Source organism: Asticcacaulis endophyticus, from assembly GCF_014652575.1.
GTDB lineage: Bacteria > Pseudomonadota > Alphaproteobacteria > Caulobacterales > Caulobacteraceae > Asticcacaulis > Asticcacaulis endophyticus.
Window position 1 is genome coordinate 57,092 of the sequence record NZ_BMZB01000007.1, and the last position, 57,671, is coordinate 114,762.

General features: G+C 57.5%; 37 protein-coding genes, 1 tRNA gene and 1 pseudogene (2 of these 39 running past the window's edge). 27 read left to right on the top strand and 12 right to left on the bottom strand.

What is annotated here, in order from left to right; genetic code table 11:
- Positions 1-2,582, bottom strand: the 5' portion of a protein-coding gene (locus IE102_RS16715; protein WP_189488831.1) for a TonB-dependent receptor. The gene continues 721 nt to the left of window position 1, outside the view; the window shows 2,582 of its 3,303 coding nt (coding positions 1-2,582); its start codon is at positions 2,580-2,582; its stop codon lies beyond the left edge, outside the window.
- A 465-nt stretch (positions 2,583-3,047) separates the two neighbouring features.
- On the opposite strand from IE102_RS16715, the gene IE102_RS16720 reads away from it, so the two are divergent.
- The 8 genes from IE102_RS16720 to IE102_RS16755 all read left to right on the top strand — a co-directional run bounded on the left by IE102_RS16720 (position 3,048) and on the right by IE102_RS16755 (position 14,796).
- Positions 3,048-4,592, top strand: a complete 1,545-nt coding sequence (locus IE102_RS16720; RefSeq protein WP_189488833.1) for a tryptophan halogenase family protein — start codon at positions 3,048-3,050, stop codon at positions 4,590-4,592.
- 17 nt (positions 4,593-4,609) lie between these two features.
- Entirely contained in the window at positions 4,610-6,142 is a 1,533-nt protein-coding gene (locus IE102_RS16725; RefSeq protein WP_189488835.1) for a tryptophan halogenase family protein, read from the top strand.
- A 39-nt stretch (positions 6,143-6,181) separates the two neighbouring features.
- A complete protein-coding gene (locus IE102_RS16730; RefSeq protein WP_189488837.1) occupies positions 6,182-8,575 on the top strand; it encodes a glycoside hydrolase family 3 N-terminal domain-containing protein in 2,394 nt (797 codons plus the stop codon).
- A gap of 104 nt (positions 8,576-8,679) precedes the next feature.
- Entirely contained in the window at positions 8,680-9,495 is an 816-nt protein-coding gene (locus IE102_RS16735) for an SGNH/GDSL hydrolase family protein (protein ID WP_189488839.1), read from the top strand.
- A complete protein-coding gene (locus IE102_RS16740) occupies positions 9,492-10,505 on the top strand; it encodes a cupin-like domain-containing protein (protein ID WP_189488841.1) in 1,014 nt (337 codons plus the stop codon). Before IE102_RS16735 ends, IE102_RS16740 begins: the two co-directional genes overlap by 4 nt.
- Positions 10,506-10,529: 24 nt before the next feature.
- Complete coding sequence (locus IE102_RS16745; protein ID WP_189488843.1) at positions 10,530-13,124, top strand: glycosyl hydrolase 115 family protein; 2,595 nt, start codon at positions 10,530-10,532, stop codon at positions 13,122-13,124.
- Positions 13,125-13,222: 98 nt separating this feature from the next.
- Entirely contained in the window at positions 13,223-14,512 is a 1,290-nt protein-coding gene (locus IE102_RS16750; RefSeq protein WP_189488845.1) for a DUF3422 domain-containing protein, read from the top strand.
- Positions 14,513-14,565: 53 nt separating this feature from the next.
- Positions 14,566-14,796: a hypothetical protein gene (locus tag IE102_RS16755; RefSeq protein ID WP_189488847.1), complete on the top strand. Its 231-nt coding sequence runs from the start codon at positions 14,566-14,568 to the stop codon at positions 14,794-14,796.
- On the opposite strand, the gene IE102_RS16760 is transcribed toward IE102_RS16755, so the two are convergent.
- A complete protein-coding gene (locus tag IE102_RS16760) occupies positions 14,774-16,363 on the bottom strand; it encodes a phospholipid carrier-dependent glycosyltransferase (RefSeq protein WP_189488854.1) in 1,590 nt (529 codons plus the stop codon). The two genes, IE102_RS16755 and IE102_RS16760, sit on opposite strands and share 23 nt — an antisense overlap.
- A 199-nt stretch (positions 16,364-16,562) precedes the next feature.
- Here IE102_RS16760 and cobS point away from each other — a divergent pair, with 199 nt between their 5' ends.
- The 3 genes from cobS to IE102_RS16775 all read left to right on the top strand — a co-directional run bounded on the left by cobS (position 16,563) and on the right by IE102_RS16775 (position 20,727).
- Positions 16,563-17,555: a cobaltochelatase subunit CobS gene (gene cobS, locus IE102_RS16765; protein ID WP_189488862.1), complete on the top strand. Its 993-nt coding sequence runs from the start codon at positions 16,563-16,565 to the stop codon at positions 17,553-17,555.
- 149 nt (positions 17,556-17,704) lie between these two features.
- Positions 17,705-19,585 carry a cobaltochelatase subunit CobT gene (gene cobT / locus IE102_RS16770; protein ID WP_189488926.1) on the top strand — a complete coding sequence of 627 codons (1,881 nt, stop codon included), beginning with the start codon at positions 17,705-17,707 and terminating at the stop codon, positions 19,583-19,585.
- Between the two features lie 143 nt (positions 19,586-19,728).
- Positions 19,729-20,727 (top strand): esterase-like activity of phytase family protein, encoded by a 999-nt coding sequence (locus IE102_RS16775; RefSeq protein ID WP_189488864.1) that lies wholly within the window; start codon positions 19,729-19,731, stop codon positions 20,725-20,727.
- Positions 20,728-20,793: 66 nt separating this feature from the next.
- Here the strand turns inward: IE102_RS16775 and rpmB are convergent, their stop codons facing one another.
- The 6 genes and pseudogenes from rpmB to IE102_RS16805 form a co-directional block, all read right to left on the bottom strand.
- On the bottom strand, positions 20,794-21,090 hold the full coding sequence (gene rpmB / locus IE102_RS16780; RefSeq protein ID WP_189488866.1) for a 50S ribosomal protein L28: 297 nt from the start codon (positions 21,088-21,090) through the stop codon (positions 20,794-20,796).
- Between the two features lie 464 nt (positions 21,091-21,554).
- Positions 21,555-22,067, bottom strand: coding sequence for a CarD family transcriptional regulator (locus IE102_RS16785; protein WP_189488868.1), 513 nt, complete (start codon positions 22,065-22,067; stop codon positions 21,555-21,557).
- Between the two features lie 400 nt (positions 22,068-22,467).
- Entirely contained in the window at positions 22,468-22,809 is a 342-nt protein-coding gene (gene fdxA, locus IE102_RS16790) for a ferredoxin FdxA (RefSeq protein WP_189488870.1), read from the bottom strand.
- A gap of 151 nt (positions 22,810-22,960) precedes the next feature.
- Positions 22,961-23,260: an RNA-binding S4 domain-containing protein gene (locus IE102_RS16795; protein ID WP_189488871.1), complete on the bottom strand. Its 300-nt coding sequence runs from the start codon at positions 23,258-23,260 to the stop codon at positions 22,961-22,963.
- A gap of 89 nt (positions 23,261-23,349) precedes the next feature.
- Positions 23,350-23,805, bottom strand: a pseudogene (locus IE102_RS18135) (WapI family immunity protein).
- On the bottom strand, positions 23,802-26,288 hold the full coding sequence (locus IE102_RS16805) for a helicase-related protein (RefSeq protein ID WP_229807833.1): 2,487 nt from the start codon (positions 26,286-26,288) through the stop codon (positions 23,802-23,804). Before IE102_RS16805 ends, IE102_RS18135 begins: the two are co-directional and overlap by 4 nt.
- A gap of 319 nt (positions 26,289-26,607) precedes the next feature.
- On the opposite strand from IE102_RS16805, the gene IE102_RS16810 reads away from it, so the two are divergent.
- The 12 genes from IE102_RS16810 to IE102_RS16865 all read left to right on the top strand — a co-directional run bounded on the left by IE102_RS16810 (position 26,608) and on the right by IE102_RS16865 (position 48,238).
- Positions 26,608-26,684, top strand: a tRNA-Arg gene (locus tag IE102_RS16810).
- A gap of 449 nt (positions 26,685-27,133) precedes the next feature.
- On the top strand, positions 27,134-30,487 hold the full coding sequence (locus IE102_RS16815; protein WP_308429941.1) for a TonB-dependent receptor: 3,354 nt from the start codon (positions 27,134-27,136) through the stop codon (positions 30,485-30,487).
- A gap of 222 nt (positions 30,488-30,709) precedes the next feature.
- The gene (locus IE102_RS16820) at positions 30,710-33,097 is read left to right on the top strand and encodes a glycoside hydrolase family 95 protein (RefSeq protein WP_189488877.1); all 2,388 of its coding nucleotides are present in this window, start codon (positions 30,710-30,712) and stop codon (positions 33,095-33,097) included.
- On the top strand, positions 33,094-34,338 hold the full coding sequence (locus IE102_RS16825; protein WP_229807834.1) for a pectate lyase family protein: 1,245 nt from the start codon (positions 33,094-33,096) through the stop codon (positions 34,336-34,338). The genes IE102_RS16820 and IE102_RS16825 overlap by 4 nt, the downstream gene beginning before the upstream one ends.
- Before the next feature lie 21 nt (positions 34,339-34,359).
- A complete protein-coding gene (locus IE102_RS16830; RefSeq protein WP_189488879.1) occupies positions 34,360-36,003 on the top strand; it encodes a family 43 glycosylhydrolase in 1,644 nt (547 codons plus the stop codon).
- A 10-nt stretch (positions 36,004-36,013) separates the two neighbouring features.
- Positions 36,014-38,641 (top strand): glycoside hydrolase family 3 protein, encoded by a 2,628-nt coding sequence (locus tag IE102_RS16835; RefSeq protein WP_229807835.1) that lies wholly within the window; start codon positions 36,014-36,016, stop codon positions 38,639-38,641.
- Between the two features lie 16 nt (positions 38,642-38,657).
- Positions 38,658-39,626 (top strand): pectinesterase family protein, encoded by a 969-nt coding sequence (locus IE102_RS16840; RefSeq protein WP_189488881.1) that lies wholly within the window; start codon positions 38,658-38,660, stop codon positions 39,624-39,626.
- A gap of 4 nt (positions 39,627-39,630) precedes the next feature.
- Complete coding sequence (locus IE102_RS16845; RefSeq protein ID WP_189488883.1) at positions 39,631-42,714, top strand: sugar-binding domain-containing protein; 3,084 nt, start codon at positions 39,631-39,633, stop codon at positions 42,712-42,714.
- A gap of 18 nt (positions 42,715-42,732) precedes the next feature.
- Entirely contained in the window at positions 42,733-44,040 is a 1,308-nt protein-coding gene (gene pelA / locus IE102_RS16850; protein ID WP_229807836.1) for a pectate lyase, read from the top strand.
- The gene (locus IE102_RS16855) at positions 44,040-44,930 is read left to right on the top strand and encodes a rhamnogalacturonan acetylesterase (protein WP_189488886.1); all 891 of its coding nucleotides are present in this window, start codon (positions 44,040-44,042) and stop codon (positions 44,928-44,930) included. Before pelA ends, IE102_RS16855 begins: the two co-directional genes overlap by 1 nt.
- Before the next feature lie 30 nt (positions 44,931-44,960).
- Positions 44,961-46,322, top strand: a complete 1,362-nt coding sequence (locus tag IE102_RS16860) for a pectate lyase family protein (RefSeq protein ID WP_229807837.1) — start codon at positions 44,961-44,963, stop codon at positions 46,320-46,322.
- 185 nt (positions 46,323-46,507) lie between these two features.
- Positions 46,508-48,238, top strand: coding sequence for a calcium-binding protein (locus tag IE102_RS16865; RefSeq protein WP_189488888.1), 1,731 nt, complete (start codon positions 46,508-46,510; stop codon positions 48,236-48,238).
- 39 nt (positions 48,239-48,277) lie between these two features.
- On the opposite strand, the gene IE102_RS16870 is transcribed toward IE102_RS16865, so the two are convergent.
- On the bottom strand, positions 48,278-49,564 hold the full coding sequence (locus tag IE102_RS16870; protein WP_189488890.1) for an MFS transporter: 1,287 nt from the start codon (positions 49,562-49,564) through the stop codon (positions 48,278-48,280).
- Positions 49,565-49,781: 217 nt separating this feature from the next.
- Here IE102_RS16870 and IE102_RS16875 point away from each other — a divergent pair, with 217 nt between their 5' ends.
- The 3 genes from IE102_RS16875 (at position 49,782) to IE102_RS16885 (ending at position 53,140) form a co-directional block, all read left to right on the top strand.
- Positions 49,782-50,897: a TauD/TfdA family dioxygenase gene (locus tag IE102_RS16875; RefSeq protein WP_189488891.1), complete on the top strand. Its 1,116-nt coding sequence runs from the start codon at positions 49,782-49,784 to the stop codon at positions 50,895-50,897.
- 65 nt (positions 50,898-50,962) lie between these two features.
- Positions 50,963-51,835 (top strand): NAD(P)-dependent oxidoreductase, encoded by an 873-nt coding sequence (locus IE102_RS16880; RefSeq protein ID WP_189488893.1) that lies wholly within the window; start codon positions 50,963-50,965, stop codon positions 51,833-51,835.
- A gap of 66 nt (positions 51,836-51,901) precedes the next feature.
- Complete coding sequence (locus IE102_RS16885; protein WP_189488895.1) at positions 51,902-53,140, top strand: SGNH/GDSL hydrolase family protein; 1,239 nt, start codon at positions 51,902-51,904, stop codon at positions 53,138-53,140.
- Positions 53,141-53,188: 48 nt separating this feature from the next.
- Here IE102_RS16885 and IE102_RS16890 read toward each other — a convergent pair whose 3' ends face one another.
- The 3 genes from IE102_RS16890 to IE102_RS16900 form a co-directional block, all read right to left on the bottom strand.
- Complete coding sequence (locus IE102_RS16890) at positions 53,189-53,680, bottom strand: VOC family protein (protein WP_189488897.1); 492 nt, start codon at positions 53,678-53,680, stop codon at positions 53,189-53,191.
- 127 nt (positions 53,681-53,807) lie between these two features.
- Positions 53,808-54,644 (bottom strand): DODA-type extradiol aromatic ring-opening family dioxygenase, encoded by an 837-nt coding sequence (locus IE102_RS16895; RefSeq protein ID WP_189488899.1) that lies wholly within the window; start codon positions 54,642-54,644, stop codon positions 53,808-53,810.
- Positions 54,645-54,878: 234 nt separating this feature from the next.
- On the bottom strand, positions 54,879-57,071 hold the full coding sequence (locus IE102_RS16900) for a beta-glucosidase family protein (RefSeq protein ID WP_189488901.1): 2,193 nt from the start codon (positions 57,069-57,071) through the stop codon (positions 54,879-54,881).
- Positions 57,072-57,266: 195 nt separating this feature from the next.
- On the opposite strand from IE102_RS16900, the gene IE102_RS16905 reads away from it, so the two are divergent.
- On the top strand, positions 57,267-57,671 hold the beginning of the coding sequence (locus tag IE102_RS16905) for an MFS transporter (RefSeq protein WP_189488903.1). Its footprint extends 876 nt past the window's final position; 405 of the gene's 1,281 nt are visible here — the first part of the coding sequence; the start codon lies at positions 57,267-57,269; the stop codon falls past the right edge of the window.

A 57,671-nucleotide genomic window follows, 5' to 3' on the forward strand; every position in this document is an offset into this window, starting at 1 on the left:
TTCAGTTCCGGGTTACCGATACCTACGTTGCCACGCGGACGGCCGTTAATGATTGAGGTCGCGTTGTTGGTGTCGAGCGAGTAGTTCTTATAGAACCGCAGCAGACCAATTTCCGGAGCATTCAGTGTTTCCGACAGGCCCAGACGGAAAACCCATTCGGTATTCGGCTGAACCTTCAGATTGAAGCTCGGCAGCAGGTAACGGTACTCAGTATTAGAGGTGATCGGGGTCAGAGCGCCGTTTTGGAAGTTACGGATATCCTGACGCACGGCCGGGTCGAGGCTACAGAAGACGGTGACGGTCTGGCCTGCCCCGGTGTTGGGCGGGATGGCGCAGGTCGTATCTGTCGAGAAGCTGCCAAGGTTATAGGACTCGTAGCCGCTCGATACGCGTTCGGTCTTGGTGTAGCGCAAACCGATATTACCCCCGATGCGCCAGCCATTGTCCATTTCATGACGGTACTTGATCATGGCATAGGCGGCATTGTTGGTTTCGGTCACCGGGTTGACTTCGTTCAGAAGATACGGCGTGCCGGGGATGGTGTCGCAGCGCATGTCTACCGGCACCCAGTTCTGAGGCCGTGGTGTTACGCCATCACGACAGGTAACCAGGGTCGGGTCCTGATCAGAGATTGGCTGATAGCGATTGCGGAAGGTGTCGCCAATCGCCAGACCAAAGGCACGGAACGCTTCATAACCGTCAACGGCATTGTTAGCATAATAAGGGATACCCGCCGCAACCGGGTTAGCAATATCGCCGCCCATGAAGTTATCAAAAGTGAAGTTTTCGATATTGCCAGCAGATGACTGACCGTTGCTGAAGGTTTCATCCATCCAGACCGGGCCGCTGCCGCCCCAGACTTCTGACAGAGGACCCCAGTTGTACTGGCTGAAGCGGGTGGTCTGATCACGTTCGGACCAGCGCACACCGAACTGGAACGATTGCAGGAAGTTGTTTTCTTCAAACAGATACTCTGCATCGGCACGGAGGGCGTCTTCGGTACCTTCAGATTGCTCGAAGTGATCCATGGCAGCCCGCCAGAAGTGGTTATATGGATCGCTTATCTCCGTGTGATCGCCAGTAAAAGCCAGACCGCAGCCGTCGCCGTTATATTGCGGGTTAGTTGGGTCGCACGCCACGCCGGTTGCGCTGACGCGGGTGGGCGGCAGGAAGGCAAAGGTCGGAATGTCGTCACCATTGCGCTTAATGGACACGTTCTGGAAAGTCGAACCCCAGATGGTGTTATCGATAACGTCTACGCTGGACTTGACGTGCTGAGCGTCGAACTTGAAGCCCCAGCGGTCGTTCGGTGTCCAGCGCAGGTTAAAGCCGTAATCTTCGGTAACATAAGACTGCTGCTGATCGCGGCGAATGTTATTCGACTGAGCACCATATTTCGGTGTGCGGCGGTTAAGCGGGTCGGCTGAACCAATATCGGCGCGCCAGCCGGTCGAGTTAGAAGACAGAACGCCTTCGGTGAAGACGCCATCACCATCAAAGGTTACATCAGTGCCATAGACCGGGAAGGAATCGCCGGCCGCGCTGACGTTGTCGGTCGCGATTTCGATGGCATGCTCCGTCCAAGCCTGAGTGGCCTCAGAGCGCAGGAACTGGAAGGTGGCCAGCATGGTGTCGTCGTTAGAACGCCACTGGGCCGCAAGACCATAGCCTTCGCGCGTACGATCTGAGATTTGGCTGCGCATGGCAGCCCCACGCGGATAGTAGATGCCGTCTGCTGTGCCGTCGCCGTTACAATCGACGTTCGGGGACACGACCGGCGTGCCGGTGGTGGAGCCGGTGTCATAGGTTTGAACATTGGTGCGGCAGGAATAGTTGGACAACTGTGCGCCGTCCGAACGGGTGGTCAGTTCGGAATTGACGTAGTTGAGCAGCAGGCCAAATTCACCGAGTTCCGTATCCCAGCGGTTGGAATAAAGCGCTGAATAGGTCGGGGTCCATTTTTTGGCGAAGTCACCGTATGAGCCTTCGGCCGAGAATGAAATGACCTGACCTTTGGCATCAAACGGCACGCGCGTGCGCAGGTTAACCGTGCCGGCAATGCCGCCTTCGATCATGTCGGCCGATGGGTTTTTGACAACATCGACGCCGCCCATTAGCTCAGCCGGCACATCGGCGAATGACAACTGGCGACCGTTGTTGGCCGAGAAGGTGTCGCGACCATTAAGCTCTGAGCGGGTCATGTTAAGGCCGCGCACCGTCACGCCCGAGCCTTCGGACGAGAAGTGGTCGGGGTCAACCCCGGCGGAGAAGCGGTTGATTGACACGCCGGGTACGCGCTGCAAGGCTTCGGTCACGGACCGATCGGGCAGGGCGCCGATATCTTCGGCGGTGATCGAATCGACGATAACGTCAGAATCTCGCTTAATCGTTTGGGCATTGCGCAACGACCGACGAATGGCGGTCACAACGACTTCGGTCGTATCCTCAGTGGCGCTTGCCGTGCTATCAGGCGTAGCAACCTGAGCAAAAGCAGGCCCCATCAGCGCCGACATGGCCAGCGCAGAGACACTACCGCACAACATGGCGGATATACCGCCATGACGACGTTTAGAAATTTTCATGTTGTTCTTCCCTGTTAGATGATAACTTGTTAGCGCTATCATTGGGGCTTTTTTTAAGTTAGGTTATTTGCTATGTCAAGATTGTTACATAGCTTTGAAATCTGAAAAGTCGTGTAAATATAAAAGCTAATACAGTTACGCTGGGTATTTTCATACAATCTATACTCATGTCGTACAAATTGGATAATTATAATACAAAAGCCCAAAAATGGGATGTATGGAAACGGTAGTCTGGGAAGTTGGAAAAGTGTTTGAAACTAAAAGTAAAATAATCTCAAGTGAATTCGGTTGCGCTGGCGAGATGGTGAGGCACCGAGCGGGGGTTGTATTTCCTTTTTTCAATAAGTCTGAGTATTCAGAGCAGCCAAAAGTTGAATTTTCGTGTGACAGTGCGAAACTTACTGGTGAGGCAATCGTGTCACAAGTTCGTCATTTTTTTGCTACGCCTTTGGCCGTGAGGAGCGCATGAGCCCGGCGCTTATTACTCAGGTTGTCATTTGCGGCGGTGGTACGTCGGGTTGGATGGCGGCGGCGGCCCTGTCTAAGGCTTTGTCACGCGATGTCAGCATCACCCTGATTGAATCGGACGAAATCGGCACGGTCGGGGTTGGTGAAGCGACCATTCCGCCGATCCTGACCTTTAATGCTCAATTGGGCATAGACGAGGATGAATTCCTTAAAGCCACCAACGGCACCTTTAAGCTGGGGATTGAATTCGTCAACTGGCGCAGCCCCGACCACCGCTATATCCATCCGTTCGGCACATTTGGTGTCGATATGCAGGGGATAAAGTTTCATCAGTTCTATCTGAAGCTTAAGCAGATGGGCGATGATCCGCAGGTACTGGGTGAGTTGGAACACTATAATGTCTGCGCGGTGGCATCAAAGCTCAACCGCTATCTGCGCCCCAAACCCGGCATGGGTGAGGTTATGGCAGGTCTTAAATACGCCTTTCATTTCGATGCCGGTCTCTATGCGCTGTTCCTGCGTGGCCATTCCGAAGCGCGCGGCGTCAGGCGGATTGAAGGCAAGATTGCGCAGGTCAATCAGCGGGCCGAAGACGGCTTTATAGAGTCGGTCATGCTTCAGGACGGGCAAGTCGTGGCGGGGCAGTTGTTCATCGACTGCACCGGCTTTAAGGGCCTGCTGATCGAAGAGACGCTGAAAACCGGCTTTGAAGACTGGTCTCACTGGTTGCCTAATGACCGGGCCTGGGCGGTGCAGAGTGAGAACAATGGCCCGTTGACGCCCTATACCCGCGCAACCGCTCGCGACGCCGGTTGGCAATGGCGGATTCCGCTTCAGCACCGCACCGGCAATGGCTATGTGTTTTCATCGAAATATGTGTCCGAAGAATCGGCGCGTGAGACGCTGGTGTCAACAGTTGATGGGCGGCTTATAACTCAACCGCGCCTGCTGAAATTCAAGACCGGTCGCCGCCTGAAGGCCTGGCATAAAAACGTGGTGGCGCTGGGCTTGTCAGCGGGGTTTCTGGAGCCGCTGGAATCGACCTCTATCCACTTCATTCAGGCCGGTATCACCAAGCTTTTGGCCCTGTTTCCGACGCAGGATTTCGCCCCGATTGAAGAAGATGAATATAACCGGCTGACGCGGCTTCAGTGGGAGCAGGTGCGCGACTTCATCATTCTGCATTACAAGACAACTGAGCGCGATGACACGCCCTACTGGGTGCGTAACCGGGATATGGCCGTGCCGGAGACGCTCACACAAAAAATGGAACTGTTCGCCTCAAAAGGGCGTATCTTTCGGCGTGAGGACGATTTGTTTGCCGAGGATAACTGGCTGGCGGTCATGTACGGTCAGGGGATTGAGCCCAAAGCTTATGATCCGCTGGTGGACGGATTGGGGCTTGAAGATATCCGGCGCAACCTTAAAAATATCAAATCGGCGGTTGCCCGTACGGTGCGGGCCATGCCGACGCAGGAGGCGTTTATCCGCCACGCCTGTGCCTCCGACGCCTTTCTTAAAAGCGCACACATAAGCGCTTGAGTAATCAGGGAATCTATATGGAAACGATCCGGAAAATTGTGATTGTAGGTGGCGGCACAGCCGGATGGATGACGGCGGCGGCGCTATCTAAAATCCTGGGCGCAAACTATGCTGAGATTACTCTGGTGGAATCGGATGACATCGGCACCGTCGGCGTGGGTGAGGCGACCATCCCGCAAATCAATATCTTCAACCGCTTGTTGGGGCTGAAAGAAGACGATTTCATCCGCCAGACCCACGGCACGTTTAAGCTGGGGATCGAGTTTGTTGACTGGGCGCGCAAGGGCCACAGCTATTTTCATCCGTTCGGACCCTATGGCTTTGACATGAAAGGGGTATCGTTTCACGCCTTCTGGCAAAAGCTTCAGACCCTGGGCGTCAGCGACTCCATATCCGATTATAATCTGCAAGCTGTGGCGGCGCGTGAGGGGAAGTTTATGCGGCCGGTTCAGGTCGAAAATTCGCCGCTGAGCACCATCGCCTATGCCTTTCATTTTGATGCCGGGCTCTATGCCAAATTTCTGCGCCGGTTTTCAGAAGGTTTGGGGGCGCAGCGCATCGAAGGCCGCATCGTCAGTGCCGATAAAAATGCTGAAACGGGCTTTCTGGAGGCGGTCGTGCTGGGTGATGGCCGCCGGATCGAGGGCGATCTGTTTATCGACTGCTCCGGCTTTCGCGGCCTGCTGATCGGTCAGCAGATGGGGATCGATTACGAAGACTGGTCGAAATGGCTGCCCAACAACCGGGCATGGGCCGTACCAACCGCGCGGGTTCACGATAACCAGACACCCTATACCCGCTCAACGGCGCGCGAAGCCGGCTGGCAATGGCGTATTCCGCTGCAACACCGCACGGGCAACGGTTATGTCTTTTCCAATAACTTTATTGATGAGCAGGCGGCAATGGATACGCTACTGCAAAATCTTGACGCCCCGCCACTGAAAGACCCAATGCTGGTCAAGTTTCAGGGCGGCCATCGCCATAAATTCTGGGAAAAGAATGTGGTCGCGATTGGCCTGTCGTCAGGGTTCATGGAGCCGTTGGAATCAACATCAATCCACCTCATTCAGGTCGGTATCGCCAAGCTGTTGCAGATGTTCCCGGACAAGGGGTTCGAGCAAGCTGACATCAATCGCTATAACCGGCTGAGTGTGCTTGAATACGAATATATCCGCGATTTTCTGGTGCTGCATTTCAATCAGACTGAACGCGATGACAGCGAATACTGGCGCTATTGCCGCAATATGGAATTGCCGCCCCGGCTTCAGGAAAAATATGACCTGTTCCGCAGCCGGGGACGGATTTTCCGTGAAAATGAGGAACTGTTCAACGACACGTCATGGTTCGCCGTCATGGTGGGCCAGGGCATGACCTGGCGCGGTTACGATCCGGTCGCCGATGTCATGTCCGATGAGGATGTAAAGCGTCAGTTATTCGGCATCAAGGACGCGATCCGTAAATCGAGCGACTACATGCCGACCCATGAAGATTTCATCCGCGCCAACTGCGCGATGGAGGCGCCGGTTGAGGTGATGTCTCAACTGGCCTGATAAATAACATTAAAGTTCAATAATATAAGGGAAGAAGCTATGTCTAAAATCAGTATGTCACGCCGCCTGTTCGGGGCATCAACCGTAGCACTTATGGTATCAGCGGCCACCCATGCGGCGGCGCAAAGTGGCGGTAAAGCGCTCTACAAAGACCCCAAAGCCGCCGTTGATGCGCGCGTCAATGATCTGCTTGGCCGGATGACGCTGGAGGAAAAAGTCGGCCAGATGATGTGCATCTGGCAGGAAAAGGGCAAGATCCAGACCGACGCCGGTGAGTTTGACGCCAAGAAAGCGTCTGAGACCTTCCCCAATGGTATCGGCATGATCGCCCGCCCCAGCGACCGTGTGGGGGTGAAGCCCACCTCTGGCAATGCCGGGGCTGAGGTCGGGGTCGTCAACCGCAACCCGCTGGAGACCGCCACCTATTGTAACGCCGCCCAAAAGTGGGCGATTGAAAAGACCCGTCTGGGTATCCCGCTGTTCCTGCACGAAGAAAGCCTGCACGGCTATGTGGCGCGGGAATCGACCTCATTCCCGCAGGCGATTGCGCTGGCGTCCTCGTTCGATCCTGATCTGGCCCAAAAGATTTTCGCGGTCTGCGCCAAGGAAATGCGCGCGCGCGGCACCAATCTGGCTTTGGCGCCCGTGGTCGATGTGGCGCGTGAGCCGCGTTGGGGCCGGATTGAGGAAACCTACGGCGAAGACCCTCATGTCTGCGGCGTGATGGGTAAGGCGGCTGTGCTGGGCTTTCAGGGTGACACCTTGCCGCTGGCTAAGGATAAGGTGTTTGCCACGCTCAAGCACATGACCGGCCACGGTCAGCCGGAAAACGGCACCAATGTTGGCCCGGCCAATATTTCAGAGCGTATCCTGCGCGAAGACTTCTTCCCGCCGTTTGAGAAGATCGTCAAAGAAACCAATATTGCGGCCGTTATGCCTTCTTACAACGAAATCGACGGCGTACCGTCTCATGCCAATACCTGGCTGCTGGGCACCATCCTGCGCGGTGAATGGGGCTTTAAGGGGGTGCTGGTGTCGGATTACTTCGCCATCAAGGAAATGGTCACCCGCCACAAGCTGGTGCCCAATGATATGGAGGCGGCTTTCAAGGCGGTTAAGGCCGGGGTTGATATCGAAACGCCGGATACCCAGACCTATCCGAACGTCATCCAACTGGTCAAAGACGGCCGAATTTCTCAGTCGGAGATCGACACGATCGTTGCGCGTATCCTGACGCTCAAGTTCCAGGGCGGTCTGTTCGAAGCGCCCTATGTTGACGCTAAGCAAGCCGCCAAACTGACGGCCACACCCGAAGCCATCGCACTGGCCCGTGAAGCGGCGGTCAAGTCGGCGGTGCTGCTCAAGAATGATAAGGGCCTGCTGCCGCTGGATGCCAAGAAGGTCGGCAAGGTTCTGGTGCTCGGCACCCACGCCCGCGACACGCCGATCGGCGGCTATTCCGAAATCCCGCGCCATGTGGTGTCGGTGCTGGAAGGCTTGCAAGCCGAGGGCAAAAAACAGGGCTTTGAGGTCGCCTATTCTGAGGCCGTGCGCATCACCGAGAAACGCGAATGGTCAGCCGATGAGGTCAAGTTCATTGATCCGGCCGTTAATGCCAAGCTTATCGCCGAAGCGGTCGAGGCGGCGAAATCCGCCGACACCATCATCATGGTTCTGGGCGACAATGAGCAAACCTCACGCGAAGCCTGGGCCGACAACCATCTGGGTGATCGTTCCAGCCTTGATCTGATGGGGCAGCAGAACGATCTGGCCAAGGCGATCTTTGACCTGAACAAGCCGACCGTGGTTTTCCTGCTCAATGGTCGTCCGCTGTCGATCAACCTGCTGCAGGAACGCGCTGACGCTATCATCGAGGGCTGGTATCTGGGGCAGGAAACCGGTCATGCCGCCGCTGACCTGCTGTTCGGTCGCGCCAATCCGGGCGGCAAGCTGCCGGTCACGTTTGCCCGTCATGCCGGTCAACTGCCGATCTACTATAACCACAAGCCGACCGCCCGCCGCGGTTTCCTCGATGACACCACAAAGCCGCTCTATCCGTTCGGCTTTGGCCTAAGCTACACGACGTTCGATATCTCCGAGCCGCGTCTGGCCAAGGCGACCATAGGCACCAGCGACAGTGTCAAGGTTGAGATTGACGTCACCAATACCGGCAGCCGCAAAGGCGATGAGGTCGTGCAGCTTTATATCCGCGACGATTTCTCATCGATCACCCGTCCGGTGCTGGAGCTTAAGCACTTTAAGCGCGTGACGCTTGAGCCCGGTGCCAAGACGACCGTCAGCTTTGAGATCACCAGCCATGATCTTGAGTTCTATAATATGGAGATGAAGCGGGTGGTTGAACCCGGCACCTTCACCATCATGGCCGGCCCCAACAGTGTCGATCTCAAGAAAACGACTCTGACGGTGGCTTAAACCCCTTAAGGCGTGCGGGTTATGTACAAATCCGCACGCTTACGCTTATTTGTTCATCCGTGTGCGTGGAAACGCAAGTGTCACTGTTGGGGGAGGGTTTTACTATGACCACAATGAAACGACGCGGCCTGTTGGCCGGACTGGTGACCGGAGGCTCAGCCATTGGCGGGGCGGCGATAGCGCAATCTATTGCCACGCCACAAACCCATACGCCGCAACCGCCGGTGACGGACTTGACGGTAACCGAGCCTGCCCGTGCGCGGCTGCCGGTCGCGGTGTGTAAGCCTGTGACTGACTGGCCTAACCTTGGCCGCTACCGTCCCGCCAATCTGGTCAGTACGGCCTTGCCCGCCAGCCAGCGCCGGGTGGTATTTATGGGCGATTCCCTCACCGATAACTGGGCAGCACTTGGCTATCAGCCTGAGTTTTTCCTGCCTAACGGCTTTGTCGGACGCGGCATAGGCGGGCAAACAACGGCCCAGATGCTGGTGCGGTTCTGGCCGGATGTGGTGGCGTTAAAACCCAAGGTCGTGCATATTCTGGCGGGTACCAACGATATAGCTGAAAATGACGGGCTTTATGATCCGGCGGCGACAACCGGCAACATCAGCGCTATGGGCTCCATCGCCAAAGCCAATAATATCAAGGTGATCTTGGCGTCCGTCCTGCCCGCGACCGAGTTTCCGTGGCGCAAAGGGGTTGGCAATCCGACCGATAAAATCCTCAAACTCAATAGCTGGCTTAAGGATTATGCCGCCTCACAACGGTTTGGTTTTGCCGATTACTGGCCGGTGCTGAACAATGGTCAGAACGCGTTTAAGCCGGAATTGGCGCTGGATGGGGTGCATCCCAACCGGGCCGGATACCTGACCATGGCGCCGGTGGCGATGGCGGCGATAAACAAGGCATTGAAAGCGTGATTGATACCCGTACCCGCGTTTATGACAATGTGACGTTTGAGGTTTTTTCTCAGGAAATCGTGCCCGCCAACCGCCCGGCCATTATGCGCGGTCTGGTCAAGGACTGGCCGGCGGTTCAGGCCGCGCTGTTGGGCGACGAGCAGGTGGTCGGATACCTCAAAAACTTCGACATCGGCTATCAGGCCGAAAGCCTGATCGGCGATCCGGATATCCAGGGGGAGTTTTTCTACAGCGACGACCGCAAAGGCGTGAATTTTGAACGGATGCGGCTGCCCATACCGGACACGCTGGACCGCATGCTGGCCCTGCGTGGGCAGGATAACGCCCCGTCGCTCTATATCCAGTCGGTGCCGATACCGGATTGCCTGCCCGAAATGGTCATGGACAACCACATCCCTTTTATTCCGAAAGAAATCGCGCCGCGTATCTGGGTCGGCACGCCGCTGCGGGTGCAGACACACTATGACCTGTCGAACAATATAGCCGCCCTTGTGGCGGGTAAGCGGCGCTTTACGCTGTTTCCGCCGGAGCAACTGGCCAATCTCTATGCCGGGCCTCTGGACTTTACCTTATCGGGCGCGCCGGTAAGCATGGTGTCGCTGGAAAGCCCTGACCTTGAGCGCTATCCGCGCTTTGCAGAGGCGCTAAAGGTCGCCGAAGTGGCGGATCTGGAGCCGGGCGATGCACTCTATATCCCTTATTTCTGGTGGCATCACGTACGCTCGCTTGAGCCGTTCAATATCCTGATCAATTATTGGTGGAAGGATGGCCCGGCAAATATGGGCTCACCCTATGACGCCCTGCTGCACATGGCGCTGTCGATCCGCGATATGCCGGAGGTGCAGCGTCAGGCGTGGAAATCCATGTTCGATTACTATATCTTTGGCTCACACGGCGATCCGGTCGCCCACCTGCCGCCGCACATGAAAGGACCACTGGGGGAGGTGCCCGCGCAGGCCAGGCGTCAGCTTTATCAGCAACTCGCCCGCAACATAGCGGGAAAACTATAACTATATAAAACAGGGAAAATGCTCATGAGGACCTTGATCGTCGCCTTGGGGCTTATGGTCTTACCGTTTGCGGCAATGGCGTGCGAGGCACCGGTCAGCGTCTGTGAGCAAAGCGCAAAGGGCAGTTTCAATCTGATCCGCGGCGGCCAACCCGTGACCGTCTATGTTGACACAGGCGCGGATACAGCCGTGCGCCATGCGGCGGAGGATTTTCGGGCTGATCTGGGGCGCGTGGGTGGCAAACCGGCGGCGTTGATTGGTGACATATCGACCGCCAAAGGGCCAGTGGTGATTATTGGCGTCATCGGCCAAAGTCCGGTCATTAATAAACTGATTGCCGATCAGAAAATCAATGTTGATAAGGTGCGTGGGCAATGGGAAGCCTATACACAAACCGTGGTTGATAATCCGCTGCCGGGTGTCAAACAGGCGCTGGTGATTGCGGGTTCCGACCGGCGAGGGGCGATCTTTGGCACCTATGATATGTCGGCCAAAATCGGCGTGTCGCCGTGGTACTGGTGGGCCGATGTGCCGGTGGCGCAAAAGTCTGAGGTCTATGTGACGGCGGGCGCGGTGCACGATCAGCCCAAGGTCAAGTACCGCGGCTTTTTCATCAATGATGAAGAACCGGCCTTTGGCAACTGGGCGCGCGAAAAGTTCGGCGGCATCAATGCAAAGCTTTACGAGCATGTGTTTGAGCTGAACCTGCGCCTGAAAGGCAATTATCTGTGGCCGGCCATGTGGGGTAAGGCGTTCAATGGCGACGACCCGCAAAACACGGTGCTGGCCGATGAGATGGGGGTGATTATCGGCACCTCTCACCACGAACCAATGGCGCGCGCGCACGATGAATGGCACCGCAATAAGGACAAGGGTGTCACCGGCGGCAAGTGGGATTACAACACTAATGCCGCCAATCTGCGCACCTTCTGGAAGGGCGGGATTGAGCGTATTCAGCGGCCTAACGGTTCACTGCGCGATAATATTATAACCTTAGGGATGCGTGGGGATGGCGATGAAGCCATGACCGAAGGCACGGCGACGCAATTGCTGGAGACCATTGTCGCCGATCAGCGCAAAATTATCGCGGACGTCACCGGCAAACCGGCCTCGGAAACGCCGCAGGTCTGGGCGCTGTATAAGGAAGTTCAGGACTATTACGATCAGGGCATGACCGTGCCGGACGATGTCATCCTGCTGTTTGCCGATGATAACTGGGGACAGATACGACGATTGCCGACCAAAGATAATGATCGTAGCGGCGGGTTTGGGGTGTACTACCACTTCGACTATGTTGGCGGGCCACGCAATTACAAATGGCTCAATACCAACCAGATTGAAAAGACCTGGCAGCAGATGGATCTGGCCTATGCGTCAGGCGTCGATCAACTGTGGATCGTCAATGTCGGCGATATCAAGCCGATGGAATATCCGCTGTCGTTCTTTATGGACATGGCCTGGAACCCGCAGGCCATGACGCCGGAGGCCTTAAAGGCTTATCCCGAACGCTGGGCCGCCCAGCAGTTTGGGGAGAAATACAGTGAACGTGTCGGTAAAATACTAACCCAATACAGTCAGTATAATGCGCGCCGAAAACCTGAATTATTGAATGAAGCCACCTTCAATCTGGAAAACTACTACGAGTGGGGAAGCGTTACCGCGGAGTATTCTGGACTGATCAGCAATGTCTCAGATGTCGAAAAGGATATCAAATCTATTTATGAAGATGCCTTTTTTCAGTTAGTAAGGCACCCTGTCTTGGCGGGCTTTAATATTTATCGGTTGTATGAAAGCGTAGCTCTAAACCGTTATTATGCAGGTTTTAATGATCCTCTGGCCATAGAATTTGCGGAAGAAGCCAAGGCTGCTTTTGAAACCGACCAATGGATAAGCGATGCTTATCACAAGGTTGCCAACGGGAAATGGAACCACATGATGTCGCAAACGCGCATCGGTTACACGGGGTGGCAGCAACCTGAACAAAACGTAATGCCTAAAGTGGTTGAGATTAATGCTAAAACGGCAACGGGAAGAGCAGCCGATAGCCCGGCCAATGTCCTCCATGAGGGCTGGGGGCCTTTCCCTTATTCTGGTCAGCCATTTATGGAAGAAGACGGCTATGTCTCAATCGAGGCCGAGCATTTCGCCCGCAAGGTTGATGGCAAGGGTATCAATTGGACTGTCATTCCGCATCTGGGGCGCACCCTGTCGTCGGTTATCACCATGCCTCAGAATGTTGCGCCGTCTGACCCGAAAACAGGGATGCGTCTCGAATACGACCTTACCCTCACTAAGGATGCCGATGCGCAATTGCATATCTATCTGGTGCCGACGCTGGATACGCGCGGGCAGGGTGGCCTGAAGTTCGGCATCTCGGTTGATGACGGGCCGGTCTTGGTGCAGACATTTAACCTCATCCCTGATCAACCGGACTGGAATAAGGCCGTGTCCGACAATGCCCATGTGGTCAAGGTGCCGTTGAAAGGGCTCAAGGCCGGGGTTCATACGCTGAAATTCTGGCGCATCGATGCCAATGTGGTGCTGCAAAAGCTGGTGCTCGATACTGGTGGTTTGAAGCCATCCTATCTGGGACCACCCGAAAGCCCCATGGCGCCATAATTGTCGGACAATTGTTGCGTTATGTAGTCGGAAGTGATGCCGTGCTGGCGGCGAACGCGGTTATATCCGGGATTAAGAACCTATTGATAAGGTCAGCCATGCCAAGCCCGATCACATCCGATGACCACCCCTTGCGTCAGCCCCTAAGCGACCTGATGCACGAGCGCGAAATTCCGGTCACGCGCGCGCCGGTGACGCTGCGGTCATGGGTCTATCTGGTGCCGCCCTCGGCCCGCGCCGCAGAAACCGCATGGGTTAACGCGCTCGATGCCGACGGTTCGGGGGCGGCGGAACGCTGGCGGCTGGTGACCACGGATGAGGCGGGCGGGGCGATGTGGGAGCGTCACGGCGAGTTTTCGACCTGGCTGAAATTCAGCCACAACACGCCCAAAGCCTATGGCCGTTCCAGTCTGGGCTTTGATGCCATTGCGGCAGCCGATTTCGCGTGGCTTGAGGGGGCGGCGGGGGAGGTGTTCCGCAGCGTTGAAATCGCGGTTCTGCCCCATGCGCCAAAGCCTGAGCATCTCAATCAATTCATCGGCTTGCAGCAGGCGGTGTGCTGCGACGTGTTCGGTGGGGCGGCCCGTATCTGGAGCGATTTCAGGCTGCACCCGAAACCGGGCGAACCGGGCGCCGGGCGCATCTATGTGCAGGATAAGGGCCTGAAAAATGACGAGTTGTCGCGTTTGCTGCAGACCCTTTTGGAGATCGGCAATTACCGCAAACTGGCGCTGTTGGGTTTTCCGGTGGCCCGCGCCTTGTTTGCCTGGCTGCCTGACGCTGAGGCAAGGTTGGCGCGCGTCACCGCCGATATGGCGGGTGATCAGCCGTCACGCGCCGATATTCTGGATCAGCTTTTGGCCCTGTCGGCGGAGGTTGAAACCCGCGTCAATGAGGTGCGCTTCCGGCAAGGGGCGACCGAAGCCTATTACCGCCTGACCATGGATCGGCTCAGCGCCTTGCGTGAACAGCGGGTCGAGGGCTTTTCGACCATGCAGGAATTTATCGAGCGCCGCCTGACGCCGGCTATGCGTACCTGTGAGGCGGCGTTTAAGCGGCTGGATGACTTATCCACGCGTATCGCCCGCGCCTCAGACCTTTTGCGCGCCAAGATCAGCATCGGCCTTGATCTGCAAAATCAGGATCTGCTCAAAAGCATGAACCTGCGTTCGGCCTTGCAGATCAAGATGCAGGGGCTGGTCGAAGGCCTGTCGGTCTTTGCCGTCAGCTATTATATTTTCCATCTGGTCAAATACCTGCTGGAGCCGGTGGTGGGGCATGGCCCGCAGGCGGCGTGGCTTAATGCGGGCATTATTTTGGTCATTCTGACGCTGGCCTGGGGCTTTATCTATCATAAAAAGAAGGCCATTTCGCACGATGACCTTTAAAAACCTGACGGCGTGAGGTAAGAGCGGCGTTCGATACACACACGGAGCCTTTTATGACCGACCTGAGCCTGCACGACGCGATTGAGAACATCTATGCTTCGTTGATCGCTGACAATGCGGGACTGGAAGAGCATATCACAGCGCTTAAGGCCGCTATGGCCCGCGAAGGCGTTAAGGAAGCGACCTTTGAACCCGTCCGTCTGGCGCAAAACAACCGTCAGGGCCGTAAGCTGATGCAGGCGTTCTTTAAAAAGCGCGGCGTTACGGTCGTGTTTGCGGCCTAACTACAGATTTCTTTGGTACATGGCAGTTGACGACCTTAAGCGGTACGTTGCGCATCTCACACTGCTTTAACGTCAACCGCTTATGGAAGGTCAGGGGGCTGTAGAAGGCAAAGCTGACCAGAAACACGGCCAGCATCGCGGCGATGCCTGCGGCCTGCCATTTGACGGCGACTTTGAAGCGCTGAAAGCCGATTTTGACCACCAGGGCCAGGATGAAATAGCTCAAACTTAGCGCCGGAATATAGTGGTGGATATACATGACCCGCTTGGTGCCGAGATACATATGCACCCCCATAAACACCGCATACATGGCCATTAAGGCCATCAGCAGGTTCATATCGCGCGAAAACTCAGGTCCTTTTAGATAGCGGCTGGTGCCGCTTAATCGGCGCATGATCATCACTAAGGCCACCCACAGGGCCGCGAACGCCGTCAGCCACTGAGCGACATTGCCGATCATCTGAATATAGGAGGTGATGCCCTTGCTGGAATCCCAGCGATAGGTGATCGCCTTGGCCATCAGCGGCCACAGTATGGGCGTGGAGGCATTGGGTTCGGTCTTTACGATATGGGTGAAGTCATTGTTCATAAAGCTATAATAGCCGCGGGTGGCATCCCAGACGATCTGCGGCGACAGAGACCGCTCACCGGCCAGATAGTCCTGATAGGATTGCGGCATGTGCTGGCGATCGAAATTACCGGCGGCACTATCTGGCGGCGGATTGTTCGGGCTGACCAGAACATGCAGGGTAAAGACCGCTGCGATCATGGCCACAAAGGTTGCCACCATCAGGGCTGAGGCTTTCAACGCGCGCGGAATGTAGGCTTTGAGCGCTGCGCGATTATCATAAGTATCGCGCAGGATCAAAAAGCCGCCCAATGCCGCAAACACCACCACATTGACCTTAACCATGACCGCAAGGCCCATCAGCGTCCCAAAGGCGGCATACCATAGGGCTGGTTTTTCGATCCGTTTCAGGAATAATTGCAGAAATACCCATACCGCGGCCATGACGAACACATACTGAAAGCTATCCAGCATGGCGGCTCTGAAATGGACGATATAAGCGTTTTCAAGCACATAGATCAGGCTGAACGCGAATGCCGTGAGCGCCCGGTTCCACAGTGTCAGCATGATCATGTAAAACACAAACGCGCCCATAACCCCAAACAGGGCCGACATCAGCCGCGCCCCATAGAAGTTATAGCCATCCGGCAGTGGGGTTTCTTTCTGGGTTTTCTTGGTCAGGGCCAGCGGATGGGTGTCAATCTTGTCATTCTTGCCGGCAATCGCTTCGCCCGCCGCGATCAGCATCAGCCCCAGCGGCGGGTGCGAGGCGTATGATGCGACGCCTTCCTGATACCGCTCAGTCGCCGTGACATAATAGACCTCATCCCAGAAGGCTTTATTGGGGTCATTAAGGTTGTGCAGGAAGGTCAGGCACGCCACCAACACGATCGCCAATCCGCACACATCCCGGCGCGCACTTTCGCCTTTCAGCCACGACAGGGCCGGATGGTCGAATAGCGAGCGGAATTTATGGCGTAGGTCGGTGAGGGCGGTCATAATCTTCAATGTTGGGCGGACAGTTCAAGGTTTCTTACGGCAATTACCGTCTCTGTCAAAAGGATTGATGACAGGGGGCGAGGGTGCTGCAAAAAATCCTCTGACGATTGAATTTTTAGGTTGTCTCAGGTCATGTAAAGTCTTAGCTGAAACCCCATATTCCGGGTGATCCCGCCGTTGTTTTACCGAAAGTTTTAATATGTCTGAACTCAACGATCCGCTCTTGTCCCTGACGCCGGATATCACCGTCAGCGCGCGTGAGCTGTTCGGTGTCGATTCGGACATGAAGGTGCCGGCGTTTTCCCACCGCGATGAGCATGTGCCGGAGATCGACCCGACCTATCAGTTCGACCCGCAGACGACGCTGGCCATCTGTGCGGGCTTTGCCTATGACCGCCGGGTGATGGTGCAGGGCTTTCACGGCACCGGGAAATCAACCCACATCGAACAGGTCGCCGCCCGCCTCAACTGGCCGATGGTGCGTATCAACCTCGATAGCCATGTGTCGCGGATCGACCTGATTGGTAAGGACGCCATTGTCCTGAAAGACGGCCAGCAGGTGACCGAATTCAAAGAGGGCGTCCTGCCGTGGTCGCTGCAACGGCCGGTGGCGCTGTTGTTCGATGAATATGACGCGGGCCGTCCCGATGTGATGTTCGTCATTCAGCGCGTGCTGGAAGCCCAAGGCCGCCTGACCTTGCTGGACCAGAACAAGGTCATCCGTCCGAACCCCTATTTCCGCCTGTTTTCGACCACCAATACCATTGGTCTGGGCGACACGTCCGGCCTTTATCACGGCACTCAGCAGATCAATCAGGGCCAGATGGACCGCTGGTCGATCGTGACCACGCTCAACTACCTATCGCATGAGGCCGAAGTGGCAATTGTTCTGGCTAAGCTGCCGGAGTTTGCGACCCCTGAGCGCCGCCCGCTGATTGAGGCGATGGTGCGCGTGGCTGATATGACCCGCTCGGCCTTTGCCAATGGCGATATCTCAACGGTCATGTCGCCGCGGACGGTCATTACCTGGGCGCAGAACACCATCATCTTTGGCAATGACCCGGAAGTGGCCTTCCGCCTGACCTTCCTGAACAAGACCGATGAGCTTGAGCGCCCGACGCTGGCGGAGTTCTATCAGCGCGCGTTTGGCACGGATGTGCGTGAGTCGGCCTTAAAAGTGAAGGTAATCTGATTCTCTCCTCCCCTGTTTACGGGGGAGGGGGACCACGAAGTGGTGGAGGGGGCATGTCAGCAGTAATTGCCCCCTCCGTCTTCGAGACCTGCGGTCTCAAATCCACCTCCCCCGCTTCGCAAGGGAGGAGAAGAGGCGATAATTCCCCGATGGCGCAAAAGCCTACCGTCCTGTCTGATCCGTTCCGCAAAGCGCTGGTGCATTCGACCCGCGCTCTGGCGGAGGATGCTGAGCTTGAGGTCGTGTTCGGCCCTGATGGCCCGCGCCGGGATGGCAACCGCCTGATTCTGCCTAATCCACCGCGTGATCTGGCCCCAAGGGCGGCCGCACAAGTGCGCGGCGTTGCTGACCGCATGGCGCTGAAAATCGCCCACCACAATGAACCTGTCCATGCCCGCGCCCGCCCGCTGGATGAGCGTTCCGGTGAGGTGTTCGACGCCCTTGAGCAGGCCCGGCTCGAAGCCTTGGGCGCGCGCGCTATGGGCGGGGTGCGCCTGAACCTGCGCGCTGCGTTAGAGGGCGATCTCGAAAAAAGCGGCCTGACGCGCAAGGAAGAGAAGTCCGACCTTAATCTGGCCGATGTCATGGGCCTGATCGCGCGTGAAGCCGTGACGGGCGATCCGGTGCCGGCCTCCGTTCAGCGGGTGGTCAATCTGTTTCGTGATGAACTTGAAGCCAAACTCGGTGACCGACTGGGGGAACTGACTGAGGTTTTGGGCGACCAGAAAGCCTTTACCCAGAAGGCCCGCGATATCCTGAAAGCGCTAGATCTGGTCGATGACAGTCAGGATGCGCAGGACGAAAAGAACGACGACGGCCAGGAAGAAGAGGGGCCGGACTCACAGGACGATTCCGCCGAAAACGAACCTGAAGCCGACACCGAAGACGATGATCAGGCCAAGCCCGATCAGGACGATCAGGATGCCGCCGGACAGGAACAGGCCGCCGAAGGGCAGGACGATTACACCCAGATGGACGGCGATCCGCAATCCATGTCGGAGACCTCATCCGATCAGGAGGTTGATGGCGAGGCGGGCGAGGCGCACGAAGGGCAGGGGCCGAATACCGACGCCCCTATCGTCAAAGACTATGATGTCTATACCCGTGAATATGACGAGATTATTGCTGCCGAAGACCTGTGCGATGCCGAAGAGTTAGAGCGCCTGCGAGGGTTCCTGAACCAGCAACTGGCCAATCTGTCCAATGTGGTGTCGCGTCTGGCCAACCGCCTGCAGCGCCGTCTGCTGGCCCAGCAGAGCCGGTCATGGAGTTTTGACCTCGAAGAAGGGGTGCTGGATGCCTCGCGTCTGACGCGGGTGATTATCGACCCGTCGGCGCCGTTGTCGTTCAAGCAGGAAAAAGACACCGAGTTCCGCGATACCGTCGTGACGCTGCTGCTCGATAACTCAGGCTCCATGCGTGGTCGGCCGATCATGGTGGCGGCGGTATGTGCCGATGTGCTGGCCCGCACCCTGGAGCGTTGCGGCGTCAAGGTCGAGATTTTGGGCTTTACCACCAAGACCTGGAAAGGTGGGCAATCACGCGAAAAATGGGTTCGTGAGGGCAAGCCGGCACAGCCGGGTCGGCTGAATGATCTGCGCCACATCATCTATAAGGCGGCGGATAATCCGTGGCGGCGGTCCCATAAAAATCTCGGTCTGATGATGCGTGAGGGGTTGCTCAAGGAAAATATCGACGGTGAGGCCCTGCAATGGGCGTACACGCGTCTGCTGGCCCGGCCGGAGCAGCGCAAGATCCTGATGGTGATATCCGACGGCGCGCCGGTCGATGACTCGACCTTAAGCGTCAATAACGGTCACTATCTTGAGAACCATCTGCGTAAGATGATTGCTGATATTGAGACCTCCGGACGTGTTGAACTGGCCGCCATCGGCATCGGCCATGATGTCACACGCTATTATAAACGCGCCCTGACCCTGATTGACGTTGAGCATCTGGGTGGCGCCCTGGTCGAAAAGCTGGCAGAGTTGTTTGAGGAAAAAACAAAATCTGTAGGGAAGACGCGCTGATCTTTAGCCATCGATGCTAGAGCGTATTTCGTTCACATTGAATCGAAATGCGCTCTAGCCTTTTGTTTTGACGCATTTTTTAAGCGAAAAACCGGTATCCACTTTTTCGCAAAATGCTCTAGAATCGATTTTGGGGACGTGTCATGCGTTTAAGCTTGGTGTTTGTGTCGGCCTTTGTGTGTCTGGCGGCCTATGCGTCTCTGGCCAAGCCGGTGAAGGGGCTGCTGAACCCTAAGCCCCAGCCCTATGATACGCCGCAACGCTTTGTCGATATCGAGCGCCTGCCGATCGAAGGGGCTAAAGGTAATGCCGTGACCTATGCTGTGGGCTATAAGCTTAGGCCGATCGGTACGGATCTGTTTATCGGCCTGTCTGACCTTAAGGCAAGGCAGGGGCCGCAGGGCCTGAGCGTTGAGGCCGTGTCGGATGCGGGCGCCTTTGCGACCTTTACGATCCCTCCGAACAATGAGCGGCGCGGCCCCCTGACGTTTGAGCTATTGCGCGGCACGGACGGGCAGGTGCTGGGCAATAAGGTGCTGGCTGATGCCGAAGCCCTGGCGGTCGATGGCCGCACCGGCGATCACTATATCGCCTTTGAGGGCGAGCCGCGGGTTCTGCGCTATAGGGGGGCCGATTTCAGAGGTGCCGCTGAGCGCGTGCCATTGCAAAACCTGCCGTCACTGCCCGATAATGAAGGCCTTGAGGCCATGACCCTGCTGATGGGCGAGCACGGGGCGGCGTCCCTCCTGCTTGGCGCCGAATCGGGTGGTTTCTGGCTGTGTCCGTTGTCGACCTTTAACTGCGCCGCGATTCGCGGGCCTAAGACGCCGGGGTTTGGCTATGCTCTGGTGTCGCTGAGTGCGTTGCCGGATCGGCCGGATGATATTCTGGCGCTGTACCGGTTTTATACGCCGTGGACCGGGCCGCGCACTAAACTCACGCATTTGCGCTTAGAGGCGGGGCGGCTGGTGTGGAAGGGAGAGCTTCTGACGATTGCTCCGCCCATGCCCTATGCCAATTATGAAGGCGTGTCGGCCATCCGTACCGAAGTCGGATACAGGCTCTACATCATCAGTGATCCGATCGAAGAGGATGAGGAATATACCCTTCTGCTCGGTTTCGACTGGGCGTTTAAAGAGTAGCCGGTCATGCAAAAACCCCCGAAGCGTAAAGCTTCGGGGGTTTTTTAAACAGGTCGTATGCAGCGATTAAGCGGCGACGGATTCGGCCAGCTTTGCCTTGATCTGCTTCTTCAGGCGACGTGCGCGCAAGGAAAGTTCAGCATCGTCAGCCTTGATGAGGAAGACGTCCAGACCACCGCGGAAGTCCAGCGTGCGCAGAGCGGCGTTGGAAATCTTCAGGCGGAAGGATTGGTTCAGGGCTTCGGATTGAAGCGAAGTCTGACGCAGCGACGGCAGGAAGCGGCGCTTGGTTTTGATGTTAGAGTGGCTCACCGAGTGGCCAACCATAGGGCCTACACCCGTGAGTTCGCAGCGACGCGACATAGGATTCACCTTCGTCGAAAATAATGTTAGGCGCGACGGGAGACGTGTCCCTCACGCAAGAGGTGCGGTGTATAGGCAAAGCTCGCCGTCTGGTCAAGTGAAAATAGCGATTTTTACACGACGACCAAGGCTCAAATAGCTTTCCGTCGCCGGACAAAAAAAGAGTCCGCTCAAATGGAGCGAACCCGAAAATCCGAAGACTATTTGAATATGTTCCCGGAAGGGCAGGCCGCCTGCAGGGGAAGCGGCGGCCTGACTCCAAGGGGATTAGATATCGAAGAGTGACGTTCGGTATCTGAGGGCAGCTATAGCACAGCTTTGCGGCAATGCAATAATGTTTTTTATGAAACTAAATAAATATCAATTGATACTAATTTTAGCGTTTTGAATTAAAAGCGGGCACGAAAAAAGCCTTCCGGGTTACCGGAAGGCTTTAGATTGAACGACGTCAGGCTCAGTGCGGCTTAAGCAGCAACCTTATGCAGAGACTTGTTCAGGATGGCGACAGCGGCGTCACGGTCGATTTGTTCGATAGCTGCCACTTCACGGGCCATGCGATCCAGAGCCGATTCGTAAAGCTGACGCTCGGAATAGGACTGCTCTGGCTGGTTGCCAGAGCGATAAAGGTCGCGAACGACTTCAGCGATGGAGACCAGATCGCCGGAATTGATCTTGGCTTCGTATTCTTGCGCGCGACGCGACCACATGGTGCGCTTGATACGGGCGCGGCCTTTGAGCGTGGTCAGGGCCTGAGACATGACGGCTTCGGCGGCGAGGTGACGCAGACCAGCAGTCTTGGCCTTCTTGGTCGGGACGCGCAGGGTCATTTTTTCGTGGTCGAAGGTGACGACATAGACTTCGAGTGTCATGCCTGCGACTTCCTGAACCTCGACAGCGGAGATCTGGCCCACGCCGTGAGCGGGGTATACGACCTTATCACCTACGTTGTAATCGGAGTTTGCAGCGGCGTACGACATTGCGGTCCTTTCGTTAAGGCAAGGTGGGGATCGGGGTTATCTTTGAGGTATCAGTCATGCAACTCAGGGCGCGGACGGCGCTGAGGGCAATTGAGGCACAAAAAAACCGATGCCTGCAAACCGTTTGGGGTTTAAAGACATGCGGATATGTGCCAATTCCTGACTAAGACAAGCCTGTCATCCGACCTTTGTCGATGATGCGTCCTTAAAAGGATTTAAGAGGCGCGGGGAGTGAAGAAACGGTATCAGGCGAGCGCTGATGAGCGCGCAGCCGACATAACAGACACGTATCTATCACAAAAATGCGCAAAAATAAAGCGTTGCTGGCAAGATTTATTAACAGGGGCTAAGATTCTTAGAGAATTCTTAGCCCTATTTTCGCCTCATTTGGCGCTGCTGCCTACTTACCGTCGCCGGGTTTTTCGGAGAAGTACTTCTCGAACTTGCCCTCTTCGCGTTCAAAGTCTTCGCGATCGGCCGGCGGGGTGCCCTTTACCGAAATGTTGGGCCAGGTGCGTGAATATTTGGAGTTGATCTCCAGCCACTTACCGTCGGGCTCATCCTCGGTGTCGGCCTTGATGGCATCGACCGGGCATTCAGGTTCGCAGACGCCGCAGTCAATGCATTCATCCGGATTGATGACGAGGAAGTTTTCGCCTTCGTAGAAGCAGTCCACCGGACACACTTCCACGCAGTCCATGAACTTGCACTTTACGCAGGGGTCAGTGACGATATAGGTCATCGAACGCTTTTAGCCTCATCAAGAATACGCAGTCATCTGAATAGGCGTCGTCTTGGCTTTTTTGAGCCGCAACTGTCAAGGCAGAATTGGGAAGGCATGGGTTTAATTTTGCTAACGCGGCCGACTTTGATGCGAATGCAAAACAAGTGCATCAGCTTGCGCTCGTTGGGTCGTTGACTTGGTATAGCTGTTGCGCCTCACGGGCCGGGCCGCGACGCTCGCCCATATCGACTACGGTGATATCGATTAGCCGCGCCCCGAAAGCAAACACCAACTGGTCTTCAGGCTTAACAAAGGCCCCGGCCTTATCCACGCGCTGGGTGTGGTCAAGTCGGGTCAGCCGAAGGTGGCCGGTCTCACAAAATTTCGCGCTCAACGACCGTGTTTTGAAGAATCGCGCGCGCCACAGCCAGACATCGATGCGGCAGGTTTGCGGGAGATCGGCTGACATTGAACCCTTTCCGTTGTGCGCTTTATTTTCATCGCACTCTGGGAAATGTCAAATCAACAGACTGAGAAAGGTGCGCGTTAGTGCAGGCATTACGTGCCGATGTTCTTAATCGGGTAGAGATTTAAAACTGATCGAAGATTATCAATTATATGGGGCAAATAGCTCTGATCAATTTCAAATGTGAATTGGTGCTGCTGGTTTAAATGGTCTGGTGTAATAGATACGTTAGCTTCCATTCGACCAAGGCTATGGGCCGTGATGGTAACGGACAGCTCTGGCTCCATACAGTCAAGCTTTGCTGTGCCCGATAGCGTGCCATACTAAGTCTCTAGCTCTGTGAGCCATGAATGAATTTCGCTCAAATGAAGAATTGAGCCGCTGGCTGTGACGCGTGCGCCGCTTAAGCTGCAATGTGCGGTCGCCCTAAGCCAGTTTGAATCCCAATATTCATCTGAATCAGGAAATTCTCTGCCATGCACCCAGATATCCAGATGCTTCATTTTGATGTCAGGGGGCACTAGATTTTCAATAAATCGATCGTTCATGACTTCTGCCGCAGCACCGCAAAGGGTGAGTATGGGTTGATATATTCGGGCGCGGGCGTTTTTTTGCGGGTGTGGCGGGAAGGCTCAGCCTTAAGCCGCCAGCCGGTGCGGGTATCGCCTTCGGCCACCTCGCGGGTGTCGGTTTTGGTGTAACCAAGGGCCGTCATGAGCTTGTCACGCTGACGGGCATTGCCGGGAATAGCGGCCATATCCTGATCGCGGACATAGGCGGCACCTTTGATCCAGACGGCCTTGTCCATCGCCTTATCGGCGGCGTCCAGAACCTTAAGCGGCACGACGCCGTAACCGGGCAGGTCGATTTGACCTTTCAGGCTTAAGGCGCGGGCGGGGTGGTCGCCTTTGGTCGCGGCTTTCCCAAAGGCTTGCAACAGTCGGCGGGCATTGGCCTTACTCAGATCGGGCAGGCTATAGACAAAGCGGTTGGCGGCGATATGCAGGGTGCGTATGGCCACCTTATCTTCCGGCGACAGCTTGGTGTCAGGCGTGCGCAGCAGGGTGCCGCCGTTTTCATAAAGCTGAAAAGCGATGGCGCGCACGGGGGCGGCGACGGTTTCATCCTTTGAGGCGTCCAGCAGTCCTTTCAGGGCTTTCAGGTCCTTAAGCGCGATCTGGCGCACAAAGTCGTTCAGGCGGCGGATGGCCATTTCCGTCAGATGTGCCTGATCGAAGCTTTGCAGCAGGCTGACACGCGGGGAGAACCAGTCGGAGGGCTCAAGCCGGGCCACCGGATGATGCCGCCAGGTCAGGGTGGCGTTGTCTTTCAGGCGCAACTCATTGGATTTGCAGCGCGATAACTCGGTCAAGCGCGCGGTTAGCAGCGGGCGAATAGCGCGGTGGGCGGCCTGCCGTAAGGTCTTATCCTCGATAAGGCTCTCGCCCGACGTGACGGTAAACTCCAGCCCGCGCAGGGTGCCGACCAGTTGCCCTTCAAGGCGCACCTCACCCTCCGGCGTGACTTCGGGTTTGAGGTCGTCGTCGGTATTGAGCACCTTCAGCAGGGCCGAGGTCCGCGCATCGACAAAGCGCTTCATCAACCCTTCGTGCAGCTTATCCGACAGCCGTTCTTCAAGGTCGCGGGTACGGTCGCGCCACAGTTCAATATGTTGCAGCCAGTTAGGCCGATTGGCGATGTAGGACAGGGTGCGCACACCAGCCAGACGCCCGGCCAGAGTGTCGATATCGCCGTCCAGCCGGTCGAGATAGCTCAGTTGTTCCTCAAACCAGTCTTCCGGTACGAAACCATCGGGGCTCATCCGCGACCAGAACAGGAATTCGACGGTTTTTAAGTGCTCATCCAGACTAACTTTACGAAAATCCGGCAACTGGCAGACATCCCATAGAGTGCGCAAAGATACCGGATTGCGAACCTTATGGGCAATGTCGTCGATCTGCACCAGATGACGCAGCGCCTTTTCGTCCAGTGCCTCCTTAGCCAGCATCAGGGACGGTGAGGGCGTCGGCCGCGTCAGGCTGCGCAGCAGGGTCTCGATACTGCTGAAATCAAGCTCGCGGTTTCGCCACTGGGCGGCCATCAGGCTGTCGAAACGGTGGTTTTCAATAGCCGCCACCAGATCTTCGTCCATGTCATCGCAATCACCGGTGACGCCAAAGGTGCCGGTATTGGTAAAGCGGCCCGCGCGACCGGCGATCTGACCGGCTTCCTGAGCGAACAGGTGGCGGGTGCGCTTGCCATCAAATTTGGTCAGGCCGGAGAACGCCACATGGTCGATGTCCATGTTCAGGCCCATACCGATGGCGTCGGTCGCCACCAGAAAATCGACCTGACCGGACTGGAACAGGGCGACCTGCGCGTTGCGGGTCTTGGGCGACAACGACCCCATCACGACCGCCGCCCCGCCGCGCTGACGCCGGATCAACTCAGCGATGGCATAGACCTTTTCGGTCGAAAAGGCGACGATGGCCGTGCGCTTTGGCAGGCGGGTCAGCTTGCGCGGGCCGGTATAGGACAACTGCGACAGGCGTTCCCGAAACATGATTTCGCCGTCGGGGAACAGGTTGCGAAACAAGTGCGCGACCGTCTTGGCGCCCATAAACAGGGTCTCATAGCGCCCGCGCGCGTTCAACAGCCGGTCGGTAAAGACATGGCCGCGCTCAGTATCACCACAAAGCTGGATTTCATCGACCGCCAGAAAATCGACCTTGCGCTCCAGCGGCATGGCCTCAACCGTGCAGATGAACCACGACGGCAATTTAGGGATGATTTTCTCTTCGCCGGTGATGAGGGCGACGGCATGGGCACCTTTTTCCTTGACCACGCGGTCGTAAACTTCGCGCGCCAGTAACCGCAGCGGCAGGCCGATCATGCCGGTGGCGTGGCCCATCATCCGCTCTAAGGCATAGTGGGTCTTGCCGGTATTGGTCGGGCCAAGTACAGCCACCAGTCGCCCGTCATAGGGCTTATGGGCGAAAAAGGCAGGGGCGGGGGACAGAGTATCGGGCACGATAGGGATGTAGTGCCGTTATGTGGCTTTGCAAAGACGAAAGTGCGCTAAAACGACTGCAAGCGTAAGATTAATGAGGCGTTATCAAGGTGCGGAACAGCATGGAAACGAATCATGACCGAATCAGTTACATCACTAGATGCCTGATTTGTTCTATACTATATATGGTAGCTCAAAACGGCATTAACCATAACTATACAATTAATGTCTGACGTGAGTCGCCTTTAGAGTCCAGATGCGGGCGCTCACAGATTTTTGACAGGGCCGGGCAGGGCGGGCTTCTCAAAGCCTTAATGCCTGTGCTAAGCCCACCTCGCGTGGCTCCGTAGCTCAGTCGGATAGAGCAAGGCTTTCCTAAAGCAGAGGTCGGGGGTTCGAATCCCTCCGGAGTCGCCAACTATCCTGTTTAGGGTAATTTATTTCTGTTGGCTGTGCGGTAAGCTTTATGACAGCGCTGGCAGAAAGCTAAAGTAAACATAACGGAATGTGATTGTATTCGCATTCTCATTTCAAATATTCGAATAATTGAAAATGTTAAATTTCACATATAAAACTATCTTTATAATATAAAATAAAATGTGAAAAATTGTGTGGTTTTAAGGCCATAAAGCGGCAATTTAACCGATAAAATGTCCCTATTGTCATATTTTAGACCTTGCCAATTCCAAAAAGATAACGCTACCATCTTATTCATGCTCGGTTTGATGTGTTGTTCATGCGAATGACACCGGTATCAAAAAATAAATGACCGGGCCAAAAAATATAAAACGGCAACGGGCGGCTAATCAAAGCGGCTCAAACAGGGATGAGACATAATGAATTACTTAAGAACCAACGGGCGAAGTGTGTCTAATGCTTTGCGTTGCAGTATTTCGATTGCGGCCATGATGACTATGGCGGCGGCATCGGGGGCTTTTGCTCAGGACGCGACTGAGGCTGAAGCCGCAAATGATGTCGAAACGGTCGTGGTTACCGGCTATCGCGCATCGCTGCAAAGTGCTTTGAACGTCAAGCGCAAAGCTGATGTCATGCTGGATGCCATCAATGCCGAAGACATTGCGGACTTCCCGGATGCCAACCTGGCCGAATCGTTGCAACGCATCCCCGGTATTTCGATCGACCGTGACAACGGCGAAGGCCGATCCATCTCGGTGCGGGGCTTAGGCGGTGACTTCACCCGCGTCCGCATCAACAACCTTGAGGCTCTGTCAACCGGCGGCGCCAATGATGCGGGCTCCAGCCCCAACCGCTCGCGCTCTTTTGACTTTAATACCTTTGCGTCGGAACTGTTTAACTCGCTGAAGGTGCGCAAGACCGCCTCGGCTGAAACCGACGAAGGCTCATTGGGGGCCACGGTTGACCTGCAAACCGGCCGTCCGTTCGACTATAAGGACGATCAGTTCGCCTTCTCGCTTCAGGACGCCTATTATCAGAACGGCAAGACCCACAATCCGCGCTTCACTGGACTGGTGTCCAAGCGCTGGGCCGATGGTCGTCTGGGCTTCCTCGCCTCGGTCGCCTATTCCGAGCGCACGGCTGAGAACGATCAGTATCGCCGTGGGGCCGGTCAGTCCGATTACACATACCGTAACTCGACCTGGGCCACGCTTGAAAATCCCCGCCGTGCCGGTTTCTCGGCACCTGTGGGCACGACCTTTCTGGACAGCATTTCAAACCCAACCACATCTAATCCGAACGGTACGGTTTCCACGACGGATGCGATCACTAACACCAACTATATAAACGCGGTGACGGGTTCAGATCCGGCAGCCTATGCGCTTTTGCATCCGACGGAGGCGAATGGTGACATGAACGCGTCGCTGGTGCGGATTCCGGCACTGGGTTCGATTGAGCAGCAGAACCTCTATCAGGAACGTCTGGGTATCACCACGGCCTTCCAAATGCAGATTACGCCGAAGACCCGCCTGACGGTCGACGGGCTTTATTCTAAGTTCAAGAACGAAAGCACCATCTATCAGGTGTCTTCGGTCGGTCTGAACCGCGATAACACCAATGCCGGTTATGCGACTTCGGCCAACACGGCGGCGGCTGGGGCGACGGCGCGCAACACCCGTCGCGGTCTCTATCCCGGTACCTGTACATCACGTCCGGAAACGGCATTGCTCGCCGGTATCGATTGCGGCCAGAGCTTTTATGGCGGCGGATTGGTGCCCGGCTATAACTACAGCTATAACCCCAAAAACCTCGATCCGTATGACTACTATAATGTTGCCGGTGCGCCGGGTTATGTCAATTCACCCGATGGCTTAAATTTCCGCGACCAGTTGATCGGGCGTCAGGGCGTGGACGTGCTGGCGGCCAATGTCGAAGACGGCGTGGCGGACTACTTGCAACTGCGCAATGTTGACTGGCGCTCGGCGGCGGATCAGAACTTCTACACGACCGAGTTCAAGCAGTTGTCGTTCAACCTGACCCATGAATTTACCGACCGCTTCCGGGGTGATTTCACCTATGGCCGCTCACGTTCGGAAAACAAGAATCAGGGGCTTCTGGTTGAATTCAACCGCATGGATGCCCCGGAAACCTTCACGTTCGATGAGCGTGGCGATGGGGCCATGCCGGTGTTTGATATTGGCTTTGACGCGGCAAATGCGGCCAACTGGGGCATCGTCAAGGGCTTTTCCGGCATGCGCCACTATCAGCGCTTTGTCACCAATGACTACGAAAGCCTGCGCGCAGACTTTGCCTTCGACTTTGACGATCATCTGACGTTCAAGTTCGGCGCGATTGCCCGTGAGTTTACCTTCAAGACCAACCTGATTGAGCGTGAAAACGATCTGTTGAATCCGACCGAAAAAGAAGCGGGCGTCAGCGTTGCGTCTCTGGGCCGGGTCATTGAGTTCGGCGAAGGGCTTGATCTGCCGGCGGGCACGTCGACCAGCTTTTTTGCCCCCAGCATCACCGCCTTTGATTCCGTGTTCGGTTTCACCTGCGGATGTATCAACGAATATGGTGACTGGACGATACACGGTAAGCGTAACGGCGGGCGTGAAAACTTCCGCGTCTCCGAAAAAACCCAAGGCTTCTATGGTCAGTTGAACTTTGATTACGATGTCTTTGGTCGCAACATGTTCGGCAACATCGGCGTACGTCAGGTTGAAACCGATCTCACCTCTTATGGCACCACTTCGGTGGGTCGACCGATTACCGGTGAGAACAACTATACCGACACCTTGCCGTCGTTTAACCTGGCGTGGGAAGTCATGAACGACTTCTATCTGCGCTTTGGGGCGTCGAAGGTGATGGCGCGTCCGCTGCTGGGCAACCTGTCGCCATCTATCACGGCGATCTCCATTCCTGGGACTTCCGGGACGACAACGGGGGCGACGCTGACCATCGGCAACCCGAAACTGTCGCCATTCCGCGCCAATACCTACGACTTCAGCGCCGAGTGGTATTTTGCCAAGGGCGGTCTGCTATCGCTGGCTTACTTCAAGAAGGACATTGGCTCCTATCCGCAAACCATTCTGTTCTCAGCGCCGCTTAACACCTTCCTTGATGCTGAGGGCATAGACGCCTTGAAGCAGCAGTTTAACACGGGCAGCGTCGCCGACAATGCCCGTCTGGCCTATATTGACGGCAATTATGAAGCGACCGCCCGTCAGTTCCGTGATGCACCGGGCGGCACGCTCAAGGGCTGGGAATTCAGCTACCAGCAGGACTTCACCTTCCTGCCCTGGTACTTCAAGAATACCGGCATCCAGTTCAATGCGACCCATATCGACTCTGAGTTGACCTATATCCTTGATCCGGGCACGGCAACTGTGGCGCCGACCTATGGCAAGGGCCCTTGGCTGGGGGCATCGCCTGATGCCATGAACCTGACCTTGTACTACGAAACCGAAAAGTTCAGCGCCCGTATCTCCGGCTCTCAGCGCGAAGGCTATTACACCACCTATCCGCTGGCGTCGGGCTCCTGCTCGCCGGGTCTGAATGCGGACGGAACACCGTGTAACTCACCACTGATCAACGACTTTGCGGGCAGCCTTGATACCCTCAATGTCGATTTCTCGATGAGCTATAAGCCTAGAAAAGGGGTTTCGATCACCTTGGAAGGGCTGAACATCACCGATGAGACCACGAACCGCTACGCCTATGGTACGACCTCACAATCGGTGGTCAGCCAGTACGGCTCAACCGGCCCGACCTATACCCTGGGCGTGCGTTTCAAGTACTAAGCCTTTTGTCCGGCACGGCGAAAGTTGTGCCGGGCATACGTTTCTTCCCATGCGAAGGCCTGCCCGGCCTTTGCTATTTGAAACCAGCTCCCCGTTGTTGCCTCATTTGGGTTTGGTCTCATTTGAGTTTGACACAAGCTGGCTGACTGAGCGGATGTCCTGAAACCCTTTGTTCAGGGTGTCCGCTTTTTTTTAGTATTATGTCCGCACGGAGCGTTCACTATGGCAGGCATTACCCGGCGAACCGGCCTTAAGTTTTCCGCTGTGCTTGCGGGCATGACCGCCATTCCGGCCTATGCTCTGGCCCAGTCAGAGCCCAAGTTTGAGGCGACGCCTAAGCCACGAACCCCGGCCAAACCGGGTGATCTGACCTTGTGGTACAAGGCGCCTGCGACCGAATGGACTGAGGCTCTGCCGTTGGGCAATGGCCGTCTGGGGGCGATGGTATTTGGCGGTGTGGCGCGCGAGCGGCTGCAGCTTAATGAGGACACCCTCTATGCCGGCGCGCCTTACCAGCCGGCAAATCCGGAGGCGCTGACTGCCCTGCCGGAGGTGCGCAAGCTGATCTTTGACGGTCAGTACCTTGAGGCGCAGGCCCTGATTCAGGCTAGGATGATGGCCAATCCGATCCGTCAGGTGTCGTACCAGACGATCGGTGAACTGATCCTGACCTTTGGCCCGTCGTCGAGCGCCAGCGCTTATCGGCGCGCCCTTGACCTGACGCGGGCGGTATCGACGGTGACCTATCGTCAGAACGGCGTGACCTATACCCGCGAAGCCTTTATCTCCCCCGTCGATCAGGTTCTGGTGGTGCGCCTGACCGCCGATAAACCGGGTAGTATTTCGTTTCAGCTTGGCTTTGAGACGCCGATGGCGGCGGCGGTAGCCGTTGAGGGGCCGAACGAGATCGTCCTGTCGGGCCGCAACAGCCCTCATAACGGCAAGGACGGCGCGCTCAGATATGAAAACCGGGTGCGGGTCGTGGCCAAGGGTGGCCAGCAGACTACGGGCGTCGATGAACTGGTCGTCACGAAGGCCGATGAGGTTGTCATCTATTCGGCTGCGGCGACCAACTATAAGACCTACCGCGATGTGTCGGGCGATCCAACCGCGATCACCAAAGCCCAGATTGCCGCGGCCGTGGCCAAACCGTATGACACCCTGCTGAGCGACCATGTGGCCGAGCACCAGCGCCTGTTTAATCGTGTCTCTGTCGATTTCGGGCGGACGGAATTTGCCGACTTGCCGACCAATGAACGCATTGCCAAATCGCAAACTCAGGACGACCCGGCACTGGCGGCGCTTTATTTCCAGTACGGGCGCTACCTGCTGATTGGCTGTTCGCGTCCCGGCACGCAACCCGCCAATCTGCAAGGGCTGTGGAACGAAAAGACCTCAGCGCCGTGGGGTGGGAAATACACCATCAATATCAATACCGAGATGAACTACTGGCCTGCAGAGCCGACGGCCCTGCCGGAACTGGTTGATCCGCTGATTGCGATGGTCAAGGATATTTCGGTCACTGGCGCCGAAACGGCTAAGATCATGTATGGCGCGCGCGGTTGGGTCACGCACCACAATACCGACCTGTGGCGCGCGACGGCGCCCATCGATGCGGCCTTTTACGGGACGTGGCCGACCGGCGGAGCGTGGCTGTGTTTGCACCTGTGGGATCGCTATGATTACGGGCGCGATAAGGCGTATCTCAGAGAAATCTATCCGATCCTGAAAGGGGCATCGCTGTTCTTTGTCGATACGCTGGTGAAAGATCCGGCCAGCGGTTATATGGTCACGGCCCCGTCAATCTCGCCGGAAAACCGTCATAAGTTCGGCACCTCGATCTGTGCCGGCCCGACCATGGACATGCAGATCATCCGCGACCTGTTTGACAATACGATAAGGGCCGCCGAAATCCTGAAAACCGATGCGGCTTTGCGTAAGGAAATCAAAACCCTGCGCGGCCAGTTGGTGCCAAACCAAATCGGTAAGGCCGGTCAACTTCAGGAGTGGAAAGACGATTGGGATATGGACGCCCACGACATGCACCACCGCCATGTCTCGCACCTGTATGGGCTTTATCCGTCGACCCAGATCACGCCGCGCGGCACGCCGGAGCTGGCGGCGGCGGCCAAAAAATCCCTTGATCTGCGCGGTGATATGTCGACTGGCTGGGCGATTGGATGGCGCATCAATCTGTGGGCGCGGCTGGGCGAGGGCGAGCGCACCCACAGCATCCTGAAGCTGCTTTTGGGGCCGGAGCGCACCTATCCCAACATGTTCGACGCCCATCCGCCGTTCCAGATCGACGGCAATTTTGGCGGCACCTCCGGCATGGTTGAGATGCTGATGCAGTCCTATAATAATGAGATTATCCTCCTGCCCGCGCTGCCCTCGGCCTGGCCGACAGGCAGTGTGAATGGCCTGCAGGCGCGGGCGGGTTACGGTGTCGACCTGAGCTGGAAAGACGGCAAGCCGGAACGGGTGACCCTGACCAGCCGTCTGGGCGAACCTACCCGTCTGGTGTTTGGTAATCAGGTCATTGATATCAAACTACGGGCGGGGCAGAGTGCCGTCTATGCTTTTGACGGCATGAAGTTGGTGGCCACATGATCCACCGGCGCGGTCTTTTGGCAGGGGCGATGAGCCTATCCGTGGCGGGATCTGTGCTGGCGTCTGCGCCGTCGCTCTATACCGCCACACGCGGTGGCGCGGGTGGGCGCGTGCTTCGCGTTACCAATCTCAATCCATCGGGCGAAGGCTCGCTCAAAGCAGCCCTTGAAGCCACCGGCCCGCGGGTGATCGAATTTGCCGTAGGCGGGGTGATCGACCTTGATAAAACCACCCTCGATATCCGTGAGCCGTACCTGACCATAGCGGGCGAGGCGGCACCCCATCCCGGTATTACCCTGATCAAGGGTGGTGTGCGCGTGGCCACCCATGATGTCATTATTCGCCACATCGCCGTGCGGCCGGGTACGGCGGGCATGGGCAAGGGCAGCGGGTTTGAACCGGATGGGCTATCCATTGTCGGCGGGCATGATGTCATCATCGACCATTGCAGCTTTACCTGGGCGGTCGATGAGGCCCTGTCGGCATCGGGCCCGCGCTTTGAGGGGGCAAAGCCTGATGACTGGCGGCGCTACACCTCTCACCGGATTACCTTTAGCCATAATCTGATTGCCGAGTCCCTGCATGACGCCAGCCACTCAAAAGGCCCCCATTCGATGGGCTCACTGGTGCACGATAATGTGACCGGCGTGCTTATTTACGGCAATCTTTATGCCCATAATAATGAGCGTCATCCGCTGGTTAAGGGCGGCGGACAGTGTGCGGTCATCAATAATGTCTTTGTCAATCCGGGCCATACGTGTGCGCAATATACGCTGGTCGAGGATCAGTGGGCGGGGCGGCTGATTGAGCCCGGCGGTATGATCTTGCGCGGTAATGTCATGCGCGGTGGTGCCGATACGCGCGCGGGTTTGGCCATGCTGACCTTTGGCGGGGCGGGGGATCTGCGACTGCATGCGGCGGATAATATCGCAAGCTTTGCAGACGGTCGCACAGCGCCCATTATCGGCTATTATCAGGCTCGCCCCGACGGACATGACACCGGTGACACGTATAAGCCAAAAGCCTTTATCCGCTCGGTGCCAAAGGAGGTGTTCTGGCCGCAGGGGCTCAACGCCCACCCGGCCACGGCGGTCGAAGACTTCGTTTACAAGACCTGCGGCGCACGCCCCAACCGGCGCGACGCCATCGATGCCCGTATTGTAGCCCAAGCCAAAGCCGGTACGGGCCGGATTATCCATTCAGAACAAGAGGTCGGGGGCTACCCGATCCACCATACCTAAAATGAAACAAGGGAACCGGAAATGTCAGAAACCAGCAGGCGTAATGCCCTGAAATCATTCAGCCTTGGCGCACTTTTATTTGGCGCGCCCAAGGCTGCTGAAGCCGCCACACCACCTCAAACGGCGTGCGGGCCGGAACTGACCTGGGCCAAGGGCGTCGAGGGGCAGCGTAAGGCTGACCTTGGCAACGGCACCTTCCTTAACCCGATCATGGCCGGTGACCATCCCGATCCGTCGATCCTGAAGGACGGCCCAAAAGACGACCCTGACTATTACATGACATTTTCGACCTTTGACGCCTATCCCGGTCTGGTGATCTGGCACTCAAAGGATCTGGTCAACTGGCGGCCGGTGACGGCGACCCTGACCAAGAACGTCGGCTCGGTCTGGGCGCCGGAACTGATCAAGCACAAGGGCCGGTATTATCTCTATATCCCGACCAAAAAGACCACGGCGCCAGATTCAAAAACGACCTCATGGGTGATCTGGGCCGACAAAATCGAAGGGCCGTGGTCCGACCCTATCGACCTTGACCTGCCCGGCCATATTGACCCCGGTCATGCGGTCGGTGAAGATGGCTCGCGCTGGCTGTTCCTGTCGGGCGGCGACCGCGTGCGCCTGTCGGATGATGGCCTAAGCCGCGTCGGTGCGCCGGAAAATGTCTATAAGCCGTGGCGCTATCCGTCCGACTGGATCGTTGAGGGGTTCGCTCCTGAAGGCCCGAAGATCACCCGTCACGGTGACTATTTCTACCTGATCACCGCCGTCGGCGGCACAGCCGGCCCGCCGACCGGCCATATGGTCATCGCGGCCCGTTCAAAGTCGATCAACGGCCCGTGGGAAGACCATCCGCGCAATCCTTTGGTGCGCACGGTCAGTGCGTCGGAAAAATGGTGGTCGCGCGGCCATGCCACTCTGGTTGAAGGCCCCGCAGGCGATTGGTGGAGCGTCTATCATGGCTATGAAAATGGCTTCTGGACGCTTGGGCGGCAGACGCTTCTGGCCCCGATCACCTGGACTAAGGACGGCTGGTTTGACTATGGCGGCGGCGACCTGTCAAAACCGATCGCCAAGCCCAAAGGCGGCAAGCCGCATGGCTTTACACCCGCCCACGGCATTGCCCGCTCGGATGATTTCTCAACCGACAAATACGGCATCCAGTGGAATTTCTTCAATCCGCCCGCCGGGGAGCGTGATCGCATCCGTCTGGAAAACGGCGTCCTGCACCTCAAGGCCGCCGGTGAAGCCCCAAGCACGGGCGCGCCGCTGATCACCATTGTCGGCGATCCGGCCTATGAGATTGAATGTGAGATCGAGATCGATGACGGGGCGCGGGCGGGTCTGATCCTGTTTTACGACACCAAACTCTATTGCGGCCTTGGGTTTGACACTAAGAACTTCGTCACCCACCAGTACGGCATTGAGCGCGGGCGACCGGCCCACCCCTATGGTCAGCGCATGTTCATGCGTCTGCGCAACGACCGCCACATCGTGACCTTTGATACCTCCGCCGACGGCAAGACTTGGAAACGCTTTGACCGCGGCATGGAAGTGTCGGGCTATCATCACAATGTCCGCGGCGGCTTTCTTATGCTAAAACCGGGTTTCTATGCGGCGGGCAATGGCGAGGCCCGGTTCAAAAACTTCACCTACAGAGCGTTGTAAGGTGAAGCCCATGACTCCGATCCGAACCCTAATGATGGCCTCGACCCTGTTGATGACGCTGGCGGTGCCAGTGTATGCGCAAACGCCTGCGGCTTATCAGAACCAGACCTTGACCCCGCAGGCGCGGGCGGAAGATATAGTGTCGCGCCTGACGCTGGAAGAAAAGGCGGCTCAGATTCAGAACAACGCGGCGGCAGTTCCCCGTCTCGATTTGCCCGCTTATGAGTGGTGGAACGAAGGTCTGCACGGGGTGGCGCGCGCCGGCGACGCGACCGTGTTCCCGCAGGCGGTGGGTCTGGCCGCGACCTGGGACACGCCGCTGATGCAGCGCGTGGCCGATGTTATCGCCACTGAATTTCGTGCCAAGAACCTTGGGTTCCGAACGGCGGATGGCAGCACCAAGCGCTATCAGGGCCTGACGGTGTGGTCGCCCAACGTCAATATCTTCCGCGATCCGCGCTGGGGCCGGGGGCAGGAGACCTACGGCGAAGACCCATATCTGACCTCACGCATGGGGGTGGCCTTCATCAAGGGCCTGCAGGGGCCTGATCCGGCGCATCCCAAAACCGCAGCGACCGTAAAGCATCTGGCGGTACATTCCGGCCCCGAAGCTGACCGCCATTTCGATGACATCCACCCGTCAAAGCGCGATGAGATCGACACCTATCTGCCGGCCTTTCATGCCGCGATTACCGAAGCCCGCGTTGAGGGCATTATGTGCGCCTATAATGCCCTCAATGGGGTGCCGGCCTGCGGCTATACGCCCTATATGCGCGATCTTGTGAAAACAGAATGGGGCTTTAAGGGCCACATTGTCTCTGACTGTGCGGCGATTGCTGACTTTTATCTACCGACCTCCCATGCCTATGTCAAAACGCCGGAAGAGGCGATCGCTGTGGCATGGAAGGCGGGCACCGACCTCAATTGCGACTTTGCCGCCAACAAAACCTTCGATCCGCAAACCACCGTCAATGCCGTCAAACAGGGCTTGCTGAGCGAGGCTGAACTGGATCAAGCCTTGGTCCGCCTGTTTGAAATCCGCTATCGCCTGGGGTTGCTGGACAAGCCCTATACCGGGCCTTTTGCGGGCATTAAACCCACCGATTACGACACGCCCGAACATCGCGCCCTGGCGCTGGACACGGCGGAAAAATCGCTGGTGCTGCTCAAAAACGATGGCCTGCTGCCGTTTAAGGGCGATCCGCGTCGCATTGCCGTGATCGGCCCCAATGCCAACAGTGTCGAGGCGCTGGTCGGCAATTATAACGGCACGCCGTCAAAGCCGGTTACTATCTATGCGGGCCTTAAGGCGCGTTATCCCAATGCCGAAGTCACCTTTGTTGAAGGCACCGGCTGGGTCGCGCCGCCGCTGGAGAATGTGCCGGACACAGCCTTTTGTCAGGACGCGGCCTGCACCACGCCGGGGCTGAAGCTCGAAGACTTTAGCGGCCCTAAGCCCGAAGGCACGCCGGTGGCCACGACCACGGTTAGCAATGCCCAGTTCCGCTGGGGCTGGCCTGACCGTGTGGCGCGTGAGGCTTCGGTGCGCTGGAGCGGCTATGTCCGCCCGACCGAGACCGGCGGTTATCGGTTCCGCTATACCGGCGATGCCGGATACCGGGTCTATATCGACGATAAGCTGATTGCCGATGTCTGGGATATCGCCTGGCCGACCTCGGATACCGCCGTGCCGCTGGAGGCGGGCAAGACCTATAAGATCCGTATCGAAGCGGCTCAGAAGGGCGAACGCGGCGATCATCGCCTGCAATGGAGCCAGCCCAGCGCCAATGATACCAAGGCGATGGCGGCGGCGCAGGATGCCGATCTGATCGTGTTTGCCGCCGGTTTGACGGCCCGCCTCGAAGGCGAGGAAATGAAAGTTTTGGCCCCCGGTTTTGCCGGTGGTGACCGCACCAGCCTCGATTTACCCGAACCGCAACAAAAGCTGATTGAGCGTCTGCATGCGACGAGTAAGCCGGTTGTTCTGGTGCTGATGAATGGCAGTGCCATGAGCGTTAACTGGGCCGACAAAAACCTGCCCGCCATTATCGAAGCCTGGTATCCGGGCGGTGAGGGCGGCCATGCGGTCGCCAAGCTGATCGCCGGGGATTTCAGTCCGGCGGGCCGTTTGCCCATGACGTTTTACAAATCCGCCGACCAGTTGCCGCCGTTCAAGGATTACAACATGGATGGCCGCACCTACCGCTATTTCAAGGGAGAAGCGCTCTATCCGTTTGGTCATGGCCTGAGCTATACGACCTTCAGCTACGGTAAGCTCAAACTGGATCGCGCTAAGGTCAAGGCGGGGCAGCCGGTGCGCGTCAGTGTCGAGGTCACCAATGCGGGTAAGGTGGACGGCGATGAGGTGGTGCAGCTTTATGTGTCGCGCACAGGTGCCGATGCACCCATTCGCGCCCTGAAAGGCTTTGAGCGGGTCTCGCTCAAGGCCGGTGAGACCCGAACCGTCAGTTTTAATATTGACGCCAAGGCTATGAGCATCGTCAATCAGGCGGGGGAACGGGTGCTGGTGGCCGGGCCGCTTGATCTGTGGGTCGGCGGTGGTCAACCTTTGCCGGATGTCGCGGGTGCCAAAGGCACAATCACCGTGTCCGGCACCAAAACCCTGCCAGCCTTTTAAGAACGGAATGCTCAACATGATCTCACGCAGATTAGTTTTAGGGGGCCTTGCGGCGGCGGTGACACCGGTTACTTCCGTGTGGGCTCAAGTGCAAAACCGTCCCGTCATCCGTGTCCCTGCCGATCACAAAACTCTGGCGGCGGCGTTTGAGGCCCTGCCCGCAACCGGCGGGGTGATTGAGTTATCCGCAGGCACCTACCGCGAAAAGCTGACGCTCTCTAAACCCCATGTCCATATTATCGGTAAAGGCGAACGGCCCGACGATACGGTCATTGTCTGGGGCGACAGTGCCAAGATGGCGGGGGGGACGGGTAAATCATCGTCTTTCACCGTGACCGGCGATGGTTTTCGGGCGCAAAACCTGACCATATCCAATGACTATAATCATGATGCCGATCCGTCGCAGGCGGTGGCGCTCTATCTGACCGCCGACCGGGCGGTGCTGAACCGGGTCATACTGCTGGGGGCGCAGGACACGCTGTACGCGGCCTCAAAAGACAAAAATAACCCCAGCCGCCAGTACTATAAGGACTGCTATATCGAAGGCCATGTCGATTTCATCTTCGGCAATGCGCTGGCGTTTTTTGATCGTTGCCACCTGCATGTGCTGAAACGCGACACGGCCTTCATTACCGCCCATAGCCGTACGGCCACTACGGAAATTTCGGCCTATGTGTTTGACCACTGTCGCATCACGACGGCGGGGACGGGGAATTATTATTTCGGGCGGGCGTGGCGGCCTCATGCGCAGGTGGTTTTCCTCGATACCCAAATCGACGGTGCCATCCATCCCGAAGGCTGGCGCGAATGGACGCCGGGTAAGACTGAAACCTATGCCACGGCGCACTATGCCGAGTTTAATTCGACCGGCCCAGGCGGCGATATGAGCCAGCGGGTGTTCTGGGCCAAGTCCCTGACACCAGATCAGGCGGCGAAATGGCGGCTGAAGGCCGTGTTCAAAGATACAAGCTGGATTGAAGGTTAAAACCATGAACCTTAACCGCCGTCATTTCCTTGGCGCATCTGCCGCCGTCGGAACCGCCGCAACACTTTCAGGAGCCAGTCAGGCTGCTGAACCCAACCGCACAGACATCCCCGACGAAGGCTGGAATCTGTGGATCGATGAAAAAGCGGCCTATAAGGACGATGTGATCTTTCTGCCGTCGCAGGTGAACCTGAAAGCCTTGGCCATTAATCCGCCGACCGGAGGGTGGGGCGCGCTCAAACCCGAAGTCACGGTGACCCTGCCCGCGACGGTCGAGCAGTATTTCTGGGGCCGGTTTGGCCTGCGGCCCTATACCGGCGATGAATATCGTTATGCCGCTGATGACGATGTGCCGCAAAACGGCGCCTATCGCGGGGTGTCGTGGTGGTGGCGCGATATCACCATCCCGACTTCGGCTAAGGGGAAGCACGTACGGCTGCATATTCGCGGGGCGCGTCTGCGAGCCGAAGTGTTCCTCAATGAGCAGCTGGTCGGCTATTCGATCATGTCGGAACTGCCGATCGATTGTGACCTGACCGCCGCCATGAAGCCAGGGCAGACCAACCGGCTGGCCATCCGCATCACCAATCCGGGTGGGCGCTATGACTGGCGCGACTCGACCACCATGATGTGGGGCAAGCTGAAGCTGTTTGCCTCACACGGCTTTGGCGGGCTGGATCGCGGTATGTCATTGAGTGTGCATCCGCTGGAGGCGCATATCGAGGACGCGTGGGTTCTCAACACGCCCGACGCCCGCACCGTCACCGCCCATATGGAAGTGGCGCTTAATAAGGCCGTCAAAACCGGCAAGCCCAAGATCACGCTGTTGGATGACCACGGTACGCCGCAGGCTGCTGATATCAAACTCGATAGCCTCAACATTACCGGCAACCGTGCCGTGGTGAAATTCACGCTCACCAAAACTGATGCCAAGCTGTGGGACCTGGACAACCGCAACCTCTATCGCCTGCGCTTTGAATGGCCGGCAGGCAAGGATGCTTCCGTAAAGACCGTGCGCTTTGGGTTCCGCTGGTTTGTGGTTGATGGCGTCGGCACCGATGCCCTGCTGCGGCTCAACGGTAAGCGTATCAAGCTCTATTCGGCGATTTCCTGGGGCTACTGGGCTTATAACGGCATGTGGCCGACCAAGGCCCTGTCCCGGCGGGAGGTCGAGGCGGCGCAGGCTCTGGGCCTCAACTGCCTGCATGCCCATCGCAATGTCGGTAAGCACGATGTCTTTACAGCTCAGGACGAACTGGGCCTGATGCGGGTGATGGAACCCGGCGGTGGCCGCCACGCCATTGCCAAAGACCTGAAACCCGGCGAGACCTTATCCGAGGCCGATCAGTTCAGCCGTGATTTCATGTTTGAAAAATGCGTGACGATGGCCAAGACTTTCCGGTCGCACCCGTCGCTGGCCCACTATACCCTGCAAAACGAGATCGGGGCCAATCTGCAAAACCCTGATGTGCAGCGGGTGCTCAAAGCCATTCATGATACCGACCCGTCGCGCACTGTCATCCTCAATGACGGCTTTGTTAAACGCGGCGCCGCGCAAGCCATGTATCTGGCCTATAACGACCATTATTACCGCTCAGACGTGGAACCATGGGGCGGCTGGTGGGTTGAGCATCAGGCCGCGGGCGATCAGTGGTATGATCGCTTTTACGTCAACAAGGACGACTATGTCCATCGCCAGACGGGCAAGCCCTTCATCGTCGAATTTGGCGAAATGCAGGGCTGCGCGGTCGCCGACAACCATGTGAAGATGGTGGCCGATATTCTGGTCAGCGGGGGCAAATCCTACGACCTGGAGGACCACAAGGTCATAGTCGAAAACACTTCGGCCTATCTGGATAAATGGGGGTTTCATAAGGCGTTTCCGACGACCGAAAGCCTGTTTTTATCGGTCGGGCGCAAGGTCTACGACGGTTGGCAGAACTATATGGAAAATATCCGTATTGGCGATGAAGTCGATGTCGCCGCCATTTCCGGCTGGGAAACCACCGCGATCGAAAACCATTCCGGCATTGTCGATAATCTGCGCTATTTCAAAGCCAATCCCGACCTGATCAAGCAAAGCCTGTTGCCGGTGCGACCGATCGCTAAGCAAAGAAAGCTGGTCTACGCGGCCGGTGAGGCGGCGGAACTGGATATCTATCTGCTCAATGATACCGACGCGCAGTTGCACGGCGAATTGAAACTGAGCCTGATTGAACCGGACGGTAAGGCGACCGCTATGGCCAGCTATGCCGCCCCAACCCATGCCCGCGATCAATACCGCTACCTGCTGGCCGAAAGCGTCAAAATACCGGCCCTGACCAAACCGGGGCTGAACAAGATCCAGATCGAGCTTAAGGGCCATCCGTCCTTTGTGCGCGAGATATGGGTGGTGGATACCAAACCCGCGTTCGCAAAACCTGTGCGGATCGGTCTGTCGGGTGTGTCGAAATCCTTCCGCGATCAGTTGACGGCGATTAAGGGGGTGACCTTTGAGGATTTCAAAGCCGGGGCCAAATATGACGCCATCATCGCGTCGGGCTTGAAAGCCGATGAGATCGCCCGCCGCCAGATCGGCGAACAGACCGGTCTTGAGGCCCAGCCCAGCAAAGATGAAAAGCCGAAACTGGTGCTGGGGGAATTGCCCGCTGATGTCTTGACCGCCGTCAAATCCGGTACGCCACTTATGGCCTATGTGCCCGAAGATGGTCTGGCCGACGGGGTGGCCAAGCAGTTGTCGGCACTGGGGTTGTTCGGCTATTCCGGGGCGGTCGGCAACTTACGTGCGCCGTGGATGGGCAACTGGAACTACCTGCGCGCCCACGCCATTTTCGACGGTCTGCCGGTCGATCAGGCGACTTCGGTATTCCATCAGATCGAAGGCCAGCCGTCCAATGGCCTGATTATCGACGGAGACAATATCGAGGTTATCGCTGCCTATAGTCGCGACCACGACCGCCACAATGGCGCGGCGACCTTTGTAGTGCAAAAAAATGCCATGAAGGTCATGGTTCATCGTCTGCCGGACATGGTCGCGCCACTGCAAACGCGGCTGTTAATCAACGCCATCAACTGGCTTAGTGTTTAGAACACAGGGAAGACTATCGTGAAAAAATATATCGTACCGTCACTGGCCGCCCTCATGGCCGCCGCCTTCCTGACCAGCGCGCAGGCCAAGGAAATCGGCATGAACGTGCCGTCGCCACCGCTCAATGAGGCCCGCATCACCGAACTGGCCGGCCCGCAGTCTAAAGTCTGGCTCGACTATCTGGCGCGGTCCAAAGCGCAGATGACCGCCGATCAGGACGCGTTAATGGCTGAGCGTAAGGGTCTGACCGCTATTCCGGCGGAACCGGCGACCGGCAATGGTGAGGCGACCATGCCGCTTAAGGCCGAGGCCGCGTGGTATAAAACCCCAGAGGCGCGCGCTGTGGCGGATTCGATCATCAGCTACCAGACCCCCGCAGGTGGCTGGGGCAAGAACCAGCCCTATAACGTCCCGCCGCGTCAAAAGGGGCAGGCCTATGTGGGTGGCAACGAGGGTCGCGTCAACGATCCGGCCAATTTCGACCGGCCTTTGATCGACAAATGGAGCTATGTCGGCACGACCGACAATGGCGCGACCATCACCGAAATTCGCTATCTGGCGCGGGTGGCCGCCCAGAATCCGGACCGGGCCGCCCCTTATCAGAACAGCATTGTGCGCGGGATCGAGTACCTGCTGGCCGCTCAGTTTCCCAACGGTGGCTGGCCGCAGGTCTGGCCGCTGCAAGGCGGTTATCATGACATGGTCACCCTCAACGACAACGCTATGGAAGGCGTCATAAGCCTGATGCGCGATGCCGGGGCGGGGAAGGGGAATTTCGCGTTTCTGCCTGACGCCCTGAAAGCCCGTGCCCGCGCCGCCGAGCAGGCAGGCCTTAAGGCTCTGCTGGCCGGGCAGGTGGTGATCGACGGTAAGCTGACCCTGTGGCCGCAGCAGTATGATCCGCTAACCGGGCAGCCGACCTCGGCGCGTAACTATGAGCCGCCGTCGCTGTCCTCGACCGAAAGTGCCGGTATCCTGATGTATCTGATGCAGCGTCCCGATCCGTCGCCGGAAGAGGTCAAGGCCATCCATGCCGGTGCGGCCATGCTGAAACAGCTCAAGATCGATGGCTATGTCTTTAAGCGCGTCGAGGGTGACGATGGCCGCCGTCTGCACGCGCAAGCCGATGCCCCGCCGCTGTGGTCGCGTTACTACGACATGAAAACCTTCAAGCCGATCTTCAGCGACCGTTCCAAGCAGATTTTCGACACCGTCGATGATGTCAGCGCCGGACGTCGCAACGGCTATGCCTGGTTCTCGACCACCCCCCAAAAGGCCATTGAGGCCTATGAAACGTGGCGCGCCAAACATCCGGGGGTGAAGTGATGAAGTGGCTCATTCTACTGGCGGCCCTGTATGCCGGAGGGGCAGTGGCCCAAACACCCGCCGCACCGCCCGTACTAACCGACTCTGAGGCCCGCGCTCAGGTTAAGAAAATCACCGCCAAGAAGATCGTTCTGGTCGGGGATTCGACGACGGCGGTGGTCGGCGGCTGGGGCCCCAGCTTTTGCGGTTATCACCTGACGTCGTTTACCGCGTGCGTCAATCTGGCGCGCGGCGGGCGATCTACCTTTAACTACCGCGCCGAAGGATCGTGGGATATCGCTCTGGCCGAAATGAAATCGGGCGGGTTTGCCAAAACCTATGTGCTGATCCAGTTTGGCCATAATGATCAGCCGGGTAAGCCGGGTCGATCCACCGATCTGGCGACGGAGTTCCCGCAAAATCTGGCGGCCTATGTCAATGAGGTGCGCGCCGCCGGTGCCATTCCGGTGCTGGTGACACCCCTGACGCGACGCGGTTTCAAAGACGGTAAGGTTGAAAACGATCTGGGGCCGTGGGCCGAAGCCACCCGCGCGGTGGCGAAAGAGATGAACGTGCCGCTGGTTGATCTCTATGCCCGCTCACAGGAAGCTGTGCAGGCCATGGGTGCGGCTGAGGCCATGAAGTTTGCTCAGAAACCACCGTCGGCACAGGTGCTGGAGGCCGGAAAGACCGGCACGACGATTGCCGGTTCCACCGGGGTTGCGCCGGCCCCTAATGCGCCGCCGATGACCGAAGCGCAAATCCGTGTTTCACTGGAACCCATGGGACAGGCGAAACTGAGCTTTGACTACACCCATCTGGGCCGTGACGGGGCGGACTTTTTTGCCACTATTGTCACCCGCGAACTGGCGGCCGCCGTGCCGGATCTGCGCCGCGACCTGATCCCATAAAACTATAACAATAAAATACTGGAGGTTACCATGCCCAAACATATGAGATCCCTTTTAAGTCTGGCCGGATGTGCGGCCCTGCTGCTCACAGGGGCTGCCTTTGCCGCCACCGCACCATCGCAACCGGCGCGCGCTTTCACTGAGGACCATGACCTCAGCCAGACAAGCGCCGATGTGAAGGGCTGGGCCGCCGACACCAAGGGCGGTCAAGGCGGACGCATTATCCGCGTCACCACCCTTGAGGCTACCGGGCCCGGATCGTTTGCCGAGGCGATTGCGGCTGATGGCCCGCGCATCATCGTCTTTGAAGTCGGCGGGGTGATCGACCTCAAAGGCGCCACTTTGCGCATCGCTAAACCCTATGTGACCATAGCGGGTCAGACCGCGCCCAATCCCGGCATCACCTTTGTACGCGGCGAGTTTGGGATCGCCACCCATGACGTAATCCTGCAACACGTCGCCATCCGCCCCGGTGCCAATGATAAGGCCCCACGCAGTGGCGGTCTTGATGGCCTGTCAACGCGCAGCGCCTATAATGTCATCATCGACCATTGCTCGTTCTCATGGGCGACCGATGAGAACCTGTCGGCGTCGGGCCCGCGCTTTGAAGGGGCCACGCCGGATGAGTGGCGCAAAGGCACCTCCAACCGCGTTACCTTAAGCCACAACATCATTGCCGAAGGGCTGGCCAACTCCGTCCACGAAAAGGGCGAGCATTCCAAGGGCACCCTGATCCACGACAATGCTGAGAAAATTCTGATCTATGGCAATCTCTATAATTCCAATGAGGAACGCAGCCCCCTGATCAAGGGCGGGGCCCATGTCGCTATCGTCAACAACCTGATCCACAATCCGGGCGGTAAGGCGGTGCATTATAACCTGATCGCCCATGAGTGGGGTGAGGTGGCACCCCAGACCGGGATCATCACCCTGATAGGCAATGTTTACCGCGCCGGGTCTGATACCCGTCCGGGCGTGCCTCTGTTTGCTTTGGGCGGCTCAGGCGATGTCAGCCTGTATCTTAAGGACAATATTGCCGCTGATGAAAACGGCAACAAACTGCCTCAGACCGGGCGCTATACGGCGTCGGGCGCTAAGATACTGACCGCCAAGACGCCCTATCTGCCCGCCGATATCCGAATTGTTCCGGCGGCCAAACTGGAAAACGCGATCTATGTCAGTGCCGGTATGCGGCCGTGGGCGCGCGATCCGATCGACTTCAAGATCATCTCAGACGTGGCCGAAGGGCGCGGCAAGATCATCGATAGCGAAGCCGAGTCCAGCGGCTATCCGAAATATAAGCCGGCCTCAGCCCCGTTCGTCGATGCCGACTGGAACCTTGACGACATGTCACCCAAGGCGGGTTGGGCGTCATTGAGGGGCACCAAATGATCCGGATGCGGATCAAACGTCTTATGCTATTGTAAAGGCTGCTGGAAGAGATGTTCGACGAACTTGAAATAGGTCGGTAAATCGGTAATATTTCACTTTAATGGGGGCTTTTGCGCTTAGGCATAACCACGATTTTTGTGGTGGTCTGCTGGCTCTTCCAAATGTTGAAGTGAGGAGATGCTGACATGGCCACCTATACCGGAACCGCTGGGGATGACACCTATACGGGTACCAGCGACGCCGACACTATCAATGGACTGGGCGGGAAGGATACTCTTAGCGGCAGTTGGGGCAACGATATCATCGATGGTGGCGATGATGATGACCAGCTCAGCGGCAATAGCGGCAATGACACCCTCTATGGCGGGGCCGGAAATGACTTTCTGTATGGTTATGAGGGGGATGACACCATCTATGGTGGCGTTGGAAATGATACTATCGTGGGTGACTATGTCAACGACAGCGGTGGGCAGAATGTTCTCTACGGCGAGGATGGCGATGATGTCATTTTAGGCGGAAGCTATGCCTTTTACGCTTCGGGGGGCGCAGGCAATGACCATGTATTTTCATCCGGGAACATAGACGGCGGCGATGGCAATGATCGTATTGAGGTCATTGTCCGCGGGACTCAGGTGATTAACGGCGGTGCCGGCAACGATGGCATCAATATGATGTGGGTTAATGGCGGTGTGCATGCGACCGTGTATGGTGGCGAAGGTAACGACTTTATCGAAGTCGGCGGCGGCATAGTGATCGCTTACGGTAATGAGGGTAATGATACCTTCCAGACGGCCTATGCACGAACCGTTCAGAGCGCCACCTATATCGGAGGCGCCGGTGATGATAAATATTACTATTACAGCGGTCTTGTCATAACCGAAGCGGCAAACGAAGGCATAGATACAGTTATTGTCGGTAGTATCGATTTTACCCTGTCTGAGCATTTCGAGAATCTGGAATTTACAGGTTATCTCCACGTTTACGGCACCGGCAATGCGTCTAACAACACCATAACCGGCAACGAAGGCGATAACCGCCTGGACGGCATGGCGGGTGCGGATACGCTGATCGGGGGCGGCGGTTCGGATATTTATGTGGTTGATAATGCCGGTGATGTGGTGGAGGAGTTGTATGGCACCTACGGCGGAATTGACACGGTGCTGTCGTCGATAAGCTATAACCTGTCAGCCTATGTCGAAAACCTTACCCTGACTGGAAACGCGAACAGTACAGCCATTGGTAATTCAGCGGCCAATACGGTAACGGGCAACAGCGGCGATAATATGCTTATTGGCGGGCTTGGTGATGACGGTCTATATGGCGGTCAGGGCAATGACACCCTGTTTGGTGAACTGGATAATGACACCCTGGTCGGTGGCGACGGCATCGATGCCCTGTATGGTCAGGAAGGGATTGACGTTCTGTTCGGCGAAGAGGGGGGCGATTATCTTTACGGCGGGGCGGGCAATGACCGCATCTATGGCCAAAGCGGCGCTGATACTCTCTTTGGAGAAGTGGGCAATGACGTGCTTGAAGGCGGGGAGGGCGGTGATTTCCTCGTCAGTGGTGCGGGCGAAGACGAACTGGTGGGCGGTGCCGGGGGGGATTATTTCTTTTATAATTCACGCACTGAACTGGCGGACCGCATTTATGACTTCAGCGCCACTGAACGGGACCGTTTTGTCGTCGAAGGGGCATTATTTAATATTCCGGCAGGGTTTACTCTGACAGAGGGGATTGGCCTGCGCCAAGGGGCAGGCGTACAGCCTGTGGCCCAGACGGCGACCTTCTATTTTGATACCGCGACCAAAGCCCTGTGGTATGATGTTGATGGCACGGGTGGAAGCGGAGCCAATGTTATCGCGTTCCTGCTCAATACGCCGACCCTGACGGCTGCGGATTTCATGTTCGTTTGAGTTTTGAGCCTGCGGGGCAGGGCGTCTTTGGGGGGCTTATTATTTATCCCGTGATGAGAGTTCGGTTGCGGTGAGTAAGGACGATCGCGCAGGTAAGGCAAATAAACTCAAGGCTGCGACGATCAGAATGGCCTGAATGACATGCAGGGCCAGACCGTAGGACTGGGTGGCGTCAAATTGCAGGTTCATCATGAGCGGAACGATACCGCGCACGATGGCGATGGCCGAATAGATCGTAAGGACGATGCGCCCGTAACTGCGCAGCCCGAAATAGCGCGATACAAGTAACGGCAAAGCGCTGTATTCGGCCCCAAGCCCCAACCCCATCAGTATGCCCGCCAGAATAAGCATCGGCGTGCCTTCGCCGTATTGCAACAGCAGTAACCCTGCGGCCGCCAGAACATAAAACGGCGCCAGAATCCACGCGCCTTTGATACGATCAAGCAGAAACCCCATCGCCCATTGCCACAAGGCGCAGGTCATCGAAAAGACCGTGATCACCATGACGCCTTGGGTGAGCGTCAGGCCGCGTGACATCGCCACCGGTACGATCTGGGTGAACATGGCCGTAAGACAAGCCGCGCATAAGCCTACCGCTATGGCCAACAGCCAGAACGTCCGGGTTTTCATGGCCTCAGAAAAGGTCAGGCCGTCGACGGGTACGGGGGCGTCTTTTGACATCTGCGGCCGCAGCGGTGGGTCGCGCAGACAGGTCAGGACGATCGGAAAGCCGAGCGCAAATACCAAAAGCGCCACCCCCTGATAGGTAACCCGCCAGCCATAATAGGTCAGCAACACCCCCGCCAGTATGGGAATAAGTGTGGCGCCTGCGCCATTGCCTATGCCTGCGGAAAACCCCAAGGCGGCACCACGGCCTTTTTCAAACCAGCCGGCGATGGCGCGGCTATATATAATCGGAGTGGTAAAAGTGCCGAAAAAGACGGTGGTGATAAACAGGGCATAGTACGGTCCGACCTGCGGCGGGGCCAAGGAAAACGCCGCCATAGCGGCGGCAAAGGTCGTGATGCCGAACAGAACGATCCGGCGTGGTCCGATCCGGTCGAGCAACCAGCCCAGAGGAATAAGGGTTATGGCGGACAACAGGGCGGCGATGCTGAGGACGCCAGCGACCTGCGCCCGGGGCCAGCCAAATTCCTGCGCGATCGGCACCATGACAATGCCGTACACCGTCAAAAGCGCCGGAGTCGGGCTGACGAACGCACCGATGGTGGCCGCCAGCAGGACTTTTTTCTGGGTGCGGCCAAGATCAGATGCCGCCTCGGCCGGGGCGTCTGCCGCCATTGCCGTCTCGCTGATGATTGCCATGACGCGCTCCCGTAATGTGAGGGTAGTTATCCACAGGTGGCGGGCGGGGTCTTGATGTCAGGTGCCATAAGATTTGACCGCATCCACACCTGAGCTTGCCCCTAGGCGCACACAGTCGGTTTTGATCAAATAATCATGCCCGCGCGGACAAGAAGCGCAGGCCGACCTTTGATACGGTCGGTTTAGTTGATGTCCACGCCAGTTGCAGGTTAAACCAATGAATATTGCCGTATCCACGACAGAGGGCGCAAAGCCGCTCGAACTCAAAGAAATCACCACCTCAGCGGCCTGGCGCGGGGATGTGCTGTCAAAGGGCGATTCATGGGTCTACATGCTGTCCGACGCCCAGATCGCTGAGCTTGAAGTCTTAGGCGCGCGCTTTGTTGAGGCTGACCCTGACCTGCGCTATGTGCAAAAGGAAGAATACCCGCTGGTCGAATGTGCCGAGGCGGTTAAGGAATGGGGCCGCGATGTCGATTCCGGGCGCGGTTTTGTGCTAGTGCGCGGGCTGAAAACTCACCTCTATTCCGATGCCTTGTCGGCGGCCATCTATTACATTCTGGGCCTGCACATGGGCGATCCGATCCGCCAGAACGAAAAGGGCGATCTGATCGATTCCGTCTATGCCACGTCGGATAAGACCATGGACGATCCGACCGCCAAGTCGTCCAAGGTGCGTGACTATCTGGTGTTCCATTCGGATTCGTCGGATGTGGTGTCGCTGATGTGCCTGCGACCTGCCAAGGAAGGCGGGGCGTCGTGTCTGGTGTCGGGGGCTGAGATCTATAACGAGATCCTGCGCCGCCGTCCGGATCTGGCGCCACTGTTGTTTCAGCCCTATCACTGGGACTGGCGCCGTCAGGACAAGAACGCGCCTGCCGATACCTATACCTCGCCGATCATCGACCTGACTGACGGTGTGTTTTCGATGTATGCCGGATCACTTTATATCCTAACCGCGCAGGAATATGAGGGTGTCCCCAAGCTTTCGCCAGAGCAGATCGAAGTGCTGGAGCTGTTTGATAAGATCACCTATGAGCCCGGCATGGCCATCGAGATGGATTTCCGTCCGGGCGATATCCAGTGGCTGTCGAACTACGCGGCGCTTCATGCCCGCACGACATTCTACGACTATCCCGAACCCCAGCGCCGCCGCCACCTGCTGCGGCTGTGGCTGAGCCGTCAGGGCGACCGTCCGGTCATCGACGGCTTCGGCAAGAACGGTGTGGTTCAGGTCCGTCATAAGCCCCGCGAAGGCCAGACAGTCGATGATCAGGGCTTCTTCCGCATCAAGGATGCGCCGGTGCCGCGTTTGCTGGCCGACCACGGTTGATCGCATTAGAGATAACCGATATCCCGGACCATGGTCCGGGATATTTTGCATGAAGAGGGGCGAATATGACACTAAAGATTGCGTTTCTGGGGCTTGGGATCATGGGTGCTGGCATGGTTCGCCGCCTTATCGGGGCAGGGTTTGAGGTGAGTGTTTATAACCGCAACCCTGAGCGTGCGGCGCCGTTTGCGGATCAGGCGCGGGTGGCGGCATCCCCGCGCGAAGCGGCCGAAGATGCTGATGTGATTATCGCCATGCTGACGGATGATGCCGCTTCACGCGGGGTCTGGCTGGGGGCGGACGGGGCGATTGCGGGCATGGCCGTGGATGCGGTCTGCATCGAAGCCTCTACCTTATCGCCGGACTGGATTGCCGAGTGGGCGCAGGCTGTGGCCGTGGCCGGTGGGGTGCCGCTCGATGCGCCGGTGACCGGCTCAAAGGTTGCCGCCGAGACGGGTGAACTGGTGTTCATCATTGGCGGTGAGGTGGGCGGCATTGCTCGCGCCACCCCTGCGCTTAAGGCCATGAGCAAGGATATCGTTCATCTGGGGCCATCGGGCAGCGGCACGAAGTTCAAGCTGATCAATAACTTCGTCGGGGGTGTGCAGATTGCTGCCCTGGCCGAAGGGCTGGCCATGATCGAGCAAAGCGGCCTTGCGTTTGAAAAGTCCGTGGAAACCCTGATCAGCGGCGCGCCGGGCAGCCCGATGGTGAAAATGATCACCGCCCGCGTGCTGGCGGGGGATTATCGCCCGAACTTTCAGGTCAGTTTGCAGGCCAAGGACATGGCCTATGCGGTCACCGAGGCTGAAAAATTGGGGGTTGATTTGCGCACCGTCAAGGCCGCGATAGCCACCTTTGATGCGGCCGTAGCCGACGGCTATGGCACGGAGGATATCGCGGCCGTCATAAAATCGGTGCGGGCGCGCTCACAATAAGGCGTTCACGAACGCTGGCAAATCAGGCTAGATGACGGCTGTCCCTTTTGCTGACAGGTCCATCTCATGCTCACCCTTTCCCGTCGTGCTTTTGCTGTTGTTTTAAGTCTGGCCCTGATGGCGCCCGCAGCGTGGGCCAAGTCGCCGATGCCGACGTGGCACCCGGCCTTTTATGCCGCACCGGAACCTTCGGGGGCAGACGTCACGGCCAAAGATATCACCCTGCGCCAGATCGTGAAGGTCAGCGCCGGGGGTGAGCGGGTGCGGGTGCGCCTGTCCAACGCCTATGGCGACAAACCTTTGCGGCTTGCGGATGTGCACATTGCCCGCCGCACCACAGGATCAGGGATTGACCCCGCCAGTGACCGGGGCCTGACCTTTAACGGGGCGGCAGGGGTAACCATCGCGCCGGGGGCCTATGTCATCAGCGATCCGGTTGATCTTAAGGTCGTGGCCGGAGCCGATCTGGCGGTTAGCGTCTATGCTAAGGGCCCTGTGCCGCTCAAAACCGTCCATGATATTCAGCGCGGTGCGCTCTATGTGGCGACGGGTCAGCAGGCCGCCAACGCGCCATTTCCGGCGGAGACAATCGATATCGGGATCGGCAATGCCTTTGCGTTTATCTCAAGCATTGAGGTCGAAAGTGCAAAGCCGCTATCTACCGTCATCGCCTTTGGAGATTCGATCACTGATGGCTATGGCATCACGCCGGATACGGGCCGGACCTGGCCGGACGTGCTCAACGCGCGCTTAAGGGATGCCAAACTGCCGGTCAATGTCATCAATGCGGGCATCAGCGGCAATCGGATGCTGCATCACGGCACCTGGGCGCGCTTTGGCACCGGCGCGCTGGCGCGATTTGATCGTGATGTGCTGGCGCAACCCAATGCCTCGGCGGTGATCGTCATGATCGGGATTAATGATCTGGGCCATGCCAAAAGTCCCGATGCCGCCGATTATGTCTCCGCGCAGGACCTGATCGGCGGCCTCAAGCAGATGGCCTTGCGGGCGCGGGCGCACAATATGAAAATCTATGTGGCGACCCTGACGCCATTCAAAGGCACGGTGTTCAAGGATTACTACACCGACCATAAGGAAGCCGAGCGCCAGACGCTTAACGCCTGGCTGCGCCAGTCTCAGGACTTTGACGGGGTGTTTGACTTTGATAAGGCGCTGGAAGACCCGTCCCGTCCGGGCTGGCTCAAGGCTGGCTATGATCTGGGCGATCATCTGCATCCTAACGATGCCGGGGCGGCGGCCATGGCCCATGCGGTCCCGCTGTCGGCCTTTGATTGGGCGAAATAAGAAGCCCCCACGCAGACAAAAAAAGAGGCCGTTTCCGGCCCCTTTTTATTATTCTGACGTGTAGTGGTCGGGTATGACGGGGTTTACCCCACCTTTGACCCACAGGACAATCTCGTTACCCCACGGGTCCATGAAGGCGTAGTTGAAGCCATTAAATTCCTTGCAGAAATGGTCGCGCCACAGGATTTTAGCGCCCCGTGTTTCCGCCGCCTCCAGAATACGCTCAGGCGTATCGTCATCGCTGACCAGTATCCAGGTGCGGGCTTTGCGACCTGGGCCTGCGACCGTATGGGGCGGGGCCCCGTAGGCGTCAGGATATGGACGCGCATTGTCTGTGCGATAAATCGCCAGATGTAAATTGGCGATTTCGCTATCGCTACCGTCCTTGTGACGGAAAAAGCCGCCCGGAACCAGACGATGGAACAAGCCGTTAGGGCGAGGCTCGTTTTCCCAGCCGAACACTTCGGCGTAAAAGATTCCGGCGGCTGTGGGGTCTTCAGCCGGCAGGTCAACAAAGATCAGGGTATTAGGGTAGGGCATTTTGATGTGTCCATTTCTTTAAAAGAACTCCGGGAGCTATTTGGTTCCCGGCAAGCGCGACAGCGCGCCCGAGTGAATACGAGGAGCCCCATTTCCATGATCTTTGGGGGCCTCTGAGCGCAAAAAACTACCCAAAGCGGAAAGCGGAGACTGTGGCCTGCATGACCACGTCGGAGAAGATGCGCTCGCCCTTGTCGTCGTCACCGGCCCCGGCGGCGATCATCAGCGGCAGCAGGTGTTCTTCGCGCGGGTGAGCGTTGCGGGCGGCCGGGCCTTGCGACCACTGCGACAGTGCATCCATGCGCACGGCCTTTTCCTCCTGCGACAGGGATGAGGTCAGGTAGTCGTCAAACGCCTTGGACGGCGCGGTGGCGGACGGCGTGCGGAAGGCGTGCATGTTGTGGTAGCTCATGCCCGAACCAACGATCAGAACCCCTTCATCGCGCAGGGCTTTCAAGGCCTTACCGGCGGCAAGGTGCTCTGCCGGATCGAGGTTTTTCTTGAGCGACAGCGGCACGACCGGGATGCTGGCGTCCGGGAAGGCCAGCAGGAACGGAATGAACACGCCGTGGTCAAAGCCGCGCGTGGCGTCAGTCTTTGCGGCAATACCGGCGCCCGTCAGAAGCTCAACAATCCGGTTGGCCAGTGCAGCCGATCCGGGGGCAGGATATTGAAGTTCATAGGTATGCTTGGGGAAGCCATAGTAATCGTAGATCATTTCCGGTGCCGCAGAGGTCGCGACCGTAAACACGGACTCTTCCCAGTGACCGGAAATGACGACGATGGCCTTCGGGCGCTCCGGCAGGGTCGAGGCCAGATTTTTCAGCCACTCCGCCGTCTTATCCCAGGTATTGGCCGGTTCGCCCATCAGCGACCAGTCCATAAAAAAGCACGGGCCGCCGCCATGCGGAATAAACAGGGTCGGCTGGGTAGCCGCAGGTGTTGGTGATGCTGAATCGGGCATTGAGGCTAATCCATAACTAAGGTGAGGTTTGCTTTAACGCGCACGGGTAAGGTGCGTCTTGTCTGAGGGCGTTTTGAAACTTGTCGGAAAACGGCGGGATGAGAACTCCCCTTGTTGCAGGGGGAGCTTACCGAATAACGAAGTTAGACGGTAAGAGGGGGTAAATCGGCTCAATCGGTAAGTTTACCCCACCCGCCCCATTCGGGGCACCCTCCCCTCCAAGAGGGGAGGTTCTTAAGGTTTTAGCCGCTGGGCCCTGATGTGGGCCGAACCGGTGACCACCAGATCGGTGGCCGAATGACCCACAGCGACGCCGTAATTTCCGCCGCCTATGACCCAGCCCGGTTTGGCCGCGTCATAATGGGCCAATAGTCGCGCATCGGCGGTCAGCGACACGGTGCGCTGTTCGCCCGGTTTAAGGTCAATCTTGTCAAAGCCGATCAGGCGCAAAAGCTTTTTGCCAGCCGCGTCAGTCAGATAGACCTGCGGCGCGTCCTTACCCGCGATCTTGCCGGTATTGGTGACCTTGAAACTGACGGAGAGGGTACTACCGCCTTTGACCTTAAGGTCGCTATAGCCAAAGGTCGTATAGCTCAGGCCGTGGCCAAACGGAAACAATGGCACAGCACCGGTCTTGGCGAACCAGCGGTAACCAACATCAGCCCCTTCGTGATAGGTGACGTCAAATTGCACCTTAGCGGGCAGGTCAAAGCCATCCAGCACGGCCGGACGCGGGGTTTGAGCAATATCGCGCGGGAAGGTCATGGGCAGGTGGCCAGAAGGATTAACCTCACCGAACAAAACATCAGCAATGGCTTCGCCGCCTTTCGCGCCGGAATACCAGGCCGAAACTACGGCGGGTACCTGATCGATCCACGGCATGGCGACCGGCCCGCCGGTTTGCAGCACGACCACGGTTTTCGGGTTGGCCGCCGTCACGGCGGTTATCAGGGCGTCCTGACCTCTGGGCAGGTACATGTCGGGCGCATCAAGCGATTCCGTCATCCACTGATTGCCAAAGATGATGACCAGATCGGCGGTTTTGGCCTTGCGCACCGCGTCATGAAGGCTGCGGCCATTGTCGAACAGAACCCTGGCCTGCGGGGCTCTCGCACGGATGGCCGTAAGCGGCGAGGAGGCGTGGTATTGCTCCTTCACATACTGCGCGAACTGGCCTTCGGCGCTCATCGGCAGGCCCGGTTGCGGCAGACCCGGCGTGCCGGAATCGCCGGTCACGTTCGATGAGCCGCCACCCGATAGCACGCCTTTTTCGACATAGTCACCGATGACCAGAATGGTCTGGGTGGTCTTGGCCAAGGGCAGAATATCGCCGTCGTTTTTCAGCAGGACAATGCCTTCTTCGGCGGCAGCACGGCTGACTTCGGCATTTTTGGCGTAGTCGATATCGGTTTTCTGCGGCGGGCTGTCGAATATACCCGACGCGATCTGGGCATACAAAATACGCTGCACCATGTCCGACAGGCGCGATGCGGGCACCGTGCCGTCCTCAACCGCTTTTTTAAGTGGTTCGCCAAACCAGAACGCGCCGTCCAGTTCCTTGGCCGACTGTTGATCAAGACCTTTGATGGCAAAATCGGTGGCCTTGACCGAACCCCAATCGGACATGACAAAGCCCTTATAGCCCCAGTCGCCTTTGAGCACCGTGTTCAGCAGGTGGTCATTGCCGCAGGCATAGTCACCGTTGACCAGATTGTAGCCGCACATAACTGACAACGGCTGGCCGCGCTCAATGGCTATCTGAAACGCCAGTAGGTCGGATTCGCGCATGGCGGCTTCACCGATGACACTGTTGGACCAGTCGCGGTTGGTCTCTGAATCGTTGACGGCGAAGTGCTTGATCGTGGCGATGATCTTTTGCGACTGGGCGCCGCGGATGGACTCGGCCCCCATGATCCCGGCTAGCCACGGATCTTCGCCAAAGTACTCAAAATTGCGGCCATTGCGCGGATCGCGGGTCAGGTTGACGCCGCCGGTCAGAAGCACGTTAAACCCCTTGGCGCGGGCCTCAGACGCAATCATCGCGCCGCCGTCATAGGCCAGTTTCGGATTAAAGGTTGCTGCAATCGCAAGGCCTGACGGCAGGGCGGTGGCGATATCGCCGGGACGGACATCGGACGGATTGGTAACCCCCAGACTGGCATCCGTTTCAAACAGGGCCGGGATATTGAGACGCGGCACACCCGGCACGTAGCCGGCGGCGGGAATGGCTTCGGCCGGTTGCGGATTGTCGGGGGTGCGTGGCACCCACGGCACGGGCCAGGTGCCATTCACCATGCTGATGCGTTCATCCAGGGTCAGGGCCTGTTCCAGCTTTACGGCGCGGGCCTTGGCCGCCTCATCGGCCGCAACGCTCGACGTGAACAGACTGATAATGATTAAGGCGGTAAGGCAGGCGGTACGGGGCATAGGGTGCTAATCCTTAAAAATGGTCGTGCCTATCCTGCGGGCTGTTGAGCGTGCGGACTATACGCCAAACGCACTGATTTTTGTCAAAAGGGCTTTGTGCGACGATTGGCTTTGACGGGGGCCGGTTTCTTAGTTTCTCTGACGGCGGGGATTAGGCCGCCCAAGTTTTGTGGCGGTTACTTGTCGGAGTGACCAATGACTATTGAGACCAAAGCCAACGCCAAGACGGCCCTTGGGGTTGTGGTGGCCTGTACCATCGGCAATGTGGTGTGCCTGACCGCGACGGTAAGTGCGGTGTTCGGCGTCTTTCTGGTGCCGATCTCTGAGGATTTCGGCTGGCAGCGCTCTCAGGTGACGGCGGTTTTGGGGATCATCTCTCTGGTCAGCATCGTCGCGTTCCCGGTGGTGGGGCGGCTGATGGATATTTACGGCGGCCGCAAGGTTCTGCTGGTCGGTAATCTGTTTTTTGCCTTAAGCGTGGCGGCGGTAAGTCAGGTCAATAACAACCTGATGAATTTTTATTTGCTGTTTGCCCTGATTGGGATTGCTGGGGCCGTTCCCTGTACAGCCATGTTCTCAAAAGTCGTGTCGGAGTGGTTC

What these genes read in the sequence shown, in the direction of transcription:
- IE102_RS16750 (WP_189488845.1), top strand. Translation starts at nt 13,223, where the DNA reads ATGCCAAGCCCGATCACATCCGATGACCACCCCTTGCGTCAGCCCCTA.
- IE102_RS16885 (WP_189488895.1), top strand. Translation starts at nt 51,902, where the DNA reads ATGCTCACCCTTTCCCGTCGTGCTTTTGCTGTTGTTTTAAGTCTGGCC.
- fdxA (WP_189488870.1), bottom strand. Translation starts at nt 22,809, where the DNA reads ATGACCTATATCGTCACTGACCCCTGCGTAAAGTGCAAGTTCATGGAC.
- IE102_RS16840 (WP_189488881.1), top strand. Translation starts at nt 38,658, where the DNA reads ATGATCTCACGCAGATTAGTTTTAGGGGGCCTTGCGGCGGCGGTGACA.
- IE102_RS16880 (WP_189488893.1), top strand. Translation starts at nt 50,963, where the DNA reads ATGACACTAAAGATTGCGTTTCTGGGGCTTGGGATCATGGGTGCTGGC.
- IE102_RS16835 (WP_229807835.1), top strand. Translation starts at nt 36,014, where the DNA reads ATGACTCCGATCCGAACCCTAATGATGGCCTCGACCCTGTTGATGACG.
- IE102_RS16775 (WP_189488864.1), top strand. Translation starts at nt 19,729, where the DNA reads ATGCGTTTAAGCTTGGTGTTTGTGTCGGCCTTTGTGTGTCTGGCGGCC.
- IE102_RS16720 (WP_189488833.1), top strand. Translation starts at nt 3,048, where the DNA reads ATGAGCCCGGCGCTTATTACTCAGGTTGTCATTTGCGGCGGTGGTACG.
- IE102_RS16820 (WP_189488877.1), top strand. Translation starts at nt 30,710, where the DNA reads ATGGCAGGCATTACCCGGCGAACCGGCCTTAAGTTTTCCGCTGTGCTT.
- IE102_RS16755 (WP_189488847.1), top strand. Translation starts at nt 14,566, where the DNA reads ATGACCGACCTGAGCCTGCACGACGCGATTGAGAACATCTATGCTTCG.
- cobT (WP_189488926.1), top strand. Translation starts at nt 17,705, where the DNA reads ATGGCGCAAAAGCCTACCGTCCTGTCTGATCCGTTCCGCAAAGCGCTG.
- IE102_RS16900 (WP_189488901.1), bottom strand. Translation starts at nt 57,071, where the DNA reads ATGCCCCGTACCGCCTGCCTTACCGCCTTAATCATTATCAGTCTGTTC.
- IE102_RS16735 (WP_189488839.1), top strand. Translation starts at nt 8,680, where the DNA reads ATGACCACAATGAAACGACGCGGCCTGTTGGCCGGACTGGTGACCGGA.
- IE102_RS16795 (WP_189488871.1), bottom strand. Translation starts at nt 23,260, where the DNA reads ATGTCAGCCGATCTCCCGCAAACCTGCCGCATCGATGTCTGGCTGTGG.
- rpmB (WP_189488866.1), bottom strand. Translation starts at nt 21,090, where the DNA reads ATGTCGCGTCGCTGCGAACTCACGGGTGTAGGCCCTATGGTTGGCCAC.
- IE102_RS16855 (WP_189488886.1), top strand. Translation starts at nt 44,040, where the DNA reads ATGAAGTGGCTCATTCTACTGGCGGCCCTGTATGCCGGAGGGGCAGTG.
- IE102_RS16760 (WP_189488854.1), bottom strand. Translation starts at nt 16,363, where the DNA reads ATGACCGCCCTCACCGACCTACGCCATAAATTCCGCTCGCTATTCGAC.
- IE102_RS16895 (WP_189488899.1), bottom strand. Translation starts at nt 54,644, where the DNA reads ATGCCCGATTCAGCATCACCAACACCTGCGGCTACCCAGCCGACCCTG.
- IE102_RS16830 (WP_189488879.1), top strand. Translation starts at nt 34,360, where the DNA reads ATGTCAGAAACCAGCAGGCGTAATGCCCTGAAATCATTCAGCCTTGGC.
- IE102_RS16825 (WP_229807834.1), top strand. Translation starts at nt 33,094, where the DNA reads ATGATCCACCGGCGCGGTCTTTTGGCAGGGGCGATGAGCCTATCCGTG.
- IE102_RS16875 (WP_189488891.1), top strand. Translation starts at nt 49,782, where the DNA reads ATGAATATTGCCGTATCCACGACAGAGGGCGCAAAGCCGCTCGAACTC.
- IE102_RS16745 (WP_189488843.1), top strand. Translation starts at nt 10,530, where the DNA reads ATGAGGACCTTGATCGTCGCCTTGGGGCTTATGGTCTTACCGTTTGCG.
- IE102_RS16890 (WP_189488897.1), bottom strand. Translation starts at nt 53,680, where the DNA reads ATGCCCTACCCTAATACCCTGATCTTTGTTGACCTGCCGGCTGAAGAC.
- IE102_RS16725 (WP_189488835.1), top strand. Translation starts at nt 4,610, where the DNA reads ATGGAAACGATCCGGAAAATTGTGATTGTAGGTGGCGGCACAGCCGGA.
- cobS (WP_189488862.1), top strand. Translation starts at nt 16,563, where the DNA reads ATGTCTGAACTCAACGATCCGCTCTTGTCCCTGACGCCGGATATCACC.
- IE102_RS16860 (WP_229807837.1), top strand. Translation starts at nt 44,961, where the DNA reads ATGCCCAAACATATGAGATCCCTTTTAAGTCTGGCCGGATGTGCGGCC.
- IE102_RS16845 (WP_189488883.1), top strand. Translation starts at nt 39,631, where the DNA reads ATGAACCTTAACCGCCGTCATTTCCTTGGCGCATCTGCCGCCGTCGGA.
- IE102_RS16785 (WP_189488868.1), bottom strand. Translation starts at nt 22,067, where the DNA reads ATGTCGTACGCCGCTGCAAACTCCGATTACAACGTAGGTGATAAGGTC.
- IE102_RS16730 (WP_189488837.1), top strand. Translation starts at nt 6,182, where the DNA reads ATGTCTAAAATCAGTATGTCACGCCGCCTGTTCGGGGCATCAACCGTA.
- IE102_RS16870 (WP_189488890.1), bottom strand. Translation starts at nt 49,564, where the DNA reads ATGGCAATCATCAGCGAGACGGCAATGGCGGCAGACGCCCCGGCCGAG.
- IE102_RS16865 (WP_189488888.1), top strand. Translation starts at nt 46,508, where the DNA reads ATGGCCACCTATACCGGAACCGCTGGGGATGACACCTATACGGGTACC.